General features: G+C 63.8%; 49 protein-coding genes (1 of these 49 running past the window's edge). 27 read left to right on the top strand and 22 right to left on the bottom strand.

Annotation, left to right across the window (positions count from 1 at the left end; translation table 11 throughout):
- The 4 genes from M5G11_RS17080 to M5G11_RS17065 all read left to right on the top strand — a co-directional run.
- Positions 1–160, top strand: partial view of an iron ABC transporter ATP-binding protein gene (locus tag M5G11_RS17080; RefSeq protein ID WP_273911734.1) — the end only. It extends 623 nt beyond the left edge of the window; 160 of the gene's 783 nt are visible here — the last part of the coding sequence; the start codon falls outside the window, past its left edge; its stop codon occupies positions 158–160.
- The gene (locus tag M5G11_RS17075) at positions 157–1,149 is read left to right on the top strand and encodes a siderophore ABC transporter substrate-binding protein (protein WP_273911733.1); all 993 of its coding nucleotides are present in this window, start codon (positions 157–159) and stop codon (positions 1,147–1,149) included. Before M5G11_RS17080 ends, M5G11_RS17075 begins: the two co-directional genes overlap by 4 nt.
- A gap of 154 nt (positions 1,150–1,303) precedes the next feature.
- On the top strand, positions 1,304–3,562 hold the full coding sequence (locus tag M5G11_RS17070; protein WP_273911732.1) for a TonB-dependent receptor: 2,259 nt from the start codon (positions 1,304–1,306) through the stop codon (positions 3,560–3,562).
- A gap of 144 nt (positions 3,563–3,706) precedes the next feature.
- Entirely contained in the window at positions 3,707–4,315 is a 609-nt protein-coding gene (locus M5G11_RS17065) for a TetR/AcrR family transcriptional regulator (RefSeq protein WP_273911731.1), read from the top strand.
- A gap of 76 nt (positions 4,316–4,391) precedes the next feature.
- Here M5G11_RS17065 and M5G11_RS17060 read toward each other — a convergent pair whose 3' ends face one another.
- Positions 4,392–4,832: a GlcG/HbpS family heme-binding protein gene (locus M5G11_RS17060; protein ID WP_273911730.1), complete on the bottom strand. Its 441-nt coding sequence runs from the start codon at positions 4,830–4,832 to the stop codon at positions 4,392–4,394.
- Positions 4,833–5,089: 257 nt separating this feature from the next.
- Between M5G11_RS17060 and gcl the strand changes: the two genes are divergently transcribed.
- The 8 genes from gcl (at position 5,090) to M5G11_RS17020 (ending at position 14,547) form a co-directional block, all read left to right on the top strand.
- Complete coding sequence (gene gcl / locus M5G11_RS17055) at positions 5,090–6,865, top strand: glyoxylate carboligase (RefSeq protein WP_273911729.1); 1,776 nt, start codon at positions 5,090–5,092, stop codon at positions 6,863–6,865.
- Positions 6,866–6,922: 57 nt separating this feature from the next.
- Entirely contained in the window at positions 6,923–7,705 is a 783-nt protein-coding gene (gene hyi, locus M5G11_RS17050; RefSeq protein ID WP_273911728.1) for a hydroxypyruvate isomerase, read from the top strand.
- Positions 7,706–7,778: 73 nt separating this feature from the next.
- Positions 7,779–8,756 (top strand): 2-hydroxy-3-oxopropionate reductase, encoded by a 978-nt coding sequence (locus tag M5G11_RS17045; RefSeq protein ID WP_420793828.1) that lies wholly within the window; start codon positions 7,779–7,781, stop codon positions 8,754–8,756.
- A 92-nt stretch (positions 8,757–8,848) separates the two neighbouring features.
- Entirely contained in the window at positions 8,849–10,129 is a 1,281-nt protein-coding gene (locus M5G11_RS17040) for a glycerate kinase type-2 family protein (RefSeq protein WP_273911726.1), read from the top strand.
- A complete protein-coding gene (gene pyk / locus M5G11_RS17035; protein ID WP_273911725.1) occupies positions 10,119–11,534 on the top strand; it encodes a pyruvate kinase in 1,416 nt (471 codons plus the stop codon). Before M5G11_RS17040 ends, pyk begins: the two co-directional genes overlap by 11 nt.
- Before the next feature lie 162 nt (positions 11,535–11,696).
- Positions 11,697–12,587 carry an urea transporter gene (locus tag M5G11_RS17030; RefSeq protein WP_273911724.1) on the top strand — a complete coding sequence of 297 codons (891 nt, stop codon included), beginning with the start codon at positions 11,697–11,699 and terminating at the stop codon, positions 12,585–12,587.
- Between the two features lie 44 nt (positions 12,588–12,631).
- Positions 12,632–13,456: an ion transporter gene (locus M5G11_RS17025; protein WP_273911723.1), complete on the top strand. Its 825-nt coding sequence runs from the start codon at positions 12,632–12,634 to the stop codon at positions 13,454–13,456.
- 92 nt (positions 13,457–13,548) lie between these two features.
- Positions 13,549–14,547: a sulfate ABC transporter substrate-binding protein gene (locus tag M5G11_RS17020; RefSeq protein WP_273911722.1), complete on the top strand. Its 999-nt coding sequence runs from the start codon at positions 13,549–13,551 to the stop codon at positions 14,545–14,547.
- Between the two features lie 68 nt (positions 14,548–14,615).
- Here M5G11_RS17020 and fabV read toward each other — a convergent pair whose 3' ends face one another.
- The gene (fabV, locus tag M5G11_RS17015) at positions 14,616–15,815 is read right to left on the bottom strand and encodes an enoyl-ACP reductase FabV (RefSeq protein ID WP_273911721.1); all 1,200 of its coding nucleotides are present in this window, start codon (positions 15,813–15,815) and stop codon (positions 14,616–14,618) included.
- A 346-nt stretch (positions 15,816–16,161) separates the two neighbouring features.
- Between fabV and M5G11_RS17010 the strand changes: the two genes are divergently transcribed.
- The 3 genes from M5G11_RS17010 (at position 16,162) to M5G11_RS17000 (ending at position 20,332) form a co-directional block, all read left to right on the top strand.
- Positions 16,162–16,551 carry a DUF2946 domain-containing protein gene (locus M5G11_RS17010; protein WP_273911720.1) on the top strand — a complete coding sequence of 130 codons (390 nt, stop codon included), beginning with the start codon at positions 16,162–16,164 and terminating at the stop codon, positions 16,549–16,551.
- Positions 16,552–16,652: 101 nt separating this feature from the next.
- The gene (locus M5G11_RS17005) at positions 16,653–18,821 is read left to right on the top strand and encodes a TonB-dependent receptor (protein ID WP_273911719.1); all 2,169 of its coding nucleotides are present in this window, start codon (positions 16,653–16,655) and stop codon (positions 18,819–18,821) included.
- Positions 18,822–18,868: 47 nt separating this feature from the next.
- The gene (locus M5G11_RS17000) at positions 18,869–20,332 is read left to right on the top strand and encodes a PepSY domain-containing protein (protein ID WP_273911718.1); all 1,464 of its coding nucleotides are present in this window, start codon (positions 18,869–18,871) and stop codon (positions 20,330–20,332) included.
- Between the two features lie 173 nt (positions 20,333–20,505).
- Here the strand turns inward: M5G11_RS17000 and M5G11_RS16995 are convergent, their stop codons facing one another.
- On the bottom strand, positions 20,506–21,432 hold the full coding sequence (locus tag M5G11_RS16995) for a class I SAM-dependent methyltransferase (protein WP_273911717.1): 927 nt from the start codon (positions 21,430–21,432) through the stop codon (positions 20,506–20,508).
- Between the two features lie 112 nt (positions 21,433–21,544).
- Here M5G11_RS16995 and M5G11_RS16990 point away from each other — a divergent pair, with 112 nt between their 5' ends.
- Positions 21,545–22,231, top strand: coding sequence for an alpha/beta hydrolase (locus tag M5G11_RS16990; RefSeq protein ID WP_273911716.1), 687 nt, complete (start codon positions 21,545–21,547; stop codon positions 22,229–22,231).
- Here M5G11_RS16990 and M5G11_RS16985 read toward each other — a convergent pair.
- Positions 22,228–23,133 (bottom strand): DMT family transporter, encoded by a 906-nt coding sequence (locus tag M5G11_RS16985; RefSeq protein WP_273911715.1) that lies wholly within the window; start codon positions 23,131–23,133, stop codon positions 22,228–22,230. The two genes, M5G11_RS16990 and M5G11_RS16985, sit on opposite strands and share 4 nt — an antisense overlap.
- A gap of 131 nt (positions 23,134–23,264) precedes the next feature.
- Here M5G11_RS16985 and M5G11_RS16980 point away from each other — a divergent pair, with 131 nt between their 5' ends.
- On the top strand, positions 23,265–23,702 hold the full coding sequence (locus M5G11_RS16980; RefSeq protein WP_273911714.1) for an Lrp/AsnC family transcriptional regulator: 438 nt from the start codon (positions 23,265–23,267) through the stop codon (positions 23,700–23,702).
- Between the two features lie 86 nt (positions 23,703–23,788).
- On the opposite strand, the gene M5G11_RS16975 is transcribed toward M5G11_RS16980, so the two are convergent.
- The 7 genes from M5G11_RS16975 to M5G11_RS16945 form a co-directional block, all read right to left on the bottom strand.
- The gene (locus M5G11_RS16975; protein ID WP_273911713.1) at positions 23,789–24,451 is read right to left on the bottom strand and encodes a histidine phosphatase family protein; all 663 of its coding nucleotides are present in this window, start codon (positions 24,449–24,451) and stop codon (positions 23,789–23,791) included.
- Positions 24,452–24,668: 217 nt separating this feature from the next.
- A complete protein-coding gene (locus tag M5G11_RS16970) occupies positions 24,669–25,007 on the bottom strand; it encodes an FKBP-type peptidyl-prolyl cis-trans isomerase (protein ID WP_273911712.1) in 339 nt (112 codons plus the stop codon).
- Between the two features lie 254 nt (positions 25,008–25,261).
- Entirely contained in the window at positions 25,262–26,791 is a 1,530-nt protein-coding gene (locus tag M5G11_RS16965) for a DHA2 family efflux MFS transporter permease subunit (protein ID WP_273911711.1), read from the bottom strand.
- Positions 26,788–27,990, bottom strand: coding sequence for an HlyD/EmrA/EmrK family protein (locus tag M5G11_RS16960; RefSeq protein ID WP_273911710.1), 1,203 nt, complete (start codon positions 27,988–27,990; stop codon positions 26,788–26,790). The genes M5G11_RS16965 and M5G11_RS16960 overlap by 4 nt, the downstream gene beginning before the upstream one ends.
- A gap of 17 nt (positions 27,991–28,007) precedes the next feature.
- Complete coding sequence (locus M5G11_RS16955; RefSeq protein WP_273911709.1) at positions 28,008–29,486, bottom strand: efflux transporter outer membrane subunit; 1,479 nt, start codon at positions 29,484–29,486, stop codon at positions 28,008–28,010.
- On the bottom strand, positions 29,483–29,956 hold the full coding sequence (locus M5G11_RS16950; protein WP_273911708.1) for a MarR family winged helix-turn-helix transcriptional regulator: 474 nt from the start codon (positions 29,954–29,956) through the stop codon (positions 29,483–29,485). The genes M5G11_RS16955 and M5G11_RS16950 overlap by 4 nt, the downstream gene beginning before the upstream one ends.
- Before the next feature lie 106 nt (positions 29,957–30,062).
- Complete coding sequence (locus tag M5G11_RS16945) at positions 30,063–31,514, bottom strand: T6SS phospholipase effector Tle1-like catalytic domain-containing protein (RefSeq protein ID WP_273911707.1); 1,452 nt, start codon at positions 31,512–31,514, stop codon at positions 30,063–30,065.
- A 229-nt stretch (positions 31,515–31,743) separates the two neighbouring features.
- Here M5G11_RS16945 and M5G11_RS16940 point away from each other — a divergent pair, with 229 nt between their 5' ends.
- The 9 genes from M5G11_RS16940 to M5G11_RS16900 all read left to right on the top strand — a co-directional run bounded on the left by M5G11_RS16940 (position 31,744) and on the right by M5G11_RS16900 (position 44,256).
- Positions 31,744–32,703, top strand: coding sequence for an AAA family ATPase (locus tag M5G11_RS16940; RefSeq protein WP_043864622.1), 960 nt, complete (start codon positions 31,744–31,746; stop codon positions 32,701–32,703).
- Between the two features lie 5 nt (positions 32,704–32,708).
- Positions 32,709–33,653, top strand: a complete 945-nt coding sequence (locus M5G11_RS16935) for a DUF58 domain-containing protein (RefSeq protein WP_273911706.1) — start codon at positions 32,709–32,711, stop codon at positions 33,651–33,653.
- Positions 33,650–34,144 carry a DUF4381 domain-containing protein gene (locus tag M5G11_RS16930; protein ID WP_273911705.1) on the top strand — a complete coding sequence of 165 codons (495 nt, stop codon included), beginning with the start codon at positions 33,650–33,652 and terminating at the stop codon, positions 34,142–34,144. The genes M5G11_RS16935 and M5G11_RS16930 overlap by 4 nt, the downstream gene beginning before the upstream one ends.
- Entirely contained in the window at positions 34,137–35,213 is a 1,077-nt protein-coding gene (locus M5G11_RS16925; protein WP_273925325.1) for a vWA domain-containing protein, read from the top strand. The genes M5G11_RS16930 and M5G11_RS16925 overlap by 8 nt, the downstream gene beginning before the upstream one ends.
- Complete coding sequence (locus M5G11_RS16920; RefSeq protein WP_273911703.1) at positions 35,210–36,928, top strand: vWA domain-containing protein; 1,719 nt, start codon at positions 35,210–35,212, stop codon at positions 36,926–36,928. Before M5G11_RS16925 ends, M5G11_RS16920 begins: the two co-directional genes overlap by 4 nt.
- Positions 36,925–38,547 carry a BatD family protein gene (locus M5G11_RS16915; protein WP_273911702.1) on the top strand — a complete coding sequence of 541 codons (1,623 nt, stop codon included), beginning with the start codon at positions 36,925–36,927 and terminating at the stop codon, positions 38,545–38,547. Before M5G11_RS16920 ends, M5G11_RS16915 begins: the two co-directional genes overlap by 4 nt.
- 233 nt (positions 38,548–38,780) lie before the next feature.
- Positions 38,781–40,022: an exonuclease SbcCD subunit D C-terminal domain-containing protein gene (locus M5G11_RS16910; RefSeq protein WP_273911701.1), complete on the top strand. Its 1,242-nt coding sequence runs from the start codon at positions 38,781–38,783 to the stop codon at positions 40,020–40,022.
- Positions 40,019–43,666: an AAA family ATPase gene (locus tag M5G11_RS16905; protein WP_273911700.1), complete on the top strand. Its 3,648-nt coding sequence runs from the start codon at positions 40,019–40,021 to the stop codon at positions 43,664–43,666. Before M5G11_RS16910 ends, M5G11_RS16905 begins: the two co-directional genes overlap by 4 nt.
- Positions 43,663–44,256 (top strand): glutathione S-transferase, encoded by a 594-nt coding sequence (locus M5G11_RS16900; RefSeq protein ID WP_273911699.1) that lies wholly within the window; start codon positions 43,663–43,665, stop codon positions 44,254–44,256. The genes M5G11_RS16905 and M5G11_RS16900 overlap by 4 nt, the downstream gene beginning before the upstream one ends.
- A 96-nt stretch (positions 44,257–44,352) precedes the next feature.
- On the opposite strand, the gene M5G11_RS16895 is transcribed toward M5G11_RS16900, so the two are convergent.
- The 11 genes from M5G11_RS16895 to M5G11_RS16845 form a co-directional block, all read right to left on the bottom strand.
- A complete protein-coding gene (locus M5G11_RS16895; protein WP_273911698.1) occupies positions 44,353–44,532 on the bottom strand; it encodes a hypothetical protein in 180 nt (59 codons plus the stop codon).
- A gap of 122 nt (positions 44,533–44,654) precedes the next feature.
- Positions 44,655–45,800, bottom strand: a complete 1,146-nt coding sequence (locus M5G11_RS16890; RefSeq protein WP_273911788.1) for a lactonase family protein — start codon at positions 45,798–45,800, stop codon at positions 44,655–44,657.
- Positions 45,766–46,056, bottom strand: a complete 291-nt coding sequence (locus M5G11_RS16885) for a DUF5629 family protein (RefSeq protein WP_273911697.1) — start codon at positions 46,054–46,056, stop codon at positions 45,766–45,768. Before M5G11_RS16885 ends, M5G11_RS16890 begins: the two co-directional genes overlap by 35 nt.
- Positions 46,057–46,194: 138 nt before the next feature.
- Positions 46,195–48,579, bottom strand: coding sequence for an efflux RND transporter permease subunit (locus M5G11_RS16880; protein WP_273911787.1), 2,385 nt, complete (start codon positions 48,577–48,579; stop codon positions 46,195–46,197).
- A gap of 14 nt (positions 48,580–48,593) precedes the next feature.
- Positions 48,594–49,658 carry a WD40/YVTN/BNR-like repeat-containing protein gene (locus tag M5G11_RS16875; protein ID WP_420793827.1) on the bottom strand — a complete coding sequence of 355 codons (1,065 nt, stop codon included), beginning with the start codon at positions 49,656–49,658 and terminating at the stop codon, positions 48,594–48,596.
- 345 nt (positions 49,659–50,003) lie between these two features.
- Entirely contained in the window at positions 50,004–52,661 is a 2,658-nt protein-coding gene (gene pepN, locus M5G11_RS16870) for an aminopeptidase N (RefSeq protein WP_273911696.1), read from the bottom strand.
- Between the two features lie 12 nt (positions 52,662–52,673).
- Entirely contained in the window at positions 52,674–53,504 is an 831-nt protein-coding gene (locus M5G11_RS16865) for a DUF2797 domain-containing protein (protein WP_273911695.1), read from the bottom strand.
- Positions 53,501–53,761 (bottom strand): YeaC family protein, encoded by a 261-nt coding sequence (locus tag M5G11_RS16860; protein ID WP_273911694.1) that lies wholly within the window; start codon positions 53,759–53,761, stop codon positions 53,501–53,503. Before M5G11_RS16860 ends, M5G11_RS16865 begins: the two co-directional genes overlap by 4 nt.
- A gap of 14 nt (positions 53,762–53,775) precedes the next feature.
- A complete protein-coding gene (locus M5G11_RS16855; RefSeq protein ID WP_273911693.1) occupies positions 53,776–54,648 on the bottom strand; it encodes a rhomboid family intramembrane serine protease in 873 nt (290 codons plus the stop codon).
- Positions 54,645–55,616 carry a metallophosphoesterase gene (locus M5G11_RS16850; protein ID WP_273911692.1) on the bottom strand — a complete coding sequence of 324 codons (972 nt, stop codon included), beginning with the start codon at positions 55,614–55,616 and terminating at the stop codon, positions 54,645–54,647. The genes M5G11_RS16855 and M5G11_RS16850 overlap by 4 nt, the downstream gene beginning before the upstream one ends.
- Positions 55,616–56,506, bottom strand: a complete 891-nt coding sequence (locus M5G11_RS16845) for an NAD(+) kinase (protein ID WP_273911691.1) — start codon at positions 56,504–56,506, stop codon at positions 55,616–55,618. Before M5G11_RS16845 ends, M5G11_RS16850 begins: the two co-directional genes overlap by 1 nt.
- A gap of 133 nt (positions 56,507–56,639) precedes the next feature.
- Between M5G11_RS16845 and M5G11_RS16840 the strand changes: the two genes are divergently transcribed.
- Positions 56,640–57,584, top strand: coding sequence for a DUF1853 family protein (locus tag M5G11_RS16840; protein WP_273911690.1), 945 nt, complete (start codon positions 56,640–56,642; stop codon positions 57,582–57,584).
- Positions 57,585–57,671: the final 87 nt, after the last annotated feature.

Here is a 57,671-nt window from a genome sequence, read left to right as displayed (position 1 = left end):
CATGAAGCGCGGCGCCGTGCATTGCCATGGGCCGGTGGCGCAGGTGGTCAACGAGGCGTGCCTGCGCGACCTGTTCGACCTGGATTTCGAGATCCTGCGCAGTGAGCAGGGTTTCGTCTGCAACTACTTCAACCCATCAACGTCAAGGGAACTGATATGAGTGCTGGAAAGCTGAACACGATTACCGGCGTGCTGCTGGCAATCACCATGGCCACCGCGCTGCAAGGCTGTGACAAACCGGCGAGCGAAGCCACCGCGACAGCCGCAACCGTCCCGGTAGCTGCGCCCTACACCCCGATCAAGATCGAGCACCCACTGGGCACCACGGCGATCAACAAGTTGCCTGAGCGGGTGGTGGCGTTCGACATGAGCGAGCTGGACAGCCTCGACCAACTGGGGGCTCCAGTGGTGGGCATGGCCAAGGACTACGTGGCCGACTTCCTGATCAAGTACCGCGACGACCCGAACGTGGCCGATGTCGGCACCACCATCCAGCCCAACCTCGAACGGCTGCATGCGCTCAAGCCCGACCTGATCCTGATCTCGCCCTTGCAGGCGCAGAGCTATGCCGAGCTGAGCCAGATCGCCCCCACCGTGTACGACGATGTCGACCTGAGCAACAAGCAGGGCAACTTCATCGATGCGGCGAAAACCCACCTGACCACCCTCGGGCGGATTTTCGGCAAGGAAGACCTGGCCCGCGAGAAAGTCGCGCAGATGGACGCCAAGGTCGAACAGACCCGCAAGGTGACCGAAGGCCGCCCTGAAAAAGCGTTGATCGTGCTGCACAACAACGGCGCGTTCACCTCCTATGGCGTGAAGTCGCGCTATGGCTTCATCTTCGACACCCTGGGCGTGAAGCCGGCCAGCACCGATATCGAGGCCGGCTTGCATGGCCAGCCGATTTCCAATGAATTCATCCAGCAGGCCGACCCCGACATTCTCTATGTCATCGACCGCACGGCGGTCATGGAGCGGCGCCCGGCGCTCAACCTCGACAGCCTGGACAACCCCCTGCTGCGCAAGACCAAGGCCTGGAGCAACGGCCGGGTGATCTTCGTCGATGCCCAGACCTGGTACCTGTGCACCGCCAGCGTGACCTGCCTGAACCGCATGGCGGATGAAGTGGTGCAGGGCTATCAGGGCTGATTCGCCATCGCTGTGGGTGCCAGATCAACGGCCAGTGCCATCGCGGTACTGGCCTTTTTACAAATGCTAATGATTTTCACTGAGGATTTGTGACTCTGGTTCGGAATACCTAGTGAATCCCCCTCACTAGTCTCCGAATCGAAAGGAATCCAGCATGTCGGAACGCTGTAAGCCACGGCGCTTCAACCCAGCCTTGTCGCAGGCGCCGCAATTCGCATTGAACCGCACCTTCACCGCCGTAAACATGGCATTGCTGCTCGGCCTGGGCGGCGTGTCCATGGCCGTGACCGCAGCGCAACCCGACGCGCAGACCGAACAGGCTGAACCGGCCAAAGCCGAGGCGGCCAGCGAGAGCCTGGTGCTCTCGGAAACCACGGTCGAAGGCACCCACCTGCCCGCCGACAACCTGCCGCCCGAGTACGCCGGCGGCCAGGTTGCGACCGGGGGCCGGGTCGGGTTGCTGGGCAACAAGGACATCATGGAGACGCCGTTCAGCACCATCAGCTACACGGAAAAATACATCCAGGACCTGCAAGCCAAAGACATCACCGACGTGATCGCCGCCACCGACCCCTCGGTGTTCAGCAACGGCCTGAGCGGCACGTACAGCGAGAACTACTCGATTCGCGGTTTCTCCTCCAGCGTCAGCGACATGACCGTCGATGGCCTGTACGGCATGGCGCCCTTCTACCGGGCATCCCCGGAAATGTACGAACGCATTGAAGTGCTCAAGGGCCCTTCGGCGCTGCTCAACGGCATGCCGCCGGGTGGTTCGGTGGGAGGAACGGTCAACCTGATTCCCAAACGTGCCGGTGATACGCCGCTGACGCGCCTGACCGGCATCTACGAGTCCGACTCACAGTTCGGTGGGCACCTGGACATCGGCCGACGCTTTGGTGAAGACAACCAGTTCGGCGTGCGCTTCAACGGTGTCTACCGTGATGGTGACGCGGCCATCGACCACCAGAGCCGGCGCAACGGGCTCACCTCATTGGCCCTGGACTGGCGTGGCGAGCGCGCGCGCCTGTCCCTCGACCTGTTCGACAGCGACGACTACATCAAGGGACAGAACCGCGGCATCGGCCTGGCTGCCGGCGTCGCGATACCCAAGCCACCGAAAGCCGACACCTTGCTCAACCCCGACTGGGCCTACGTCGAGAGCAAGGACAAAGGCGCGATCCTGCGCGGCGAATATGACCTGAACGATCAACTGATGGCCTATGCGGCCATCGGCACCAGCAAGACCAACTACAAGTACAGCGGTGCGCTGTCTGCCACGCTGATCAACAACGCCGGTGACTTCACCACCACCATGGGCCAGCTGAAGTTCGAGATCGAGAAGACCTCCGCAGAGGTAGGCCTGCGCGGCCACTTCGACACGTTCGGCATCAACCATCAATGGTCGGTGAACGCCACCCAGTACTCCGACAAGGAAAAGGACTGGGGCCGCAGGTCGGTACCCGGCGCGAACTGGACCACCAACATCTACCATCCGGTCTGGGGCCCCAAGGCGGCGGAAGCCTGGCCGCTGATCATCCACACGGAAAACGACCTGAAGAGCTACGGCATCGCCGACACCCTGTCGATGTTCGACAACCGCCTGCAACTGACCCTCGGCGTACGTCGCCAGGAAGTGGTCACCGACACCTTCAACACCGGGACCGGCGCGCGCAACAAGCCCAACTACGACACCCACGCCACCACCCCTTCGGGCGCAATACTGTTCAAGCTCACCGACAACCTTTCGCTCTATGCCAACTACATCGAGGGCCTGAGCAAGGGTGCCACGGCGCCTGTCAGCGCCGCCAACGCCGGCACGGTGTTCGAACCGTTCAAATCCAAGCAGAAGGAAGTCGGCCTGAAGCTGGACCTGGGTACGTTCACCCATACCCTGGCGCTGTACGAAATCAAGCGTCCAAGCAGCTACACCGACCCGGCCACCAACATCTTCTCGTTTGGTGGAGAGCAGCGTAACCGTGGCGTGGAATGGGGCTTCTTCGGCTCACCGCTGATCGATCTGCGCCTGATGGGCGGCATTGCCTATGTCGACCCCAAGCTGACCAAGACCGCAGGCGGTGTCAACGAAGGCAAGACCGCCACCGCCTATCCCAAACTGCAAGGCAAGCTCGGCGTGGAATGGGACACCCCCGTGGTCGACGGCTTGACGCTGACCGCCAACGCCACCTCGCTCTCCAAGCAGTACATCAGTGCCGACAACAGCCTGTCGATCCCCGGTTACACGATCTTCGACGTCGGCGCACGCTTCGCCACCCAGGTAGCAAGCCGCCCGGTGACCCTGCGGGCCAACGTCTCCAACCTGACCAACAAGGACTACTGGGGCGTACCGCTGACCGCCAGCCTTGGCCTGGGTGCCCCGCGCACCTTCGAGCTGTCCGCTACCGTGGACTTCTAAGCCCTCGGCTGAAGCGGGCCGGCTGGCGCCTGACAACGTCGGCCAGCCCGCGCCCGCAGGGGCCTGGAGCAGCATTCTTGAGCCTTCTTCGGCGCCGGTGCTACCATGCCCCACCGCCGTTTCCGGCAAGGAGTTTCCCGGTCCATGAGCACCATCCGCGAGCGCAACAAAGAACTGATCCTGCGGGCCGCCAGCGAAGAGTTCGCCGACAAGGGCTTCGCCGCCACCAAGACCAGCGACATCGCCGCCAAGGCCGGTTTGCCCAAGCCCAACGTCTACTACTATTTCAAGTCCAAGGAAAACCTCTACCGCGAGGTCCTGGAAAGCATCATCGAGCCGATCATGCAGGCTTCGACGCCGTTCAATGCCGACGGCGAGCCTGATGACGTGCTCAGTGCATATATTCGCGCCAAAGTACGCATCTCCCGCGATTTACCGTTTGCGTCGAAGGTATTTGCCAGCGAAATCATGCACGGTGCGCCGCACCTGAGCCCAAGCCAGGTACGCACGCTGAACGAGCAGGCGCGGCACAACATCGAGTGCATTCAAGGCTGGATTGATCGCGGGCAGATGGCGGCGGTCGACCCGCATCACCTGATGTTCAGCATCTGGGCGGCGACGCAGACCTACGCGGACTTTGACTGGCAGATTTCGGTAGTGACCGGGAAGGCCAAGCTGGATGACGCGGATTATGAGGCGGCGGCGCAGACCATCATCCGCCTGGTGCTCAAGGGCTGTGCACCGGATGCCTGACTGCTGCTGAAGAGCATCGCCGGCAAGGCCGGCTCCCACGGTTTCTGTGGGAGCCGGCCTTGCCGGCGATAGCGATTTAGGCTGCTACACCCGCATCAGCCGTCAACCCCGCTTCCTCGATCGCACTGATCGCGCACTGCTCGTCGATATCCGACGTATCGCCACTGATACCGATCGCCCCCAGCACCACACCCTTCTCGTCACGAATCAGCACGCCACCCGGCGCCGGCACGATCGGGCTCTGGCCCAGGCCATTGAGCGCGGCAAAGAATGCCGGGCGCTGCTGCGCGTCCAGCGCCAGCAGGCGCGAGCCCTTGCCCAGGGCAATCGCACCCCAGGCCTTGCCCATCGCCACTTGCGGACGCAGCAGGCTGGCGCCGTCCTCGCGCTGCAAGGTCACCAGGTGACCACCGGCGTCCAGCACCACCACCGTCAGCGGCGCCGCAGAAATCTTGCGCCCCGCAGCAATGGCGCCATTCACCAGATTGACAGCCACTTTCAAGCTCAAAGCGTTCATGGAAAGGTCCTCTTGTTGTTAGAAGCCCAGGTGGGCAGGTGAAAATTCAATACGACAAATAGAACACAATGGTGATTATTTTTGTATACAATAATTTCGGCCATCTGATTCAATTCAGACCAAACACCGTTTTTAATGGCGTTTCGACGAATGCACCGGCAGCCGATGAAAATGGATTGACCAGAGTCGCCTGCCGTGAATACACTCTGGCGAAAAGCTATTTGTATACAATTACAAAATCAAAGAGGCACAAAACCATGAGCAAAATGAGAGCAATCGATGCAGCCGTTCTGGTGATGCGCCGCGAAGGTGTTGACACCGCGTTTGGCATCCCGGGAGCTGCGATCAACCCGCTGTATTCGGCCTTGAAAAAAGTCGGCGGCATCGATCACGTCCTCGCTCGTCACGTTGAAGGCGCCTCGCACATGGCCGAGGGCTACACCCGTACCAAGGCCGGCAACATCGGCGTGTGCATCGGCACCTCGGGCCCTGCGGGCACCGACATGGTCACCGGGCTGTACAGCGCCTCCGCCGACTCCATCCCGATCCTGTGCATCACCGGCCAGGCGCCGCGTGCTCGCATGCACAAGGAAGATTTCCAGGCCGTCGACATCACCAGCATCGTCAAGCCAGTGACCAAGTGGGCAACCACCGTCCTGGAACCGGGCCAGGTGCCGTACGCCTTCCAGAAAGCCTTCTACGAAATGCGCTCCGGCCGCCCAGGCCCTGTGCTGATCGACCTGCCGTTCGACGTGCAGATGGCTGAAATCGAATTCGACATCGACGCCTACCAGCCGCTGCCGGTGCAAAAGCCTGCGGCCAACCGCATCCAGGTCGAAAAAGCCCTGGCCATGCTCGACTCGGCTGATCGCCCGCTGCTGGTAGCCGGTGGCGGCATCATCAACGCCGACGCCTGCGAGAAACTGGTCGAGTTCGCCGAACTGACCGGTATCCCGGTGGTACCGACCCTGATGGGCTGGGGCATCATCCCGGACGATCACCCGCTGATGGTCGGCATGGTCGGTCTGCAGACCTCGCACCGCTACGGCAACGCCACCATGCTCAAGTCCGACGTGGTGCTGGGTATCGGTAACCGTTGGGCCAACCGTCACACCGGTTCGGTCGACGTCTACACCGAAGGCCGTCGCTTCATTCACGTCGACATCGAGCCGACCCAGATCGGTCGTGTGTTCACCCCGGACCTGGGCATCGTTTCCGACGCAGGCGCTGCGCTGGACACCTTCCTCGAAGTGGCCCGCGAGTGGAAAGCCGCCGGCAAGCTGAAGTGCCGTGGCGAGTGGCTCAAAGACTGCCAGCAGCGTAAAGCCAGCCTGCAGCGCAAGACCCACTTCGACAACATCCCGGTCAAGCCACAGCGCGTGTACCAGGAAATGAACCAGGTGTTCGGCAAGGACACCTGCTACGTCAGCACCATCGGCCTGTCGCAGATCGCCGGCGCGCAATTCCTCCACGTGTACAAGCCACGTCACTGGATCAACTGCGGCCAGGCCGGCCCACTGGGCTGGACCATCCCGGCAGCACTGGGCGTGGTCAAGGCCGATCCGTCGCGCAAAGTGGTTGCGCTGTCGGGCGACTATGACTTCCAGTTCATGATCGAAGAACTGGCCGTTGGTGCGCAGTTCAACCTGCCGTACATCCACGTCGTGGTGAACAACTCCTACCTGGGGCTGATCCGTCAGGCGCAACGTGGTTTCGAGATGGACTACTGTGTGCAACTGGCGTTCGAGAACATCAACGCTCCAGAACTCAAAGGCTACGGCGTAGACCACGTCGCGGTCGTTGAAGGCCTGGGTTGCAAGGCACTGCGCGTATTTGATCCAGCTGAAATCCAGCCGGCCCTGCGCAAGGCCCAGCAAATGGCGGAAGAGTTCAAGGTGCCGGTAGTGGTCGAGGTCATCCTCGAGCGCGTCACCAACATTTCCATGGGTACCGAAATCAACGCGGTCAACGAATTCGAAGACCTGGCCCTGGTCGGCGACGACGCGCCAACCGCGATTTCGATGCTCGACTGATCGTTGTAGCGGCCCTGCGCCACTGCGCGCAGGGCCCACTTTTGCAAGGAGACAACCATGCCACGTTTCGCCGCCAACCTGTCCATGCTGTTCACCGAGCAGGACTTCCTCGCCCGTTTCAAGGCTGCTGCCGATGCCGGCTTCAGCGGGGTCGAGTACCTCTTCCCGTACGATTTCAGCTCGGCTGAAATCAAGCAGCAACTCGACAGCCACGGCCTGACCCAGGTGCTGTTCAACCTGCCGGCCGGCGACTGGGCCAAGGGTGATCGCGGCATCGCCTGCGACCCGGCACGTGTCGAGGAATTCCGCGCTGGCGTAGACCTGGCCATCGCCTATGCCCAGGTACTGGGCAACACCCAGGTCAACTGCCTGGCCGGTATTCGTCCACAAGGCCCGGACTGCGCCAGCGTGCGCAAGACCTTCGTCGACAACCTGAAATTCGCTGCCGAGAAACTGCAGGCTGCCGGGATCAAGCTGGTCATGGAAATGATCAACACCCGTGACATTCCCGGTTTCTACCTGAACACCACCCAGCAGGCGCTGGAGATCCAGGCCGAGGTGGGCAGCAGCAACCTGTTCCTGCAATACGACATCTACCACATGCAGATCATGGAGGGCGACCTGGCCCGCACCATGGAAGGCAACCTGGCCAAGATCAACCACATCCAGCTGGCCGACAACCCGGGCCGCAACGAGCCGGGTACTGGCGAGATCAACTACCGCTTCCTGTTCGAACACCTGGACCGCATCGGCTACCAGGGCTGGGTGGGCTGCGAGTACAAGCCGCTGACCACCACCGAAGCAGGCTTGGGCTGGCTGAAGACGCACAACGCAATCTGAGTCGCCGACGGCCTCACGGTCCCTTTGTGGGAGCTGGCCTTGCCAGCGATGAGGCCCTTCCTGACACACCGCATTGTTCCCATCGCTGGCAAGGCCAGCTCCCACAGGGGGCTACGGCAAGCCAGCCGAGAATCAACAATTACAAGAGGCAACTCTCATGGCTAAAATCGGATTTATCGGCACCGGCATCATGGGTCTTCCAATGGCCCAGAACCTGCAAAAAGCAGGTCACAGCCTGTTCCTGACCACCCACCACGACGCAGCTCCAGCCGACCTGGTCGCCGCCGGCGCGGTGGCCCTGGCCAACGCGAAAGAAGTGGCCCAGGAAGCTGAATTCATCATCATCATGGTGCCCGATACCCCCCAGGTCGACGCGGTCCTGTTCGGTGAGAACGGCGTTGCCCACGGTGTTGGCCCGAACAAAGTCGTGATCGACATGAGCTCGATCTCCCCTACCGCCACCAAGGCTTTCGCCGAGAAAATCAAGGCGACCGGCGCTACCTACCTCGACGCGCCAGTCTCCGGCGGCGAAGTCGGTGCCAAGGCTGCAACCCTGAGCATCATGGTCGGCGGCTGCCCGAATGCCTTCGAACGCGCACTGCCGCTGTTCCAGGTCATGGGCAAGAACATCACCCGCGTCGGCGGCAGCGGCGACGGCCAGACTGCCAAGGTTGCCAACCAGATCATCGTCGCCCTGAACATCCAGGCCGTTGCTGAAGCCCTGCTGTTTGCTGCCAAGAACGGCGCAGACCCAGCCAAGGTGCGTGAAGCACTGATGGGCGGCTTCGCCTCTTCGAAGATCCTCGAAGTGCACGGCGAGCGCATGATCAAGGGCACCTTCGACCCAGGCTTCCGCATCAGCCTGCACCAGAAGGACCTGAACCTGGCCCTGCAAGGCGCCAAGGAACTGAACATCAACCTGCCCAACACCGCCAACGCGCAACAGGTGTTCAGCACCTGCGCAGCCATCGGCGGCGCCAACTGGGACCACTCGGCGTTGATCAAAGGCCTTGAGCACATGGCCAACTTCTCGATCCGCGACAACAAGTAATACCCGGGCAACAACCGCCCTTGGGTCGGCCTGCACGGAGGCAGGCCCAAGGGCGTTTTCGATTCTGCAGAACAATAAGATTGGAGCCTGCCATGTCGGTCGATCCGCAACAATTCCTGCGCGAGCTGTTCGACACAGCCATCGACGCCGCGCACCCACGCCAGGTCCTTGAAGCGTACCTGCCCAGCGACCGCAGCGGTCGCGTCATCGTCATCGGCGCCGGCAAGGCTGCCGCCGCCATGGCCGAAGTGGTCGAGCGCAGCTGGAAAGGCGAAGTCTCGGGCCTGGTCGTGACCCGCTATGGCCACGGCGCCAGCTGCTCGAAAATCGAAGTGGTCGAAGCCGCCCACCCGGTCCCGGATGCCGCCGGCCTCGCCGTCGCCAAGCGCGTACTGGAAATGGTCAGCAACCTCACGGCCGAAGACCGCGTGATCTTCCTGCTGTCTGGCGGTGGCTCTGCCCTGCTGGCGCTGCCTGCCGCCGGCCTGACCCTGGCCGACAAGCAGCAGATCAACAAGGCCCTGCTCAAGTCCGGCGCCACCATCGGCGAGATGAACTGCGTGCGCAAGCACCTCTCGGCGATCAAGGGCGGCCGCCTGGCCAAGGCCTGCTGGCCGGCCACCGTCTACACCTATGCGATTTCCGATGTACCGGGCGACCTCGCCACGGTCATCGCCTCCGGCCCCACCGTGGCCGACCCGAGCACCTCGGCCGAAGCCCTGGCGATCCTCAAGCGCTACCACATCGAAGCGCCCAAAGCGGTGATCGACTGGCTGAACAACCCGGCCTCGGAAACCGTCAAGGCCGACGACCCGGCCCTGGCCCGCAGCCACTTCCAACTGATCGCCCGGCCCCAGCAATCGCTGGAGGCTGCTGCGGTCAAGGCGCGCCAGGCCGGCTTCAGCCCGCTGATCCTCGGCGACCTCGAAGGCGAGTCGCGTGAAGTGGCCAAGGTGCACGCCGGCATTGCCCGCCAGATCGTCCTGCACGGCCAGCCGCTGGCGGCCCCTTGCGTGATCCTCTCCGGTGGCGAAACCACCGTGACCGTGCGCGGCAACGGCCGTGGCGGGCGCAACGCCGAGTTCCTGCTGAGCCTGACCGAAAGCCTCAAGGGCCTGCCGGGTGTCTACGCCCTGGCCGGTGACACCGACGGCATCGACGGTTCGGAAGAAAACGCCGGTGCCTACATGACCCCGGACAGCTACGCGCGTGCCCAGGCCCTGGGCCTGTCGGCAGCGGACGAGCTGGACAACAACAACGGCTACGGCTACTTCGCCGCGCTCGACGCACTGATCGTTACCGAGCCGACCCGGACCAACGTCAACGACTTCCGTGCCATCCTGATTCTCGAGACTGCCCAACATGACGCCTGACAAAAAAGTCAAAATCCTCGCCACCCTCGGCCCAGCAATCAACGGCATCGACGACGTTCGCCAGTTGGTCGAAGCCGGGGTGAACATCTTCCGCCTCAACTTCAGCCACGGTGAGCACGCCGACCACGCCCTGCGCTATCAGTGGATCCGCGAAGTGGAAGCCCAGCTGAACTACCCGCTGGGCATCCTCATGGATCTGCAAGGGCCGAAGCTGCGCGTCGGCCGCTTTGCCGACGGCAAGGTCCAGCTGCAACGCGGCCAGGCCCTGCGCCTGGACCTGGACAGCACCCCGGGCACCCTGGAGCGGGTCAACCTGCCACACCCGGAAATCATCGCCGCGCTTGAGCCAGGCATGGACCTGCTGCTCGACGACGGCAAGCTGCGCCTGCGCGTGACCGCCAAGCACGCCGACGCCATCGACACCGAAGTGCTTAACGGCGGCGAGCTGTCCGACCGTAAAGGCGTGAACGTACCACAGGCCGTGCTGGACCTCAGCCCGCTGACCGCCAAGGACCGCCGCGACCTGAGCTTCGGCCTGGAGCTGGGCGTGGACTGGGTGGCCCTGTCGTTCGTGCAGCGCCCGGAAGACATTATTGAAGCGCGCCAGTTGATTGGTGACCGCGCCTACCTGATGGCCAAGATCGAGAAGCCGTCGGCGGTGACCCAACTGCGCGAAATCGCCGAGCTGAGCGACGCGATCATGGTCGCCCGTGGCGACCTGGGCGTGGAAGTCCCGGCCGAAAGCGTGCCGCAGATCCAGAAGAACATCATCACCACCTGCCGCCAACTGGGTCGCCCGGTGGTCGTGGCGACGCAGATGCTCGAGTCGATGCGCTTCTCCCCTGCCCCGACCCGCGCCGAGGTTACTGACGTGGCCAATGCCGTGGCCGAAGGCGCCGATGCGGTGATGTTGTCGGCAGAGACGGCCTCGGGCGAGTACCCGCTGGAAGCCGTGCAGATGATGAGCAAGATCATTCGCCAGGTAGAAGGCGGCCCGGATTACCAGGCCCAGCTCGACGTCGGTCGCCCGCAGGCGGAAGCCACCATGTCGGACGCGATCAGCTGCGCGATTCGCCGGATCAGCAGCATCCTGCCGGTGGCCGTGCTGGTGAACTACAGCGAGTCGGGCAGTTCGACCCTGCGTGCCGCGCGCGAGCGGCCACGGGCGCCGATCCTCAACCTGACGCCGAACTTGAACACTGCACGGCGCCTGAGCGTGGCCTGGGGTGTGCACTCGGTGGTCAATGATCGCCTGCGCCAGGTAGATGAAGTCTGCTCGACGGCGCTGGAAATCGCCCAGGCGCAAGGTATGGCCAGCCGTGGTGACACGCTGCTGATCACCGCCGGTGTGCCTTTTGGCAAGCCGGGGTCGACTAACACGCTACGGATCGAGACGTTGATCTGATGTGATGCTATCGCCGGCAAAGCCGGCTCCCACAGGGTTGGAGGTGTATTCAACTTTGTGGGAGCCGGCCTTGCCGGCGATGAATCCACCACCGTTCTACCCAACCCATGTGGGAAACACAGCCCAAAGAGGCGCCCCACTTCACCCACCAGACCTGCCCCTATGTACACCAAGAATTTTGTAAACCCTTGCCCTGACTGGGCAACGGCCTTGCTCAACGGCTTCAGCCAGGTGCTCTTGCAGCGCAACCCGCTGTGCGGCCTGTTCTGCCTGCTGGCCATTCTCATCAGTGCCCCAGAACTGATCGGCGGCGCCCTGCTCGGCGCGCTCGCAGGATTGCTCACCGCGCAACGCCGCGGCTACAACCGCACCGACCGCCAAGCCGGCCTCTACAGCTACAACGGCGTGCTGATCGGCCTGCTGCTGAGCTACGCGCTGCCCTGGTCGGCGATCCTCGCCCCGCTGATCATCGCCGCCGGCGGCCTGAGCAGCATGCTCGTGCACCAATGGCTCAAGCGCGCCAGCTCCAACCTGCTGCTGCCCGCCTACACCGCGCCCTTCGTGCTGATCGGCTGGGCCGTGTTGCTGGTCAGCGAGCCCGGCGCCAACGCTGCCGCCGCCCCGGTCGAACACAACGCGCTGTACGCACTGGCCCGTGGCCTGGGCGAGATCTTCCTGCTGGACAACCCGCTAGCCGGCCTGCTGATCGCCATCGGCCTGCTGCTGTCGAACCGCTACGCCGCCGCCTGGGCATTGCTCGGCGCCGCCGTCGGGGGCAGCGTCGCGTTGATCGGCGGTGAAGCCAGCGCCGCCTATGCCGGCTTGTACGGCTTCAACGCCGCCCTCGCCGCCCTGGCCTTCAGCCAGACCCGCAAGCAACCCTGGCTGCCACTGCTGGCGATGCTCCTGGCGATCATCCTGCAACCGCTGGTTGCCCAGTTGCCGGTGCCGGGCCTGACCGCGCCGTTCATCCTCGCCTGCTGGCTGGTGCTGATCGGCCAGCGCGTGCTGCGCCAGCCGCTGGCACGCCGCGCCGGGCGCTTGCATAGCTGAAGCGCTGCCCCTAGGCTCAGCTCCATTGTTGAATGGAGCTGCGCATGGAAACCCCTTCGAGCTGGCGCGACCGGCTCTACGTCATCGTCTTTCAAACCGATACCGTCGCCGGGCGACGCTTCGACACCATCCTCCTGCTGATCATCCTCGCCAGCCTGGTGGTCGTGGTCCTCGACAGCATCGACGAGGTCCACCAGCACTACGCCAACCTGCTGGCGATCATCGAATGGGGCTTTACCGCGGTGTTCCTGATCGAGTACCTGGTGCGCCTGTACTGCTCGCCCAAGCCGCTGCGCTATGCCTTCAGCTTCTACGGGCTGGTGGATTTACTGGCGATCCTGCCGGGGATCATCGCCATCTACTATTCCGATGCACAGTTCCTGATGATGATCCGGGTCATCCGCATGCTGCGGATCTTCCGCGTGCTCAAGCTCGCGCCCTACCTCAAGCAGGCGCATTACCTGCTGGCGGCGTTGCAGGGCAGCAAGCAGAAAATCATCGTGTTCCTGCTCAGCGTGTCGACCCTGGTGACCGTGTTCGGCACCCTGATGTACGTGATCGAAGGGCCGGAGCACGGCTACACCAGCATCCCCAAGGGCATCTACTGGGCCATCGTCACCCTGACCACCGTGGGCTATGGCGACATCGTGCCCAAGACCCCGCTAGGCCAGGTGCTGAGCTCGCTGGTGATGATCACCGGTTACTCGATCATCGCCGTGCCCACCGGCATCTTCACCGCCGAACTGGCCAATGCCATGCGCGGTGAACAGCTCAAGCACGACTGCCCGACCTGCCGCAAAAGCAGCCACGAACATGGCGCGGCCTTCTGCTCCCGCTGCGGCAATGTGCTTTTCAAGAAAGTGGAATAAGCAAAGTACTTTTTAATCTTTTAGTGTCTAAAGGCCAGCCGTTATAGTCGTCGCCATAATGCTTCTTAGCCAACTCCAACAAGGAATGCGCAGTGAAAAAACTCTTCAGTGCCTCGCTTCTGGCCGCAGGTCTGGCCTTGAGCACTCTGGCCCAGGCGGCCCCGCCGCTGCTCAACGTTTCCTATGACGTGATGCGCGACTTCTACAAGGACTACAACGCGGCCTTCCAGAAGCACTGGGAAGCGGAGCACAAAGAGAAGCTCCAGGTGCAGATGTCCTTCGGCGGTTCGAGCAAGCAGGCGCGCTCGGTGATCGACGGCCTGCCGGCCGACGTCATCACCATGAACATGGCCACCGACATCAATGCCCTGGCCGACAACGGCAAGCTGGTGCCGGAGAACTGGGTAACGCGCCTGCCGAACAACAGTGCGCCATTCACCTCGGCCACCGTGTTCATCGTGCGCAAGGGCAACCCCAAGGCCCTGAAAGACTGGCCAGACCTGCTCAAGGACGGCGTCCAGGTCATCGTGCCCAACCCGAAGACCTCGGGTAACGGCCGCTACACCTACCTGTCGGCCTGGGGCTACGTGCTGAAGAACGGCGGCGACGAGAACAAGGCCAAGGCTTTCGTCGGCAAGCTGTTCAAGCAGGCGCCAGTGCTGGACACCGGTGGCCGCGCGGCCACCACCACCTTCATGACCAACCAGATTGGCGACGTGCTGGTGACCTTCGAGAACGAAGCGGAAATGATTGCCCGCGAGTTTGGTCGTGATCAATTCGAAGTGATCTACCCGAGCGTGTCGGCAGAAGCCGAGCCGCCGGTGACCGTGGTCGACAAAGTGGTCGAGAAGAAAGGCACCCGTGCGGTAGCCGAGGCCTACCTGAAGTACCTGTGGTCGCCTGAGGCCCAGGAGATTGCCGCCAACAACTACCTGCGTCCACGTGACCCGGCGGTGCTGGCCAAGTACACCGACCGCTTCCCGAAAGTCGACTTCCTCTCGGTCGAGAAGACCTTTGGTGACTGGCGCACCGTGCAGAAGACCCACTTCAACGATGGTGGCGTGTTCGACCAGATCTACACCGGGCAGTAATCACCGCCCGTAACGCAAAAGGCCCATGTCTCGCGACATGGGCCTTTTTGGTTTACAGCGAGTGCTGCTTACAGCTCGATGCAGTCGAACGGCGTGTCGGTAGCAACGTCGGCTTCGTAGTCGACATCCTGACGCTCAAAGCCGAACAGCTTGAGGAACTCTCTCTTGTAGCCGGCGTAGTCGGTCAGTTCGAACAGGTTCTCGGTGGTCACCTGTGGCCAGAGTGCCTTGCAGGCATCCTGTACGTCGTCACGCAGTTCCCAGTCGTCCAGGCGCAGGCGGCCTTTTTCGTCCAGTTCGGCTGGTTGGCCATCGGCGCGGAACAGGCGGTCGCGGAACAGACGGTCCAGTTGATCCTGGGTGCCTTCGTGAACGCCCTTCTCCTGCATGATCTTGAAGACCATCGACAGGTACAGCGGCATTACCGGGATGGCCGAGCTGGCCTGGGTAACCACGGACTTGAGCACGGCAACGTTGGCGCCGCCGGCGACTTTCTGGTTCAGGCGCAGGGCGGTTTCGTCGAGGTCCTGCTTGGCTTTGCCCAGGGCACCGTGCCAGTAGATCGGCCAGGTGATTTCGGTGCCGATGTAGCTGAAGGCCACGGTGCGCGCTTGCGGGGCCAGCACGCCGGCGTCGCTCAGGGCGTTGATCCACAGCTCCCAGTCCTGGCCGCCCATCACGGTGACGGTATCGGCGATTTCCTGCTCGGTGGCAGGCTCGATCGAGGCTTCGATGATGGTGTCTTTGTTGGTGTCGATGGCGGTCGACTTGTACGGCTGGCCGATGGGCTTGAGTACCGAGCGAATGACTTCGCCGGTGTCTGGCAGTTTGCGCACAGGCGAGGCCAGCGAGTAGACGACCAGGTCGACTTGGCCGCCCATTTCGTTCTTGATCAGCTCGATGACCTTGGCGCGGGCTTCGTGCGAGAAGGCGTCGCCGTTGATCGACTTGCTGTACAGGCCTTCGGCCTTGGCGAACTTGTCGAAGGCGGCGGAGTTGTGCCAGCCGGCGGTGCCGGGCTTGGTCTCAGTGCCTGGCTTCTCGAAGAACACACCCAGGGTATCGGCGCCGTAGCCGAAGGCGGCGGTGATGCGTGCAGCCAGGCCGTAGCCGCTGGAGGCGCCGATGACCAGGACTTTTTTCGGGCCATCTTTGCGCAAGCCCAGCTTGCGGGTTGCCTCGATCTGATCACGTACGTTCAGTTCGCAGCCTTTCGGGTGCGTAGTGGTGCAGATGAAACCGCGAACTTTGGGTTTAATGATGGCCAATGTCTGTACCTCGTCATTGAAAATACGTGGGGAACCGGGGTTTTGGGGCGCCGGTTGATCCGGTTAATTAGAGGGTGAGACTACACCCGTGGCAGATCGGACACATCTTACGGGTTGATCGTGCGGTTTCAAGGGTTTGCTGACGTTGCTGCCTACACCGTACAAAGCAAAGCCACCCACATACCCACTGTGTGAGCTGGCCTTGCTGAAAGGTCAATTTCACTGGAGTGAAGGGGCCCGCAAGCCCCACAAAAAACCAAAACTCGTACTCGTCCACTGCCCAACCCTGACATTCATGTCATACCTTGCCTTCTGCCCATAACCGTTCGATGCTAAAGTCCCCGCCATGACCTTCTCTGCCACCCCCAACCGCCCGCTGATTGCCTGGACGCTCTATTTTTGTGTCCTGTTCAATCTGTTCGCCTGCGGTCTGGGCCATGGCCAGATGATGGGCCTGAAGCTCAACGGCATTGGCGGGGCGTTCTGTTCCGCCATGGGCAACCCCGGCCCGACCCTGAAGAGCGACTACAGCGAAGACAGCGTTGCCGGTTGGGACAGCATGCAAACCTGCCCAGTGTGCGCCGCTGCCGTGGTGTGCCTGGGCCTGAGCCTGGTCATTGGCTGGCTGCTGGCGATCAGTCGCCCACGCCGCTATGTCCGCGAGCTGCGCAGCAAAGCCCCGCCGCGTTATTGCTGGCCCGCCGCCAACCCCCGCGCCTCCCCCGCTCTGGTCTGACTGCCCAGGCCGCCCGTGCGGCCGCCCAAAACCGGCCTTTTTTTGTTGCGCCTGCCCGAGCAGGTGCCACCGGCCGCTGGCTCATTTCCAGAGTTCGCTTGATGACCAACACCTCCCGTTACCCTGGGTGCGCAGCCCTGCTCTGCGCGCTGTCGTTCAACGCCATGGCCGATCACACCGTGACCCTGCCTGACGTACAAATCACCGATGTCGAAGACTCGCACGAAGGCGTGCTGCTCGATACGCCATCACAAACCGGCTCGCGCCTGGGCCTCACGCCCCGCGAAACGCCGGCCTCGGTCAATATCGTCAACCATCGACAACTCGAACAGCGCGGCGCACAAACCACCCAGGACGCCCTCGCCGGCGTACCCGGCATGACCGCCGCGTCGCCACCAGGCTCGGCGGGGTCGGTGGCCTACCGGGGCTTTTCCGGCGCGCAGATCACCCAGTTGTTCAACGGCATTACCGTGCAATACGACGCGATTGCCGCCCGCCCGGTGGACAGCTGGATCTACGACCGCGTCGAGGCCATCGGCGGGCCGTCGAGCTTCCTGTTCGGCGCCGGCGCCGTGGGCGGCTCGATCAACTACATCACCAAGCTGGCCAGCCGCGACGAAAACTTCAACGAAGGGCGCATCAAGTACGGCTCCTACGACAGCAGCGAAACCTCGTTCGGCTTCAACCACGCCCTCAACGACGGCGACGGCATCCGCAACTACGCGCGCCTGGATTTCAGCCACAGCCACAGCAACGGCTATGTCGACCGCGAAGAGCGCGATGCCTGGACCGTCGCCTTCTCGCTACTCACCGACTTCAACGACCAGCTGTCCCACACCTTGGCTTTGGAATACCAGAACGAGGTGGTCGACAGCCCATACTGGGGCAGCCCCGTGCTCAACCCGCTGGGCGGCGAAATGAAGGTCGACGAGAGCCGCCGCTTCGAGAACTACAACGTCGAGGATGGCCGCTACGAGCAGCGCGTGCGCTGGCTGCGTTCGATCACCGACTACCGCTTAAACGACGACACTTCGCTGCGCAACACGCTCTACCACTACAACGCCGAGCGTAATTTCCGCAACCTGGAGACCTACGCCTACAACGCCGACAACAATAGGGTGATCCGCTCCAACGCACTGCTGCAACGCCACGACCAGGAGCTCAATGGCAACCGCCTGGAACTGCTGCATGAAGGGCAGTTGTTCGGCCGGCGCAGCCAGTGGTCGGCGGGGGTGGACTACAGCCACAACGTGTCGATGAACTACCCGCGCTCGATCAACCGGGTGTTCGACAGCGTCGACCCGGGCAACTTCGACCCAGGCAAGTTCTACGACCTGCCCGGCATGCTCCCCGGCTACCAGAAGAACCGCCAGAACACCGTGGACACCTGGGCCGTGTTCCTCGAGAACCGCCAGCAGTTGACCGATCGATTGTCGCTGCTGACCGGCCTGCGCCATGACCATGTCGACCTGCAGGTGCACAACTACCGCGCCGTGGACGCCAACAACCCGCTGGACTTCAAGCGCGTCTACGAGCCCACCACCGGGCGCATTGGCCTGGTCTACGAACTGACCCCGACCGCCAACGTCTACGTGCAGTACAGCACCGCCGCCGACCCGCCGGCTGGCATCCTCTCGACTGCAAGCTTTGCCACGGTGCGTGACTTCGACCTGAGCACCGGCAAGCAGATCGAGGTGGGCAGCAAGTTCGACTTCCTCGACGGGCTGGGCTCGGCGACGGTTGCCGCCTACCAGATCGAGCGCAAAAACCTGGCCACCGCCGACCCGGCCAATCCGGGCGTGACCCAGCCGGTGGGCAAGCAGACCTCACGCGGCATCGAAGTGGCCGCCTCGCTGCGCGTCACCCCGCAACTGCTGGCCGAGGGCAACTTTGCCTATGTCGATGCCCAGTACGACGAGTTCAACGAGAACGTCGGCGGCACCAGCGTGTCGCGCAAGGGCAACACCCCGACCAACATCCCCGAGCGGGTGGCCAACCTGTGGTTGACCTACGACATCGACCCGAGCTGGCAGATTGGCGGTGACAGCCGCTACGTGTCCTCGGTGTATGCCGACGCCGCCAACACCCGCTATGCCCCGGCGTACACGGTGTTCGGCGCGTTTGTCGGCTACAAGGTAGATGCAGACACGCGCATTACCGCGCGGGTGCGCAACCTGACCGATGAGGTGTACGCCCGCTGGACGTCGTCGAGCATGCTCTACCTGGGCGCGCCACGGACGTTCGAGCTGGCCGTGCAGACCCGCTTCTGACTGGAACAGGCCGGGGCTGAATGCCCCGGCCTGCGAGGAACTGTGTGATGAAGCGTTACCTGTACCTGTGGCATCGCTGGCTGGGCATCGTGCTGTGCCTGTTCATGGCGCTGTGGTTCGTGTCCGGCGTGGTCATGCTCTATGTCGGCTACCCGAAACTGACGCCGCGCGAGCACCTGCTGCATTTGCCGGTGCTGGGCAGCCCCGCGCCGAGCGTGGGCCTGGACGCGGCCATGACGGCGGCCGACCCGCTGCGCCCACCCGCCAGCATGCGCCTGAGCACGGTGGCCGGCGAGCCGCGTTACCTGTTCACTTATCCGGGCCACAGCAATGTGGCGGTGAGCGCCGTGAGCGGGCAGAAAATCCCGGCGGTTGATCGTGAGCAGGCCCTGGCCAGCGCCCGGCAATACGCGCCGCAGGCACACGCCGAATATCGCGGGGCGGTGGACGAAGACCTGTGGAGCCATTCCCGCGGGCTGGATGCGGACCGTCCGCTGCAGCGCGTGGAACTGGACGATAGCGACAACACCTTGCTGTACATCTCCGGGCAAACCGGCGCGGTGGTGCGCGATGCCACCCGGCTGGAGCGTGGCTGGAACTACGTAGGCGCCTGGCTGCACTGGCTGTACCCGCTGCGCGGCATTGGCCTGGACGGGATCTGGACCAATATCGTGATCTACCTGTCGCTGGCGGCGACGGTCATGGCGCTGCTCGGTTCGGTGATCGGCGTGTTGCGCTGGCGCTTCCAGCGCCCGTATCGCAGCGGCTCGCGCTCGCCGTATCGCGGGTTTGCGCGCTGGCACCACCTGGGCGGGCTGATATTTGGCAGCCTGGCGATCACCTGGATCTTCAGCGGGCTGATGTCGATGAACCCCTGGCAGGTGTTCAGCAGTGCGACGCCGTTGAAGGTGGCGGCGTATTCGGCTGGGCCGCTGACGACCACGGCGTTTCCACTGACCGCGCAGCAGGCACTGGCGCGTTTCGATGGGCAAGGTTTCAAGGCGCGCGAGCTGGAATGGCGGTTGATCGGGGGGGCCGGGTATCTGGTCGGGCATGACGGCGCGGGCAGCACGCGGGTGCTGTCGATGGCCGATGGGCAGGTGCTGACGCGCTTGCCGCGCGAGGTGCTGGAAAGTGCAGCGAAGGCAGTATGGCCTGAGGGGCGGATGCACAGTGAGCAGTTGGAGGCCTACGACTTCTACTATTACGCCCGCGCCGAGCACAGCATGATGGGGCATATCGAGAAGCGCCTGCCGGTGTTGCGGGTGAAGTTTGATGATCCGCAGCAGACCTGGCTGCACCTGGACCTGTACACCGGTGAAGTGCTCGGGGTGCTCGATCAGCCCAAGCGGGCATCGCGCTGGCTGTTCGCCCTGCTGCACAGCTGGGACTGGTTGCCGCTGCTGCACAACCGGCCACTGTGGGATGTGTGGATGATCGTGCTGAGTGTGGGCGGCCTGCTGATCAGTGGGACCGGGTTGGTGCTGGGGTGGCGGCGGTTGCGGCATTGACTGTATTGCCCGATTCTCTGTGAGGGCTCAGACCTCATCGCTGGCAAGGCCAGCTCCCACAGAAACAGCTCCCACAATGACTGACACTTAATGACTGACACCTGTGGGAGCTGGCCTTGCCAGCGATTGGAAGCGACGCGGTGCCTGGTCGGTATTCCACATCATAAAAAGGCTCAGTTCAGCCGGAACACCAACGCCTTCAACCCACCCGCCACCTCGCTGTCGGGAAACTCCGGCGGGTTTTCCAGGCGCTCGACAAAGGCCAGTTGCGGCGCCTCGGCCGCCATCCCTTCAATCAGGAATTGCGGCCCGATAGCCGGGTCATTCACACAAGCGAGCACCGTCCCGCCGGCATTGAGCAACTCCGGCAAGCGTCGCAAGATCTTCGCGTAATCCTGGGTCAGCACGAAGCTGCCCTTCTGGAAGGTCGGCGGGTCGATGATCACCAGGTCATACGGGCCCATCTTGCGTACCTTGCCCCATGACTTGAACAGTTCATGCCCAAGGAACCCCACCCGCGACACGTCATGCCCGTTCAGGCGATGATTGTCCCGGCCACGGCTGAGCGCCGAGCGCGCCATGTCGAGGTTGACCACCTGCTCGGCGCCACCGGCAAGCGCCGTGACCGAGAACCCGCAGGTGTAGGCAAACAGGTTGAGGATCCGCTTGCCCGCCGCCTGCTCACGCACCCAGCGCCGGCCATAACGCATATCGAGGAACAGCCCGGTGTTCTGCTTCACCCCAAGGTCCAACTGGTAACGCAGCCCGTCTTCCTCGATCACCCGCTGCTCGCAGGGCTCACCCAGCAACCATTGGCCGGTGCTTTCCAGCAGGTAGCGGTGCTGGATCAGGATCGCTTCGCTGCTCCAGCCCAGGCTGGCGGCCAGTTGCTTGAGCATCTGCTGCAACTGCGCCTGCTGCCCCTCGGGCGGCTCGCGAAACAGCGACACCAGCAACACGCCCTGCAACCAGTCCACAGTGATCTGCTCCAGGCCCGGCCAGCAGCGCCCGCGCCCGTGGAACACACGGCGGGTTTCGGCAGGTACAGGGTTCAAGGCACCGAGCAGGTGCGCGTGGAGCGTGGCGATTTCAGGGGTCATGGCAAAGGTCGCTGGGGCAAAGCGGCCTATTCTAGCGCGTCCGTCCTGTGTTCCGTCGAATCGCAGGTGCAGCGTCTACACTGCCATTCCCACCTACAGCAGGAGCAAGGCCATGAGTGATCTTCCCGCGATCGTGCTGGTCCACGGGTTCTGGGGCGGTGCCGCGCATTGGACCCGGGTCATCCTCGAACTGCATCGCCTCGGCCACAGCAATCTGCACGCTGTCGAAATGCCCCTGACCGCCCTGGCCGACGACGCCGAGCGCACCCGCAAGATGGTCGCCCAGCAACCGGGCAAGGTCTTGCTGGTCGGGCACTCGTATGGCGGTGCGGTCATCACCCAGATGGGCAACCAGGCCAACGTGACCGGCCTGGTGTATATCGCGGCATTTGCCCCGGATGCAGGCGAAAGCCCCGGCGGCATTACCCAGCAGAACCTGCCCGCAGCCGCGCCGAACCTGGCGCCGGACAGCGACGGTTACCTGTGGCTGAAACCGGACAAATTCCACGAAAGCTTCTGCCAGGACCTGTCGAAGGATGAAGGCCTGGTCATGGGGGTCACCCAGAAGGCGCCGCTGGCCAGCACCTTTGGCGACACCATCAGCGACCCGGCCTGGAAACACAAACCCTGCTGGTACCAGCTCTCCAACCACGACCAGATGATCCACCCGGCCAACCAGCAGATGATGGCCGGGCGCATGAAGCCAAAGGAGTTGCTCAAGCTCGATGCCAGCCACGCCTCGCTGGCCTCACGCGCCGCCGAAGTGGCGGCGCTGATCGACCGGGCCGCGCGGGCCTAGTCGGCTTTCAACGTTGCAGCGCCAGCGGCTGGCTTGAACCACCAGCCCTGCTGCATCCCCGCCGCCGCCAGCAGGATCGCCGCGACACCCAGCCATTGCAGCAACACCAGTTGATGGCCGAAGGCCAACCAGTCGACGAAGATCGCCGCAATCGGGTAGATGAACGACAGCGCGCCGGTCAGTGCCGTCGGCAGCTTCTGGATCGCGCCGTACAGCAGCACGTACATCACACCGGTGTGCACCACCCCCAGGGTGATCAGGCTGGCCAGCTCACCGCCCATGCCGGGCAAGCCGCTGGTGTTGGCAAACGGCGCCAGCAACAGCACCCCGGTACTGACCTGGACCAGCGCGATCAGGTGCGGCGGCGTGCCGGTCAGGCGCTTGATGATCAATGCCGCGACCGCATAGAGGAACGCCGCGCCCAGCGCCAGGGCGATACCGATCAGGTAGTCGTCACCGCTGCCACTGGCATTGCCGTGGGCATTGACGATGGCCAGCATCCCGGCGAACGATACCGCCAGCCAGAACAGCTTGGCGGTGGTGATCTTCTCGCCCAGGAACAACGCGGCCAGCCCCACCAGCATGAACGGTTGGACGTTGTACACCGCCGTGCCGATGGCAATCGAGGCGCGCGAATAGGAGGCGAACAGCAACACCCAGTTGCCGACGATGGCCACGCCACTGATCACCGCCAGGGCAAAGGTGGCCCAGCTCAGGATGCCAGGCTTGAGAAAGCCCATGGCTGCGCAAATCAACAGCAAGGTAACCGCGCCGAATACGCAGCGCCAGAACACCACATCCAGCACCGGCTGCCCGGACACCAGCACAAACCAGCCGATGGTCCCGGAAATCAGCATCGCGGCAACCATCTCCAGCGAACCACGGCGTAACGAACTGTCCATCTCACACCTCCTCGACGATGGGAAAAGTATGCGACGGCTGAAGGCCAGCGTTCCAGTTGATAAATCAGGCTAGACTGACCATCGGCCTTTATTATCAAGGCCGTTTCCGCGTATTGCCTTAGGAGGCCGTGATGACCGATGACATCGACCAGTTGCTGATCCAGGCCCTGATGGACGACTCGCGCCTGTCGCTCAAGGCCCTGGCGCAGTTGAGCGGGTTGTCTTCACCCAGCGTCAGCGAACGTTTGCGCCGGCTGGAAGAGCGCGGGGTGCTCAAGGGCTATACCGTTGAGGTCGACCCTCGCTGCTTTGGCTATCAGTTGCAGGCGATTGTGCGCATTCGGCCGTTGCCTGGGCAGTTGCAGGAAGTCGAGCGGCAGATCGTGGCGATCCCGGAGTTCACCGAGTGCGACAAAGTGACCGGCGATGACTGTTTTATCGCGCGTTTGCATGTGCGCTCGATGGAGCAGCTGGATACCTTGCTCGACAAGCTCAACAGCCATGCCGAAACCAACACCGCGATTGTCAAGAAAACCCCGGTCAAGCGGCGCCTGCCGCCGATGAAATAAGATCACCAGGCCCGCACAGGTTTGAGTGCCCGCACAAACCTGTGAGAGCCGGCCTTGCCGGCGATAAGGCCAGAGCAGCCTGCGCCTCAGCTAGGGCAAGTCTGCGCCCCGCCATTCAACCCTTGCTTGTAGTTGCGGCTGAGCAGGCTGGCCTTGCCGTCGTGCCAGGTCAGGGTCAGCACATACAGCGAATCGAAATCTGCACCGTCCCAGTCATCGGTGATCACCCGCTTCTCGCCCAGCGCCTTGCCAGCCACGGTGTTGATCAGTTCAGGCAGGTAACCATGCGACCAGGCGGTGTAGATGACCGAATTACGGTATTTGTCCTGCAACAGCTCATTGGCCAGGTCGGCGGTGTCGTTGGCGGCGAAATCGATGTTCACCGGCAGGCCGAGCTTGATGGCGCTCGGGCTGATGGTCATCAAGGGGCGGATGTAGCTGTAGGCATCGTCGTGGCTGCCCTCTTCAACATGCCGTGAAGGGTTGGCGGCGAATACATAGTTGGCGTTGCCGAATTTTTCCGGCAGCAGCGTTGCCAGGTCCAGCGCACGGTTGAGCCCTTGGCAATTGAGTTGCCCCAGGCCTTCACCGGGCTTTTCGGCATGGCGCAGGAACACCAGGGTCTGGGTGCCATCCATGGGCCGGTCGTGGCTTTCGACTGCCTGGAACGTCAGCGGCATGACGATGGCAGCCAGGGCAACAGCCGTCAGCGCGTGGCGGTGACGACGAAGGAACGATGGCAACTTCATGAGGGGCGGGCTCTTTACGGCAATGGGGTTGAGGCTGACCCGCCTATACCGCCTCGCGATTGTACTCGCGGGGCTGTCCTTGTCTGCTGCTCCTTCCATGGGCACGGGCTTCTTCAGAGTGCCTTGAAGCCGATTGGTTCATCCATGGGGTGCTCATCCCTGAGCACGACGGACTTTAACGCCAATGTATTGCTGAAATAAGACGACGAAAGGTGCATCAATCGTCGCGGGTCAGGACTTCCAACAGTTCGATTTCGAAGCGCAAGTTCGAATGCGGGGGGATCTTGCCCATGCTGCGTTCGCCATATGCCAGATGGGCAGGGACGCGCAGTTCGCGCTTGCCGCCGACTTGCATGCCCAGCAGGCCCTGGTCCCAGCCCTTGATCACGCGGCCCGTGCCGATCACGCACTGGAAGGGCTTGCCGCGCGACCAGGAAGAGTCGAATTCGCTGCCGTCTTCCAGCCAGCCGGTGTATTGGGTGGTGATCAGGGCGCCCTTGATGGCCGCTTTGCCTTCGCCCAGGTGGAGGTCGGTGATCTGGAGTTCAGGGGTCATCAGGGGTCTCGTTGTTTGATTGATGGTGATTGCGCTTGTTTTGTTAACTGTGGGCTGGCCTATCGCTGGCAAACGTAGCCGCTGCCGTAAGGCTGCGCTCGCCTGCATGGCAGGCGCCGCCTTTGGGAGCCCTTACGGGCTCCAGCGCAGCCTAACGGCAGCGGCTACAGAAATTGTGCACCCCCGCAGTGTGTAGCTTTGCATGGCCCGAAAGCGCCGAGGGCGCCGGCAGCAACCCAACTCAAAATCCAAAATCAATGCCCGGAAGAAGCCGCCCCAGCCTTCGCCGTAAACGGCGGCTTGGCAAACCACACCAACAGAACCAACCCGGCAAACACCCACCCCAGCAGGGTGAAATAGTCCACGGTCGACATCATATACGCCTGGCTGGTAAGGATCCGGTCCATCTGCGCATACGACTGCGTACTCGCCCCACCCAACTGGAGCAGCATGTCCCGCGTCGCCGGCTCATAGGTGCTGATGCTTTCACTCAAATAAGCATGATGCTGGTCCGCCCGGCGAATCCAGATCCACGTCGTCAACGACGCCGCAAAACTCCCGCCCAGGGTACGCAGGAAGGTCGCCAGCCCCGAGCCATCGGCAATTTGGTTCGGCGGCAGGTCAGACAGCAAGATGCTCAAGGTCGGCATGAAGAACAACGCCACCCCGATCCCCATGAACAATTGCACCAGGGCGATATGCTGGAAGTCCACCTCACTGGTGAACCCCGCCCGCATGAAGCAACTGGCGCCGATCGCCAAAAACGCCAACCCGGCCAACACACGCAAATCAAACTTGTGCGCATACTTGCCCACAAACGGCGACATCAGTACCGGCAGCAAGCCGATCGGCGCAACCGCCAACCCCGCCCAAGTCGCGGTATAACCCATCTGCGTCTGCAACCACTGCGGCAAGATCAGGTTGATCCCGAAGAACCCCGCATACCCCCCCACCAACACAATCGTGCCGATACGGAAGTTGCGGTGCACAAACAGGCGCAGGTTCACCACCGGGTGCTTGTCGGTCAGTTCCCAGATAATGAAAATCGCCAGGAACACCACCGATATCAACGTACCAATGACGATGAAGTTCGACTCGAACCAGTCCAGGTCGTTGCCCTTGTCGAGCACGATCTGCAAGGCCCCTACCCCGACGATCAAGGTCAGCAAGCCGACGTAGTCCATCGGCTGCCGGCTGGTAGTCACCGGCCGCGTACGCATCTGCTGACGTACCACCGCCGCGGCAAACAAACCAATCGGGACGTTGATGAAGAAGATCCACGGCCAGCTGTAGCTGTCGGTAATCCAGCCACCGAGAATCGGCCCGGCAATCGGCGCCACCACCGTGACCATCGCCAGCAAGGCCAGGGCCATCCCCCTTTTGGCCGGGGGGTACACGGCTATCAGCAAGGTCTGGGTCATCGGGTACAACGGCCCGGCCACCACCCCCTGCAACACCCGAAAGCCCACCAGCTCCGGCATCGACTGGGAAATGCCACACAAGAACGAGGCCACCACAAACAGCAGCGTGGCCCAGATGAACAGCTTCACTTCACCAAAACGCCGGCTCAACCAACCGGTCAACGGCAAGGCAATCGCGTTGCTCACCGCAAATGAGGTGATGACCCAGGTGCCCTGCTCCGAACTCACGCCCAAGTTGCCGGAAATGGTCGGCAATGCCACGTTGGCAATGGTGGTGTCGAGCACCTGCATGAAGGTCGCCAGCGACAAGCCGATGGTCGTCAGCAACAGGCTCGGCGGCGAGAACGAAGCATTGCTGCTCATCGTTGCGCCGTCTTGCTGGCAGTGGCGCTGTTGTCGTGGATCAGGCGGGCGATCAGGGTGTCGGCCTCAGCCAACTGACGATCAAACACCTGGGTCTCGAACGAGGCCTTCTGCGGTGGTTGCTGCGCCAGCACCGGGCCACTCTGGTCATGCAGGTCTACGTCGACCTGGGTCGACAAGCCGATGCGCAGCGGGTGATCTTGCAATTGCTGCGGGTTGATGTGGATCCGTACCGGCACCCGCTGGACGATCTTGATCCAGTTGCCGGTGGCGTTCTGTGCCGGCAACAGGGCAAAGGCACTGCCCGTGCCCGCGCCCAGGCTGTCGACCGTGCCGCTGTACTTCACTTCGCTGCCGTACAGGTCGGCGACGATGTCCACCGGCTGGCCGATACGCATGTCACGCAGCTGGGTTTCCTTGAAGTTGGCATCGATCCACAGCTCGTTCAACGGGATCACCGCCATGGTCGCAACACCCGGCTGCAAACGCTGGCCCAACTGCACGGTGCGCTTGGCAACATAGCCAGTCACCGGCGACACCAACGTGCTGCGGGCATTGTTCAGGTAGGCCTGGCGCAAGTCGGCAGCGGCCAACTGCACTTCCGGGTGCGACGACACCACGGTGTCGTCAACCAGCGCGCTGGTGGTGCTCAACTGCTGCTGGGCGTTGTTGAGTGCGCTCTGCGCCGAACTCAGGTCATCACGGGCGTGGGACAGCTCCTCCTGGGAAATCGCCCCACCGGCCGCCAGCGTCTTGCGACGGTTGTAGTTTTCCTGGGCCTTCTGCAAGTCAGCCTGACGCGAAGCCACCTGGGCCTTCATGCCATCGACATTGCTGTACAAGCCACGCACCCGGCGCACGGCCTGGGCCAGCTTGGCCTCGGCCGAATGCAAACCGACCTGGGCGTCGCTCGGGTCGAACTGCACCAGGGTCTGCCCGGCATGCACCAGGTCGCCATCGTCGGCGCCGATGCTAATCACCGTGCCGGTAATCAACGGGGTGATTTCCACCACGTTGCCGTTTACATAGGCGTCGTCCGTGCTTTCGCTCCAACGCCCGTACAAGGTATGCCAGCCCCATATCCCGGCGCCGAGCAGCAGCACCACAAGCAGCACGGTGAACAGCCAGACCTTGCGCTTGCGCTGGTTGGAAAGGTCCTGCGCGGTGACGGCAGTGTCCGAAGAAGTGTCAGTGGCCATGACTAGTACCTTGGCGTTTATTGTTTACGGGAGGCCGACGGCACCGCCGCGGTCTGCGCAGCGGCGCCGGTGTCAGCCTGGAAGCCGCCACCCAGCGCTTGCATCAGTTGAATCGACAGGTCGATCTGTTCAGCGTTCAGGTCCGCCAGTTGGCGCTGGGCCTGGAGCAGTTGCTGCTCGACGCTGAGCACGTCCAGGTAGTTGCCGATACCGGCGCCATAACGCTGGGCCACGGTGTCGTAGGACTGCTGGGCGATGTCGGCGGCGTGCTGTTTGGCGGCGATCTGCCGGCCGAGCGCGTGCAATTGGTCAATGTTGTCGCTGACCTCACCCAGTGCGCGCACCAGGCTCTTGTTGTACTGCGCCACCGCCAGGTCGTAGTCGGCGTCGCGGGCATCAAGGTCGGCACGCAGGCGGCCACCGTCGAAGATCGGCAGCGATACGGTCGGGGCAATGCTGAAAAAGCGGCTCGGCGCACCGAAGATCGCGTCACCCAGCAAAGCCTGGGTGCCGGCGGCAATGCTCAGGTTGAGGTTGGGGTAGAACTGGGTCTTGCCGGCATCGATCGACTTGCTGGCCGCCTCGACCCGCCAGCGCGCAGCCACCAGGTCCGGGCGACGGCCGAGCAATTCAGCCGGCAGCACCGACGGCAAGGCCACCGCGCTCGGCTTGAGCACATTGGGCCGGGTGATCTGCGCGCCGCGATCCGGGCCCTTGCCCAGCAACACGGCCAAGGCGATCTGCGCACTGCGCAGTTGTTTCTCGGCATTGATCGCCTGCTCTTCGGAGCTGGCGGCCAGGCTTTCGGTCTGCTGGAGCTGGTAGTCGCTGTCGATCCCGGAAGCCAGGCGGCGCTTGCCCAGGTCGAGCATCTGCCGGGTACGCTTGAGGTCGTCCTGGGTCAGGTCGTTGACGATGTAGGCCTGCCCCAGCTGGCTGTAGGCCCTGGCGACATCGGCCGCCAGGGTCAGTTGCGCAGCCTGACGGTCCACTTCAGCGGCGCGGGCCTGGCCCAGTGCCGCTTCCCAGGCGTCGCGTTGGCCGCCCCACAAGTCAAAGGTGTAGCTGAAGTCGGCTTCGAGGGTGCGTACGGTGGCATAGGTGCCGCCTGCTCCGCTCGGGTCCTGGTCACGGGCCAGCCGCGAACGGTTGACGCCGGCGCTGGCATCCAGGCTCGGCATGCGCGCGGCATCAGCCGCGTAGGCCGCTGCACTGGCCTGGTGGGCCCGCGCGCTGGCGATCTGCATGTCCGGGCTGTCGCGCAGCGCTTCAGCGATCAGGCTGTCCAGCTGCGGGTCACCGAGGCTGCGCCACCAGTCGCTTTTCGGCCAGGCGGCGGCGGACAAGGTCACGCCCTTGAGGGTTTGCTCGGCATGCAAGTCGCCGGCCTTGAGGCTTTTGCCTTCAGGCAGCAAGCCGCTGTAGTTGGCACAACCTGCCAGGGTCAAGGCCACGACAATCAGGCTCAGCCCCGTACGCAAAGGCTTGATGTTCATTGCGCACCTACCCGCATGGCCGTCAGCGAATCGCCAACGGCCAGCAGCATCTTGGTGAGGATTTTTTCCAGGGTGGCCAGCTCATCCGGCTCCAGCCCACCCACCACTTCGTTCATGGCCGCGGCCCCGACGTGCGGCAACTGATCGGCAAGCTTCTGCCCTTCCTCGGTCAACTGCAGGCGCACCTGGCGGCGGTCGTCTTCGCAGGGGCGGCGCGCGATCAGGTCTTTCTGCACCAGACGATCGAGCATCCGCGTCATCGAACCGCTGTCCAGCTCCAGATAGCGGCACAGCTCGGCCGGGGTATCGACGCCGTATTGGGCGTTGATGATCAGCACCTTGAACTGCGCAGCAGTTACGCCGTACTGCTGCAGGTGGGTGTCGAGGATGCGGTCTTTGACCAGCGCTGCACGCCCCAGGAGCATGCCAATGGTGCAGGTCTGGAAGTTTTCCGGGGTGAAGTGCTGCATCGGGGAGTTACCTGCTTAGGCAGTAAGTTGGCGAAATACTACTGCCTAAGCAGCTAATGTCAAACAATTAATTAGCTTGCTTTCTATCTCTGCGATGGACGGCTGCTCAGCGATTGCCGTGCACGGCCCGCCCCGCGCTGGCGGGCCGGTTCAGGTACAGCGCTTCCAGGCGGCTGTCGCTGGTATTGCCGGGCATTCCCCAGTGCGCGGAGCAGTGCACATAGCGGCTATAGAGCAGGTGCTGCTCCTGCTCGCAGAGGTTCCAGCGCGGGGTCTGCCCCAGGGCGAAAGCCTGGAGTTTTTCGGTGATTTCCAGCAGTTCATCCGGCAAGGCCAACGCGGCGATACCTTCCGGGCTGGCCAATGGCACGTCGTACACCACGGCCAGTTCGCGCATGACCCGCAGGTAGACCCGCGACAGCTGCCCGAGCACTTCGCGCTCGCTCTGCACTGCGGCAAATACCCGCTTGACGGGTTGCACATACTCCTCACGGTCAAACGGCAGCGCCTGGCTCCAGACCTTCAGCGCCGGCATCAACCCGCGCGCCTGCCAGTTGCGTGCCTGGGTTTCAAGCACCTGGCGTACCCGCTGGCTGGCGGGGGATTGCTCGTCGGCCACCGCGAGATTGACCTCACAGCGGTCAGGCCGGCTGAGCAGCACCTGTTCGTGCATCTGCGCCAGGTAGCCACCCCCTAGGTCGGCATGCACCCCCGGCAGCAGGATGTCGTCATCGCTGGCGACCAGGGCGAAGTTCTCGCGCTGCTCGTCGGCTGCCACCAGTTGCACCACCCGCCGCGCGTCGCCCTTGGCCAAGCCCAGCGCCAGGCGGCCGTAGACGTCGTTGCCCGGCCTGAAGTTGCCCACCAGCGGCGACACGATGGCTGCCACGGTGTCGAACAGGCCGATGAAATTGAGGCTGATGTCGCTGTCCCGGCGCCAGGCAAAGCTGCCCGCCAATTGGACTGCGCCGCCGGCCAGTTCAATGGCCAGCAGGCTTTTCGCGCCCTTGAGCAGATCATTGGCAAAGTGCCGGGCTTCGGCCGCACCCCGGCTGAAGCCGAACAGGTCAAACACCAGGCGCCCGACGACCAGGCCCGGGTTGCGCGCCTGCAAGGCCGCGAGCCGCTGCAGGATCTTCGCCGGCGTCTGCGCCACCCGCGCCAGCACGCCAGTGCCCCAACGCCCGGTGCCTTGGGCATAGAGCGAGTCAGGCCCGGCGCGAGTGGTGCCGACACCTTCGACATAGACCGCCAGGGACACCTCACCCTGTTCGGGCCCCAGCACCTCCTCGGCCTGGTCGCGGTACAGCTCGTAGAGATAGGCGATATTGCTCGGTTCGTTGCCATAGCTGTCATGGGGCATCTTGCCCTGGGCATCGAAACCATGCGCCCGGCAGAAACCTGCACTGGCATCATCCAGCGGCGCGCCGCTCGACCAGGCCCGACACTGCGCCGTGCTGCGACTGTTGTCGCGGTTGTTTCCAGTTCCGTCAAAGAACACCCCGATGCGCACGGTAAGTGTCCTGGCTTGCTGATCATGCGGTGCTGCAACGTTCATGAGGCCTGTCTCCCGGCTAAAGGGAAACAGTTAATGAATACCCGCACACCGGCCGAAAGCAGCCGATTCGCCCTGTGCTGAAAGACTTTTCGGCAAACCCCTGCGGCAATGTCGCGGATAAATTTGCTCGGTGCCATTAGTCGGCAGAGGCCCGGATGGATTAAAGTATCAGCCCCTGCCCGGGCGCTTTTCGCAGTACGTCCGGGCGCCATTCCAGGAACCGTCGACGATGGAACATCGTGAAGCGCTCATCGCGCTGCGCACCTTTCTTTCAACCCAGATCCTTGGCCAGGAAAAACTGGTCGAGCGTTTGCTGATCGTGCTGCTTGCCGACGGCCACATGCTGGTGGAAGGCGCACCTGGCCTGGCCAAGACCAAGGCGATCAAGGAACTGGCCGAAGGTGTCGAAGCGCAGTTCCATCGCATCCAGTTCACCCCCGACCTGCTCCCGGCCGATATCACCGGCACCGAGATCTACCGCCCGGAAACCGGCAGCTTCGTGTTCCAGCAGGGGCCGATCTTCCACAACCTGGTGCTGGCCGACGAAATCAACCGCGCCCCGGCCAAGGTCCAGTCGGCGCTGCTCGAAGCCATGGCCGAGCGCCAGGTCAGCGTCGGGCGCAGTACCTACGAGCTGTCGCCGCTGTTCTTGGTGATGGCCACGCAGAACCCGATCGAGCAGGAAGGCACATATCCGCTGCCCGAAGCCCAGCTCGACCGCTTCCTGATGCACGTCAAGATCGGCTTCCCGGATGCCGCGGTAGAGCGGCGCATCCTCCAGCAGGCCCGTGGCGAAGCGCTCAACGGCGAAACCAAGCCCGAGCGCCGGGTCAGCCAGCAGGCGATCTTTGCCGCGCGCAAGGAAATCCTCGGTCTGTACATGGCCGATGCGGTGGAGGAATACCTGGTGCAACTGGTCATGGCCACCCGCACCGGCGCCAAGTACGACGCCGAACTGGGTGACTGGATCGCCTACGGCGCCAGCCCACGGGGCTCCATCGCCCTGGACCGCTGCGCGCGGGCCCATGCCTGGCTGGCCGGGCGCGACTTCGTCAGCCCTGAAGACATCCAGGCCGTGCTGTTCGACGTGCTGCGCCACCGCATCATTCTTTCGTTCGAGGCCGAAGCGGCCGGTATCGACCAGGACCGGGTGATCCAGCGCATCCTCGACGTCGTCGCCGTAGCTTGAACCCTATGCCCGACCACTCGCTGACTTCCCACGGCATCCGCATCGGCCTCACCGAGCTGATCGAGATGCGCCATCGCGTGCGCGAAGTGCAGCTGTTCTCCGCCCCCGGCCAGCGCAGCCCGCTGGTCGGCCTGCACCATTCAAAACTGCGCGGACGCGGCGTGGACTTCGACCAGGTGCGGGTCTACCAGGCCGGTGACGATGTGCGCAACATCGACTGGCGGGTGACCGCACGCACCCAGGAGCCGCACACCAAACTGTTCCATGAGGAGCGCGAGCGGCCGATCTACATTCTCGTCGAGCAAAGCCGCCGGCTGTTCTTCGGCTCGGGCCTGATGTTCAAATCGGTGCTCGCCGCCCAGGCCGCCGCCTTGATCGGCTGGGCTGCACTGGGCCACAACGACCGCATCGGTGGCCTGGTGTTCGGCGACAACGAGCACTATGAAATCAAGCCACGGCGCAGCAAGCAGAGCCTGTTGCAGTTGCTCAACCGCCTGGCGCGGGTCAACCAGTCGCTGCACACCGAGGCCCAGGCCCAGGGCGACATCCTCGGCACGGCGCTGCGCCGGGCACGCGAGGTGCTGCGCCCGGGCAGCCTGGCCATCGTGATCTGTGACGAGCGCGCGCTCAACCCTGTGGTCGAGCAACAGCTGGGCCTGCTGTCACGCCATTGCGACCTGTTGCTGCTGCCGCTGTCCGACCCGCTCGACCATGCCCTGCCGGCTGCCGGCCTGCTGCGCTTTGCCCAGCGCGGCGCCCAGCTGGAACTGGACACCCTCGACGCCAGTTTGCGCCAAAGCTACCGCAGCCTGGCCGAAGCGCGCATCGAACGCTGGGAATTGCTCGCGCAAAAACTGCGCGTAGTGCTGATGCCGCTGAGCACGCAAAGCGAAATGATCGAGCAGTTGCGCGAGTACCTCGACCCGCAGCGCTCGGGTAAGCACCGATGAATACCCTGGACCAGCTGCAACCCCTGATCGCCCCCGAGCCGATCGGCCTGTGGCCACCGGCACCGGGCTGGTGGCTGCTGCTCATGTTGCTGCCGCTGCTCGGCTGGGCCGCCTGGCGCCTGCGCCACTGGCGCCCGCGCAAGGCACCGATCCCGCGCGCCGAACAGCCGCTGGACCCGATCCGCCTGGAAGCCCTGGCGGAACTCGCGCGCCTGCCCAAACCCTACGATGGCGCCCCGGCCGGTGCCTGGCTGCAGCAGATCAACGCACTGCTCAAGCGCCTGTGCCGCAACCACTACCCGGACAGCCACAGCCACACCCTCAACGGGCGCAAATGGCTGGCCTTCCTCGACAACCGCTGCCCGGCGGCGGGCCTGACCCGCTGGATGATCCTGGTAGAGGGTGCCTACAAGCCGGAATGCCGCCTCGACGACAAGGCCATCGCCGGGCTCAACCAGGCGGTCGACACCTGGATTCGCAAACATGTTTGAACTGGCCTGGCCGTGGGTGTTTGCCCTGCTCCCCTTGCCGTGGATCGCACGCCTGTTGCTGCCCGCCGCCGACAGCGGCGAACCGGTGCTCAAGGTCAGTTTCCTCGACGAACTCGAAGGCCTGGCCGGGCGCCGCGCCCGCTTGAACCTGCCGACCTGGCGCCAGCAGGCGCCGTTCGTGCTGCTCTGGGTGCTGCTGTTGTGTGCTGCTGCGCGCCCGCAGTGGCTGGGCGAACCATTGCCGGTGGCTGCCAGTGGCCGCGATTTGCTGGTGGCGGTGGATGTGTCCGGTTCCATGGATTACCCCGACATGAGCTGGCAGGACGAAGAGGTCAGCCGCCTGACTTTGGTCAAGGAACTGCTCGGTGACTTCCTCCAGGACCGCGAAGGCGACCGTGTCGGCCTGATCCTGTTCGGCAGCCAGGCCTACCTGCAAGCGCCGCTGACCTTCGACCGGCGCACCGTGCGCACCTTCCTCGACGAAGCGCAGATCGGCATCGCCGGCAAGAACACCGCCATTGGCGACGCCATCGGCCTGGCAGTCAAACGCCTGCGCACGCGCCCGGCGCAGAGCCGGGTGCTGATCCTGGTGACCGACGGCGCCAACAACGGCGGGCAGATCCACCCGCTGACCGCCGCCCGCCTGGCCGCGCAGGAGAACATCCGCATCTACACCATCGGCATCGGCGCCGACCCCGAGCAGAGCGGCACCGCCGGCCTGCTCGGCATCAACCCGAGCCTGGACCTGGACGAAGCCTCGCTCAAGGAGATCGCCGAGCTGACCCAAGGTGCCTACTTCCGCGCCCACGACGGCAACGAGCTGGCCGCCATCGGTGAAACCCTCGACCGCCTGGAACCGGTGGAACAGCAACCGACCCAGGCCCGTACCGCCCAGGCCTTGTACGCCTGGCCGCTGGCCCTGGCGCTGCTGCTGAGCATGTTGCTGGTAGTGCGCGACCGCTGGCCGGACAACCTGCTGCAACGCCTGTTGCGTCGCCCGCATTTTTTGCAGCCGCACCCGGACTGGCGTGAACGGCTCAAGCGCCTGCGCTTGCGGAGGCGTCGATGAGCGACTTGTGGCCCGAATGGCTGCGCCCCGCCTGGCTGCTGTTGCTGCCGGTGCTTGGCTGGCTGCTGTGGAAACTCTGGCACCGGCAGAAGCGTGCCGGGCGCTGGCAGATGATCCTGCCGCCGGCCTTCCACGCGGTACTGCTCGGTGGCGGCAATGGCCGCGACAGCAAACTGCCGTGGATCGCCCTCGGCCTGGCCTGGGTGTTGACCGTGCTGGCCCTGCTCGGGCCGAGTTGGCAGCGCCTGGAAGACAGCCATCAGCGCCCCGCCGATCCGCTGGTGATCATGCTCGAACTGACCCCCTCGATGCTCGCCGAAGACAGCCCGCCAAACCGCCTGCAACAGGCGCGGCGCAAGATCTTCGACCTGCTGGAGCATCGTCGCGACAGCCAAACGGCAATCATCGTCTATGCCGGCAGTGCGCACACGCTGGTGCCGCTGTCCGACGACCTGGCCACCAGCCGCAACCTGCTTGAAGCCCTCGACCCCTCGATCATGCCGCAAACCGGGCAGCGAGCTGACCTGGCGGTGCGCAAGGCCTTGTCGCTGCTGGCCCAGGGTGGCCTGGGCCAGGGCCGCCTGCTGCTGATCGGCTCGGAACTGAGCGAGCAAGAGCGCGAAGGGATCGTCCAGGCCCTCGGCCGTCAGGGCCCGAGCTTGTTGATGCTGGGGGTCGGCACCGCCGAAGGCGCTCCGGTGAAGCAGGCCAATGGCGAATTCATCAAGGACGCCGAGGGCGGGATTCTCTTGCCACGGCTCGACAGCGCCAGCCTGAAGGCCTTTATCAACAGCACCGGCGGGCGCTACCGGCATGCCCGCATCGACGACCTCGACCTGCGTGGCCTGGGCCTGTTCGACAGCCTCCACAGCCTGCGTGCCGAAGGCCAGACCGTGAAGCTCGACAGCTGGGCCGACCAGGGTTATTGGCTGCTCCTGCCGCTGTTGCTGCTGGCGGCCTGTGCCGGGCGACGCGGCTGGCTGTTCTGCCTGCCGCTGCTGTTCTGCCTGCCGCAGCCCAGCTATGCCTTCGAGTTCAGCGAACTGTGGCTGCGCCCCGACCAGCAGGGCCAGCAGTTGCTTGAGCAGAAGCGCCCCGCCGAGGCGGCCAGGCACTTCAAGGACCCGCAATGGAAAGGCCTGGCCTTGTACGAGGCAGGCGACTATGCCGGTGCCGCCCGCCTGTTTGCCCAAGGCAACAGCGCCGCCGCGCACTACAATCGGGCTAATGCCCTGGCCCGCAGCGGCGAGCTGGAAGCGGCGCTGGACGCCTACGAGCAAGCCCTCGAACGCCAGCCCGAATTGCAGGCCGCGCTAACCAACCGTGCGTTGGTCGAGCAGATACTGCAACAACAAAAAGCCGCGAGCCCGGAGCAACCCGAGACCAGCGACGAGCCCGAGCAGCCGAGCCAGAACATGCCCACCGACAGCGCCAGCAGCGGTCAGCAGTCCAGCAGCAGCGAAAGTGGCAACGACGACCAGGCCGAGACCGGCGAGCCGCAAGATTCCACCGAGCCCGGCGAGACCCAGGCGCCCGGCACCGCACAAGACGAGGACAGCACCCGGCCACCTCAGCGGCCAACCAGCAGCACCCTCGACGCCGAACAGCGCCAGGCGTTGGAACAATGGCTGCGGCAGATCCCGGACAACCCGGCCGAGCTGCTGCGGCGCAAATTCTGGTACGAACAGCAACAACATCAGGAAACCCATCGATGAGTCGCGTATGCGCCTTCGTTTTCAGCCTTTTGCTGGCCCTGCAGGTGCAGGCCGCCAGCTTGCACGCCAGTGTTGACCGAGCCCGCCTGAGTGCGGGCGAAACCCTTGAACTGACGCTGGAGATGAACGACGTCACCCAGTTCGGCAAGCCGGACCTGACCCCCTTGCAGCCGCAGTTCGAGGTGCGCGGCACCCGACAGCTCAACAGCCTCAATACCCTTGAGGGCCAGGCCAAGGCGACCACGCGCTGGGTGATCACGTTGATGCCGCGCCAAAGTGGCTCGCTGGAGATCCCCGCCCTGCAACTGGGGGACGCGCGCAGCGAGCCGGTACAGGTGCAGGTGCTGCCTTCCGACGCCAACACCCCGGTGGACCTGGCTCCGGTGTTCATGGAGGCCAGCCTCGATGAGCAGAGCGCCTATGTGCAGGCGCAGGCGGTGCTGACCCTGCGAATCAACCATTCGGTATCGCTGTATGACGACAGCAACCTCAGCCCGTTGCAGGTCGAGAATGCCAAGGTCGAGCCACTGGGGGAGTCGCGCACCTACGAGAAGCTGATCAATGGTGTGCGCCATGGCGTGATCGAAATGCGCTATGCCATCTACCCGCAGCAGAGTGGCGAGCTGAGCATTCCGGCGTTGACCTTCAGCGCCAGCATGGTGGACAGCTCGCCACAGGCCGGCGCATCGCCACGCACCGGCAAGCAGGTGCGGGTGAGTTCGGCGCCGATGACCTTGCAGGTCAAGGCGCGGCCGCTTGATTACCCGGCGGACCAGCCCTGGCTGCCGGCGCGCAGCCTGAGCTTGGAGGAACACTGGAGCCCGGACCCGGCACAGACCCCGATCCAGATTGGCGACTCGCTGACTCGCAGCATCGTGCTCAAGGCCGAGGGTTTGTCCAGCGCCCAGTTGCCGGCCCTGCCGGCCACCGAGGTGGCGGGGTTGCGGCGCTATCCGGACCAACCGCAACTGCGCAACCAGATTAACGAGCGCGGGTTGCTGGGCAGCCGTGAAGAGCGTGAGGCGCTGGTGCCGACCCACAGTGGCGGCCTGGAGTTGCCGAGCCTGGAGGTGACCTGGTGGAACACCCGTGAAGATCACCTGGAGCGCAGCAGCCTGCCGGCGCGCAGCGTGCAGGTTGCCGACAACCCGGCGCTGACTGCTGAAGCGCCAGCCAGTACCGGCAGTAGTGAGTTGTATGCGTTGTGGCCATGGCAGTTGAGTACGCTGGTGCTGGCGCTGACCACGCTGGCGGGGTTTGCCTTGTGGTGGCGTGCGCGTTCGCAGCCGGCGGTATTGCGCGCGGCGCAGAGCGGGCCGAGCCCGCGCACCCTGCTGGATGATCTCAAGCGCGCCTGCCAGGCCAATGATCCGCAGGCCACGCGCCAGGCCCTGGATGCCTGGGCGCGGCAGCAGCCGGAGACGCTGGCGGACATGGCGGCGCGGTTCGTGCCGCTGTCGGATGCGCTGGATGGCTTGAATGGGGCGTTGTACAGCGAGTCTGGGCAGTACTGGCAGGGCGAAGACCTGTGGCGAGCGATCGGCACGATCCCGACGGCCGAGCTTGGCCAGCTGGTAAATGGCGAAAACGGCAGCTTGCCGCCGCTGTATCCGAAATAGCACTGCTTGAGTAAAGCTCACAACTTGTTCACTGCCCCTGCCGGCCTCTTCGCCGGCAAGGCCGGCTCCCACAGAGAGCAATAGCGCCGCGAACACCTGTGGGAGCTGGCCTTGCCAGCGATCGAGTGCAGCGCACTCGCCCAAGCACAAGCTCATCAAGCAAGGTCCCCTCAACGCCCTGGGCGCGTTACCATACCCGGCTATTTCCACCGACCTGGCCCACAGGACTCTCCATGCGTCTGTTTCACACCTCCGACTGGCACCTGGGACAAACCCTGCACGGCCAGGAACGCGACTTCGAACATGCCTGCTTCCTCGACTGGCTGCTCGGCCAGCTCAAGCTGCGCCAACCCGACGCCTTGCTGATCGCCGGCGATATCTTCGACACGGTCAACCCGCCGGTCAAAGCCCAGGAACGCCTCTACGACTTCATCGTCCAGGCCCACGAACAGCAACCCAAGCTCGACATCGTGATGATCGCCGGCAACCACGACTCCGGCTCGCGCATCGAACTGCCCGCCGCACTGATGCGCCGCCTGCGCACCCACGCCCTGGGCCGGGTGCAATGGCTCGACGACGGCGTACTCGACAGCGAACGCCTGCTCATCCCGCTGAGCAACGCCAAAGGCAAGACCACCGCCTGGTGCCTGGCCCTGCCCTTCCTGCGCCCCGCCGAAGTCACCGGCGCCGCCCTGGGGGACGACTACCTGCGCGGCATCGGCCAGGTGCATGAACGGCTGATTGCCGCCGCCCTGGAAAAACGCAAAGCCGGCCAGGCCCTGATCGCCGTCAGCCACGCCCACATGGCCGGCGGCTCGGTGTCTGAAGACTCCGAGCGCAGCCTGATCATCGGCAACGCCGAAGCCCTGCCCGCCAGCCTGTTCGGCAAGGACATCAGCTACGTCGCCCTCGGCCACCTGCACAAGCCACAACGGGTCAACCGCGAAGAACGCATCCGCTACAGCGGCTCGCCGATCCCGTTGTCGTTCTCCGAGATCGGCTACCCGCACCAGGTGCTGGAAGTCGAACTCGACGGCGCCAGCCTGAGCAGCGTCGAATCGCGCCTGGTACCGCGCGCCGTTCACCTGCAACGCCTGGGCCCGGCGCCGCTGGCGGAAATACTCGAACAACTGCTCGAGCTGCCAGTGGTCGACCTGCTGGATGACCCGCAGCGTCAGCCCTGGCTGGAAGTGCGCGTGCGCCTTGATGAGCCGCAACCCGACCTGCGCCAGCAGATCGAAGCAGCCCTGCACGGCAAAGCCGTGCGCCTGGTGCGCATCGCCGCCGAATACGCCGGCAGCAATGGCGCCGACGGCGAAGACGGCGCGCGCCTGATCGAGCTCGGCCAGCTCACCCCGCACGAACTGTTCAGCCGTGCCTGGGAGCAGGCCTACGGCAGCGCGGTCGACGAGCAGACCCTGGCCGACTTCGCCCTGCTGTTGCAGGACGTGCAGCAGGAAGAGGAACAGCCATGAAGATTCTTGCCATCCGCCTGAAGAACCTCGCCTCGCTGGCCGGGCCGTTCGAAATCGATTTCACCGCCGAGCCGCTGGCCAGTGCCGGCCTGTTCGCCATCACCGGCCCCACCGGCGCGGGCAAGAGCACCCTGCTCGATGCCCTGTGCCTGGCGTTGTTCGGCTCGGTGCCGCGCCTGAGCAGCATCGGCCGCGAAACCAAGCTGCCGGAAGTGGACAGCGAGATCCTCACCAGCGACCCGCGCACCCTGCTGCGCCGCGGCACCGGCAGCGGTTTTGCCGAGGTCGACTTCGTCGGCATCGACGCACGCCGCTATCGCGCCCGCTGGGAAACCAACCGCGCCCGCGACAAGGCCACCGGCAAGCTGCAAGGCAGCCGCCAGAGCCTGCATGACCTGGACAGCAACCAACTGCTGAGCAACCAGAGCAAACGTGAATACGAGCAACTGATCGAGGCCCGCCTGGGCCTGAACTTCGAGCAGTTCACCCGCGCCGTGATGCTCGCCCAAAGCGAGTTCAGCGCCTTCCTCAAGGCCGATGACCGCGAACGCAGCGAGCTGCTGGAAAAGCTCACCAACACGGCGATCTACAGCCAGCTGGGCCGCCGCGCCTACAGCAAGAGCAAGGAAGCCGAAGACGCGCACAAGGCCCTGCTCGACCAGGCCAGCGGCGTCATCCCGATGAGCGACGAGGCCCGCGCCGACCTGGATGAACGTCTGGGTCAAGCGCAGCGCCAGCTCAAGCTGGAGCAAGGCCAGCTGCGCCAATACGAACTGCAACGCGCCTGGCTGACCGAGCTGCTGCAATTGCAGGACCAGCAGCGCGCCGCCAGCGAAAGCCAGCACAGTGCCCAGCAACACTGGGAACAGTTGGCCGACGAGCGTCTGAAGCTCGCCCGCCTGGAACAACTCGCCCCGCAGCGCCATCAATTTGCCCGGCAACGGGAGCTGGTCAGCCAGCGTACTGCGCTGGCTGGGGCAATCGCCCTGCAACACCAGCAACAGGCTGCGCTGCACGACCGCCAGCTCCAACTGGAGCAGGACCTGCTCAGCGCCACTGACGCGCTGAAACAGGCGCTCGCGGCACAAGCCGACAGCGTTGCGCCGCTGCGCCAGGCGTTTGCCGAACAAAACACCCTGGCCCGCCTGGAACAGGAACTGAGCGGCCAGGCTGCACTGTGCCAACAGGCCGAACAGGCCAGCACTGATGGCCAGCAACAGCTGACCAGCCTGAACGAACTGCAAGCCCACACCCGCGAGCGCCTGAACGGCATCGCCGAACAACTCGCCCACAGCGCCCCGCTCGCCAGCATCGGCGATGCGTGGAACGCCTACCGTGGCCAATTGCAGCAACTGATGCTGATCGGCAACCGCCTGAGCAAAGGCCGCGAAGAGCTGCCGCTGCTGGAGCAACGCGCCGCGGCCGCTACCCGCCAGTGCGACGAGCAACGCACCGCGTTGGCCCTGCTGTTCCAGGAAGCCGGCGCCGAACCGGAGGCGTTGGCCGAACAGATCGGCCTGCTCGGCACCCTGCTGCAAGACAACCGCAAACAGCAACGCGGCATCGAGGAATTGACTCGCCTGTGGAGCAGCCATCAGGAGCTGGAACAACGCGTTCAGGCCCTGCGAGAGCGTCAGCAGGCTGCCCAGCAGCAGCGCGAACAGCTGATTGCCGAAGGCCTCCAAGGCAAGACCACACTGACCGCTGCCGAGCAGGCGCTAAGCGTCACCCGGCAATTGCTCGAACGCCAGCGCCTGGCCCGCAGCGCCAGCGTCGAAGAGCTGCGCGCACAGTTGCAGGACGAGCAGCCCTGCCCGGTGTGCGGCAGCCAGGAACACCCCTATCACCAACCCGAAGCCTTGCTGCAAAGCCTCGGCCGCCACGACCAGGACGAGGAAGCCAACGCCCAGCGTTCGGTCGACCAGCTCAAGGCCCGGCTCGATGAGTTGCGCACGCAACTGGGTGGCGTCAACGGCCAGATCAAGGAATACCTGCACCAGCTCGAACAACTGGCCAGCCAGCAACAGGCCGCTGCCCCGAGCCTGGAAGCGCACCCGCTGCATGCACAGCTCGCCGAACAGGACAGCAACGGCCGTAGCGCCTGGCTGGAGCTGCAACTGCGGCGCTTGAACGACGATATCGGTCGTGATGAGCAGCGCCAGAACACCCTGCTCACCCTGCAACAGGACGCCGCGCGCCTGCACCAGCAGCTTCAGGCAGCCAACGAGGCCAGCCAACAGGCGACGCAACAGCTGGGCCACCAGCAGCAGGCGCTGAACGCGGACGCCGAGCGACTGGAGCAGGAGCTGACCGGCTTTGCCACGCTGTTGCCGGCTGACATTCTGCAACGCCTGCGCGAAGAGCCGTCGGCCACCTTCCTGCACCTGGACCAGCAACTCTCGCAACGCCTGGAACTGCTGGACCGCCAGAAAGACCAGCAGCAGGAACTGGGCGAGCGCCAGCAGCAGTTGGACAAGCTCCAGTTGCAGCAGCAGGCACGGCTGCAAAAGCAGGAAGAATTGCAGCAGCAGGTCGTCGCACTGAGCACGCAACAGCACAGCGCCCGCGAGGCATTGGCCGCGCTGGTCGGCGCACATGCCAGTGCCGAGCATTGGCAGCAGCAGCTGGAACACGCCGTGGAGCACGCGCGCACAGCCGAAAGCGGCGCCAGCCAGCAACTGCAAGACACCCGCACGCGCACCGTGGAACTGACCACCGAACTGAAATCACGGGAAACACAACGCGCCACGCTCGAACAGGAAAGCCAACAGCTGGACAGCCTGATCGCCCAATGGCGCCTTGCCCACCCGGACCTCGATGACAGCGGCCTGAACGCGCTGCTGGCGATTGACGAGGAACAGCTCAGCCAACTGCGCCAAAGCCTGCAAAACGCCGAAAAGGCCATCGAACAGGCCAAGGTGCTGGTGCAGGAGCGCGAACAGCGCCTGCAACAGCATCAGGCCCTGGGCAACGGCGAACTGTCTGCCGAGCAGCTTGAGCAGGCCTTGGTCGAGGCCCAACAGCAACTGGCCAGCCGCGAGCACCAGTGTGCCGAGCTGCGCGCTGAACAGGCTGAAGACCAGCGCCGCCAGCAGGCCAACCAGGCCCTGGCCGGGCGCATTGCCGAGGCTCATGGCCAATGGCAGCGCTGGGCGCGGCTGAGTGCGCTGATCGGCTCGGCCACCGGCGATGTGTTCCGCAAGATCGCCCAGGGCTACAACCTCGACTTGCTGGTGCACCACGCCAACGTCCAACTGCGTCAGCTGGCCCGACGTTATCGCCTCAAGCGTGGCGGCAGCCTGCTGGGGCTGCTGGTGCTGGATACCGAGATGGGCGATGAGCTGCGCTCGGTGCATTCGCTGTCGGGTGGCGAGACCTTCCTGGTGTCGCTGGCCTTGGCCCTGGGCCTGGCTTCCATGGCCTCCAGCACCCTGCGCATCGAATCGCTGTTTATCGACGAAGGTTTCGGCAGCCTCGACCCGGAATCGCTGCAGCTGGCAATGGACGCACTGGATGGCTTGCAGGCCCAAGGCCGCAAAGTGGCGGTGATTTCCCATGTGCAGGAAATGCACGAGCGGATCCCGGTGCAAATCCAGGTACGTCGTCAGGGCAATGGCTTGAGTACCGTGGAGGTCAGTGGATGATCCTCTATTCGTTCCGACGCTGCCCCTATGCCATGCGTGCGCGCATGGCCCTCCATTACAGCGGCTGTCCGGTGCAGATCTGCGAAGTCAGCCTGAAAGCCAAGCCGGCCGAAATGCTCGCGCTGTCGCCCAAGGGCACGGTGCCGGTGCTGAGCGTGGAGGGCCGGGTGATTGAGGAAAGCCTGGAGATCATGCGCTGGGCACTGGCACGACACGACCCGGAAAATTGGCTGTTGCGTGACGAGCCTGAAGCCATCGAACAGATGCAGGCGTTGATCAGCCGCAACGACACGCTGTTCAAGGTGCGGCTCAATCACTACAAATATGCCGAGCGCTACCCGGAGCAGTCGCGTGAAGCGTACCGGGCGTTGGCGGAAGAAATTCTGGCAGACCTGGAGGCGCGGCTGACGCAGCACGCCTACCTGCTGGGCGAACGCCCAAGCATGGCCGATGTTGCGCTGATGCCGTTCATTCGCCAGTTTGCCGGGGTCGAACCGCAGTGGTTTGCCCAGGCGCCCTATCCTGGTGTGCGCGGTTGGCTGCAAGGGTGGCTGGAGTCGGCATTGTTCAAGGCCATCATGGCCCGTTGAAAAAGCATCGCCGGCAAGGCCGGCTCCCACAGTATCCGTTGCACATCCAACCCCTGTGGGAGCCGGCCTTGCCGGCGATGCTTCTGACGCCCCGACTCAGTGCTGGGTCTTGTGATCCAGCGCCGCATAAAAATTGGCACTTTGCTGCAAATACTTCTGGGTATAGCTGGGGGTCGACGTTTTGCGCTCGTTGATTTCGATCTGCGCACCGGCGGGCAACACGACCGAAGCGGAAATGGCGGAGGCGGAGATGACCGGGAAGAGATTGAAGTTCATGGCATTGACCTCGAAGTCGGTAGTTTGAAAGGGCCGTCTGAGGCCGTGAATCAAACTTACGCCCGCCACCCCCGCGCCGAAAAATTCATTGAGGCAGTAGCGGATATCAAGGCAATTGATAGTCAGTCGATGAACTTGAGGTCCGAAGGCGCCGCCTGCTCCAGCGTCTGCAAGGTATCACCCAGCAAACCGGTCAATGGATCACGCTTGATCACCACGATCTGGTTGCTCTTCTGGTTGGCAATCAGCACGTAACCCTCACTCGGGTCCAACGCGAACTCACGCGGGTGATCCCCCTCCACCGAACGCCGCTGCAGAAATTGCAGGCTGCCGTCCTGCTCGTTCACCACAAACACCACCAACTCGTTCGTCGTGCCACGGTTGCTGACATACAGGAATCGGCCATCAGCCGACAGGTGCAAGGCGCCAGCGGCCTTGGCCGCAGGTTCGGTCTGGGCCGTCAGGTCAACGATCTGCCGCGGTACCAGGGTGCCGTCCCGGTAATCGAACACCGCGACCTGAGCGCTCATTTCCAGGGTCAGGTACGCATGCGCGCCATCCCTGGAAAACAGCAGGTGGCGTGGCCCGCTGCCCGGCGGCAGGTGGATCGCTTCCGGGTTGGCCGGGCTCAAGGGCGTTGTGGCATGGCTGGGGTCATAGCGATAGATGAAGACCTTGTCCGCCCCCAGGTCGCTGACAAACACCTCACGCCCATCGCGCGACGACACCACCGAATGCACATGCGGCCCGGCCTGGCGCTCGGGGTTCACATGACTGGCCTGATGCTGCAACTGTTGGCTGGGCGCGGAAAGCCGGCCATCGGCCGCCACCGGCAGCACGCTCAGGCTACCGCCTGGCACCGGTTGCACGCCGTAGTTGGCGACAAAGAGAAACTTGCCATCGTGGCTGAGGCTGGAATGCGTCGGCTCATCGCCCTTGCTGGGCACCTGGTTCAGAGGGCTCAGCACGTGGCTGACGGGGTTGGGGTCGATGCTAAAGCTGCTGACTTCGCCTTTGCCGGCACCATTCTCGTTGACTGCAAACAGCCAACGGTGGTCGGGCGAGAGGGTCAGCCAGGACGGGTTGCTGCTCTTGAGCACCTGCTGCGGCGTGGTGTTGATCCTGCCGGTGGTGCTGTCGAAGCGATAGCGGTAGATGCCTTCGCTGGTACCATCGGTGTAGCTGCCCACCAGCAGATCATGGCTGTGGGCGGTGGCGCTCAGCAGCATGGCACTAGTCGTTAGCAGGAGCGTCAGCAGGTGTTTCATCATCGTCTTCGTCCGGGGCGCAGAAAGCACTCATACAGACTAGTCGATGCTCGCTCTGGTCAGCATTGATCAGCCAGTCCGGGCCATCGGCGCGGGCTTCGATGACCTGGGCGGCGGTGAAGAACCAGCGCTTGAACTTGTTGCCATCCATGCATTCGACTTGCAGGCCGTCATCGCGACGGGTGAATTCAAAGGCGTGCAAGCCGTCGACAAGGAGCATGTCGCAGGTGTGCAGGGCTTGGGAGAGGGTGGTCATTGGCATGGGTATCGTGCTGGAAAGGCTGCATGATACCGCAAAAGCATCGCCGGCAAGGCCGGCTCCCACAGAGGAGGTTGCATGTGCAACCGGTACTGTGGGAGCCGGCCTTGCCGGCGATAGAGGCGACGCGGTCGGTCAGTGGGCGAAAATCGACCCGCCCTGCTTGCCCGCCAGTTTCTCCGGCTTGATCAGGAAGCGCGCCAGCGCTGGCAGCAGCCACAGCGCACCGAACATGTTCCACAGCAACATGAAGGTCAGCATCAGGCCCATGTCAGCCTGGAACTTGATCGCCGAGAAGATCCAGGTGCACACGCCGATCGCCAGGCACAGCCCGGTAAACAGCACCGCCTTGCCGGTCGAACGCAGCGTCTGGTAATACGCTTCCTGCAATGGCATGCCCGCGCGCAGGAAACTTTCCAGGCGGCTGTAGATGTAGATGCCGTAGTCCACACCAATCCCCACACCCAATGCCACCACCGGCAGGGTCGCCACCTTCACGCCGATGCCCATGTAGGCCATCAGTGCGTTGCCCAGTACCGAGGTCAGCACCAGCGGCAGGACGATGCACAAGGTCGCGGCAAAGGAGCGGAAGGTGATCATGCACATCACCCCCACGCAGATGTACACCAGGATCAGGATGGTCAGCTCGGCCGACTTGATCACGTCGTTGGTGGCCGCCTCGATCCCGGCGTTGCCGGCCGCGAGGAGGAACTGCAGGTCTTCGGTGTTGTGCTCCTTGGCAAACTCCTGCACCGCATTGACCGCGCGGTCGAGGGTCTCGGCCTTGTGGTCGTTGAGGAAGATCAGCACCGGCGCCAGCGAGCAATCGCCGTTGTACAGGCCATCGGCACGGGAGATCGAGCTGTTGAGCACCTCAGGGTTGCGCGACAGGGTTTCCCACTTCAGGTTGCCCTCGTTCAAGCCCTTGATCATCTGCTTGGACACGGTCACCAGCGAGATCGCCGACTGCACGCCCGGGGTGTTCTCCATCTTCCACATCAGTTCGTCGATCGGCGCCATGGTCGGGTACACCGAGCAGCCTTCGCTCTTGGTCTTGACCATCACCACCAGCACGTCGGAGCTGGTCGAGTAGTTGCTGATGATGAAGCTGTTGTCGTTGTTGTAGCGCGAGTCCGGGCGCAGTTCCGGCGCGCCCTGGTCGAGGTCACCGATCTTCAGGTTCTGGCTGTACCAGAGGCCGCCACCGAAGGCCAGCAAGGCCAGCACGATGGACACCGGCGCCACCTTGGCACTGGCGAAGTTGGACAGCAGGCGCCAGAACGGGTGTTCGCGGGTCGCGTCCTTCTTGCTGCGCTCGATGGCCTTCTTGCTGATGCCGACATAGGAAATGGCGACCGGCAGCAGGATCAGGTTGGTAAAGACGATCACCGCCACGCCGATGGAAGCGCCGATGGCCAGCTCGCGGATCACCCCGATGTCGATGATCAGCAGGGTGATGAAGCCCACGGCGTCGGCCAGGATGGCAATCATCCCCGGCAGGAACAGCTGGCGGAAGGTGCGCCGCGCCGCCGTCAGGGCGTTCTCGGCATCACTGGACTGCAAGGCGATACCGTTGATCTTCTGCACCCCGTGGGAGATGCCGATGGCGAAGATCAGGAACGGCACCAGCATTGAATACGGGTCCAGCCCGAAGCCTACCGCGTGCATCAGGCCGAGCTGCCAGACCACCGCAACCAATGTGGTGATCAGCACCGCGATGGTGCTGCGGATACACCAGGTGAACCAGTACAGCAGGATCCAGGTGATGACCAGGGCGATACCAAAGAACATCGCCACCATCATCAGGCCGTCGATCAGGTCGCCGACCTTCTTGGCAAAGCCGACGATGTGGATCTGGACATTGGGGTTCTGCGCTTCGAACTTGTCGCGGATCTTCTCTTCCAGCTGGTGCGAGAAGGCCTGGTAGTCGAGCTTGATCTGCTTGCCCTGGTCTTGCGGGTCCGGGTAGGACTCCAGCAGCGGGATGTCGATGATGCTCGACTTGAAGTTGTTCGCCACCAGGCGCCCGACCTGGCCGGACTTGAGCACGTTGTTGCGCAGGTCCTCGAGGCTGTCGGGAGAACCGTTGTAGGTCTGCGGGATGACCTCGCCGCCGGCGAAGCCCTCTTCGGTCACCTCGGTCCAGCGCACGCTGGGGCTCCACAGCGACTTCAGGCCCGAACGGTCAACGCCTGGAATGTAGAACACCTCGTCATGGATCTGACGCAGGGTCTCCATGTACTCCTTGCTGAAGATGTCGCCGTTGGTCGACTCCACCGAAATGCGCACGGTGTTGCCCAGGTTCGCCAGGTCGTTGCGGTGCTCGAGCATGTTCTGGATGAACGGGTGCTCCAGCGGGATCATTTTCTCGAAGCTGGTGGACGGCCGGATCAGGGTCGCCTGCCAGAACAGGAAGATGCTCACCAGCAGGCAGATGCCGATGACCACCGGACGGTTGTTGAAGATCAGGCGCTCGAGCAGGGTCGCTTTGTCCTGATGGTGTTGCTGATTCATGCTGATCGACTCCCGACTGGTCATGGTTGCGCCCTCTCGGCGCCGGTCGCAGTGGCGGCGTGTTCACCGCCCTGCCCGACCACGATCAGGTTGCCGTCCGCCAGGCCACTCACGGCCGAAAGCGCCAGGCGGTCTGCCCGGTTGACGACAGCGAAGCTGACGCCGTCGTCGCTGCTGCGCAGCACCGTGCCGCCGTTACCGACTAATACCAGGCTGCCATCATCGAGAAGCGTAGCGCCATACAGGCCGAATTCGAGCGGGCCGCGTACGCCTTGCAGGGCGATCTTGTCCCAACTGGTGCCGAAGTCGGTGGAACGGTACAGGTTGCCGCGCAGGCCGTAGGCCAGCAGCGTGTTGGCCTGGGAGGTGCCGATCACGCCGAACAACGTGCCTTCGTATGGGCCCTGGACGGTTTCCCAGGTCTGGCCGTTGTCGCTGGAGCGGAACATGCTGCCCTGCTCGCCGACGATGAACAGGCCGGCATCCTTCACCGCGGCAATGCCGTTGAGGTGGTAGCCGTCCTGGTTGTCGAGGCGATCGCCGATGTCTTGCCAGTGCTTGCCGCCGTCGGTGGTTTCCAGGGCGGCCCCGTAGGCGCCGATGGCGATGCCGTGCTGGGTGTTCTCGAACCATACGTCGAGCAGCGGTGCTTCGCGCGTGAGGTCTTCGAACTGTTTGTTCCAGGTGGCGCCACCGTCGTCGGTGGAGAGGATCTGCGCGTCGTGGCCGACGGCCCAGCCGTGCTTGTCGTCGACAAACTTGACGGCGGTGAGCAACGAGCGGCTGGGCACGCGGGCCTGGGTCCAGGTGCTGCCCTGGTCGTCGGAGAACAGGATGTGCCCGCGATCACCCACCGCGACCAGACGTGGCCCGGCATGGACAACATCGATCAGCAGGCTGCGTGAAGCCTTGTCCGAGGTTTGTGAATAGATTGTCTTTGCTGCGTCGTCGTTCTTGGCGGCTTCGACGGTATTGGCAAAGAGCCCCATCGCCAGGGCCAGCAACGCGCTGGCAGCCAGTGCGGCGGGGGCTGCCCTTCCTCGCGGTGCACCTTGGACGGCGCGCGCCATGACAGGCTCGCTCATAGACCTCTCCCACGATTATTGTTATTGGAGTAGTGCCTGCGGGGCGCAAAGCTGCAGGTTAGAGCCCCGCGAATCTTGAGCTCAAGCTAACAGGCCAGGGATCGGGATGACAACGCGGTTGTCGTTATCTTTTGTTAAGACTGGGTAATTCCTATTGCGACCCGAGCCGAATCGTCGCAGCGCCGCTCTTGTAGCCGCTGCCGTCAGGCTGCGCTGGAGTCCGCAAGGGCTGCCAACAGCGGCGCCTGCGTTGCAGGCGAGCGCAGCCTGACGGCAGCGGCTACAAGAGCCCATAAAAAAGGGCCGGCCCAGTGACAGGCCAGCCCTTTCTTACCTCACCTGCAATCAGGCCAGGCTCTTGCTCACCACTTCGAACACGTCGCTAGACAGCGAACCCGAGCCGCGAATGCGCTCAAGCTCGCCCTTCATCAGCGCCTGACGCGCCGCGTCATACTTGCGCCAGCGGGTCAGCGGCGCCAGTTGCCGCGAGGCAATCTGCGGGTTCAACGCGTTCAGCTCGATCACCAGGTCCGCCAGGAAGCGATACCCAGAACCATCCGCCGCATGGAAGTTGATCAGGTTCTGCCCGGCAAAGGCACCGATCAACGCGCGTACCTTGTTCGGGTTCTTCAAGGTGAACGCCGGGTGCTGCATCAGCTCACGCACCCGCGCCAGACCACCCGGCAAGGTGCTGCCCGCCTGCACGCTGAACCACTGGTCCATGACCAGCGGGTTGTCCTTGAAGTTCTCGGCAAACACTTCCAGCGCCTTGGCGCGCTCGGCAGTGAACGCGGAATTGACCAGCACGGCCAGCGCGGTCAGGCGCTCGGTCATGTTGTCACACGCGTCGAACTGCTCCTGTGTCGCCGCCAGCACCTGCGGCTTGCCGCTGAGCATCAGGTACGACAGGGCAATGTTCTGCAAGCTGCGACGGGCAAAATGCTCGGCCTCGGCCACATAGGCAGTGGTTTTCGACAACTCACGGTTGGCCTGATAACGCGCCCACAGGCCATCGAACAACTGCTCAGCCAACTGCTTGCGAGCAAACTCGCGGGCTGCATGGATGGCATCGACATCGGCCACTTCGCTGATCTCGGTAAGGTAGGCCTCACCCGGCAGCGACAACATCTCGGCCACCATGGCCTGGTCCAGCTGCTGGTTGGCCAGCACGCTGCCCAACGCCGTGACCAGGCGCTGATCAAGCACCAGCTCGGCACCTTGCTGGTACTGCGCGATCAGCTCCTGCAACACCTGCACCGACAACTGCTGCCCCGCTTCCCAGCGGTTGAAGCCGTCGCTGTCATGCTGCATCAGGAACATCAGCTGGTCACGGTCGTACGGGAAGCTCAGCTTCACCGGCGCACTGAAGCCGCGCAGCAGCGACGGCAACGGCTTGGCCGCGACATCGACGAAGGTGAAGATCTGTTCGGCCTCGGTTACCGAGAGCACACGGGTGGTGCCCACGGCGGCCGCTTCGCCGCTCAGGCGCAGGCCAATGTCGTTGCCCTGGGCGTCGAGCAGGCCCAGCTCCACCGGGATCACGAAAGGCTTCTTCTCGACCTTGTCCGGCGTCGCCGGGCAGCTCTGGCGGAACGTCAGGCTGTAGGTTTGCGCACCGGCGTCGTAAGACTCGCTCACCGCCAGACGCGGCGTACCGGCCTGGCTGTACCAGCGCTTGAACTGGGTCAGGTCGACGCCGTTGGCGTCTTCCATGGCCTTGATGAAGTCATCGCAGGTCACTGCCTGGCCGTCATGACGCTCGAAATACAGGTCGCTGCCTTTGCGGAAGCCCTCGGCGCCGAGCAGGGTGCGCACCATGCGCACTACTTCCGAACCCTTCTCGTAGACGGTCAGGGTGTAGAAGTTGGAGATCTCGATAAAGCTGTCCGGGCGCACAGCGTGGGCCATCGGGCCGGCATCTTCGGCGAACTGGTGGGTACGCAGGTAGGCCACGTCCTCGATGCGCTTGACCGTGCGCGAGTTCATGTCGGCACTGAACTCGGCATCGCGGAACACCGTGAAGCCTTCCTTGAGCGACAGCTGGAACCAGTCGCGGCAGGTCACGCGGTTGCCCGACCAGTTGTGGAAGTACTCGTGGGCCACCACCGCTTCGACGCGCTGGTGCGCAGCATCGGTGGCGGTTTCGGCACGGGCCAGCACACAGCTGGAGTTGAAGATGTTCAGGCCCTTGTTTTCCATGGCGCCCATGTTGAAGTCGTTGACCGCAACGATCATGAAGATGTCCAGGTCGTACTCGCGACCATAGACCTCTTCGTCCCAGCGCATGGACTTCTTCAGGCTGTTCATGGCGTGCTGGCACTTGTCGATGTTTTCCGGCTCGACATAAATGCGCAGGGTCACGTCACGCCCGGACTGACGGGTGAATTTGTCTTCGACACACCACAAATCACCTGCCACCAACGCGAACAGGTAGGCCGGCTTGACGAACGGGTCTTCCCAGGTCGCCCAGTGCCGGCCGTCTTCCTGCGGGCCCGAGCCAATCGGGTTGCCGTTGGACAGCAATACCGGGTAGCGGTGCTGCTCGGCGATCACCGTGGTGGTGAACGTGCTCATCACATCCGGGCGGTCGAGGTAATAGGTGATCTTGCGAAAGCCCTCGGCCTCGCACTGGGTGCAGAACATGCCGCTGGACTTGTACAGGCCTTCAAGGGCGGTGTTGCTCTCGGGGTGGATCTTCACGCTGGTGCCCAGGGTGAAGGTCGCCGCCGTTGGCTGCACGCTCAGGTGGCTGTCTCCCAGCTGGTAGTCGCCAGCGTTCAGCGCCTGGTCGTCGAGTGCCACGCTCAGCAGTTCCAGCTGCTGGCCATCGAGCACCAGCGGCGGCAGGCCCGCACCGCGTGCCGGGTTGCGGCGCATGACCAACTGCGCGTGGACCAGGGTGTGGTCCTCGAACAGTTCGAAGGTCAGGTGGGTCTCATCAATCAGGTACTCGGGTGCCTGATAGTCCTTGAGGTAGATCACTTGCGGCTGTTCGGTACGCATGTGGCGGTCCTTTTACTGATGCACGGCCAGCTGGTAGGCCGTGTATTTGCGAATATTGATCACACCGGTATCGAAGATCAGGTACTGGCCCTTGATGCCCAGCAGCGTGCCTTCGGCCACGGGATTCTTGTCCAGGTTGAAGCTGACGATCTTGCTTGGATACGCTTCAACCGGGTAGCGGATTTCCAGCGGTTCTACATCGGAAAGCGGCTGAATGGCTTGTAGGCCGAATCGCTCCTGCAACCCGCGGAAACCTTCGGCGCAGCTGGCGAACAGTTGTTCGCGCACAGCCACCAGGTCGACCGCCTCGGCATCGCCCTTGAGCAGCGCACGCCAATTGGTGCGGTCGGCAACCTGGCTACGGAACAGGTCTTCGACCAGCCCGGATTGTTGCCGGGTGGCCACCCGCACGATTGGCAGGGCCTGGCTCGCGCCCTGGTCGAGCCAGCGTGTTGGCAACTGGCTGGCGCGGGTGATACCGACCTTGATGCCCGACGAGTTGGCCAGGTAGACCACATGGTCGGTCATGCAGAACTGCTCGCCCCAGGACGGCTCGCGGCAGGTGCCGGCGTCGTAATGGCACTTTTCCGGGGCCATGATGCACACGTCGCACTGGGCCAGCTTGGTCATGCACGGGTAGCAGTAGCCCTGGCTGAAGCTGGTCTTGGTCTTGCGCCCGCAATGGCTGCAATGGATCGCGCCCAGGTATTCCAAACGCACGGTCTTGCCCAGCATGGGGTTGACCGGCACCTCGGTATCGCCCAGGCGAAACGCGTACTGCACGACCGGCGTCTCGAGACGCGCGGACATTTTACTGATGGAACCGCGGCCGACTTCGATCAATGGATCGCATCCGACTTGAACAGGATGTTCGGCACAGGCGCCGACTTGGAGGCACATTCCTGCGGGCCCATGTAGCCGGTACGCTGCTCTTCCGGCAGGTTCTGCAGCTCCCAGGCGATCACCGCCTGCAGCGACAGCTCTTTCTGCTCGGTGGTGAGCTTGCGCCCATCGGACCATTTACCGAGTTCCACAGCCAGTTTCAGGCTCTGGTAGATATCCGGTGTGATGTTTTCGATCATTTGCGCAAAAGTGGTCATAGCGACTCCAAAAATCAAGCGGACAGTTTACGCCGGGCCAGCGCCCCACCCAAGAGCCCACTCAGGCAACCGACCAACAACCCGCCGACATGGGCGGCGTTGGCGATCTGGCCGAAGCCGAGCAGGCTGACAAAACCGGACAGGCACAGCACCAGCCAGACCAGCATCATTACCAGCACACCACGCGGCATGCGATACACCGGGTTGGGCGCCAGCCACTGGTACAGCCAGATATGCCCGAGCAGGCCGTACAGCACCCCGGACAACCCGCCGAACAGGCTCGGGCCACCAAACCAGTACTGGGCGACGTTGGACACCAGGCCGAACACCAGGCTCAGGCCGAGCATGGCCCAGGCGCCCTGGCGCAGTTCGATGCGCCGGCCCAGTTCCCAGTACCAGAGGCCGTTCATCGCCAGGTGGAGGATGCCGAAATGCACGAACATCGGCGTGATCAGGCGCCAGTACTGGCCCTGGGCAAGGCTGTCGGCCAGCGGCGTGAAGTACAGGTAGTCGCCCTGCACGCGAAAATCGAGGAAGGTCAGCCAGCTCAGGGTCTGCCAGTTGTCGCCAAGGCCGGTCAGGCCGGCGACGATCAGGCACAGCAGGAGGATCCCGGCGGTCGCCTTGCTTGTGCGCAACTGCTCGGTGAAACCTGGCCGCTTCGGCCCGGCCAGCGCCTCGCCCTGGGGCAGTTCGATGTCGGCATTGCCCTCGGGATAACGCTGGTACAACTGACGCACATCGTCCGCCAGCCCTTCAGACACCCAGAGCACCTGGTTGCCGCTCTCTTCGCTGACCCGGTGCGGCACCTGCAGGCGCCGCAACAGGCTGACAAAACCGCTGAGATCAACACTCAGCGGCAGGCGTAGCACCTCAATCACATTCATTGGCTGGCCTCCGGCCGTTCCACATCGACCCAGACGAACTTGCGCGGGTCGATTCGGGTTTCATCATCCAGGCGATAGGCCACCAGCTTGCCGTACAGCACCGCACTGTAGTCCAGGCAGGCCAGGTTGGCGCGGATCGGTGCCGGCTTGCCGCTGCGCCAGTAGTGACCGACGAACAGCATCGGCTCGTCCTCGCCGTAGCGCAGCAAGGCATTCTTCTGGCTGCGGCTGAGCGGCGCGCTGGCCACTTCGGCCGGCAGGGCGTCAGGCTGGAAGACGATATCGCCGTAGGTTTGCGGGTCTTCTTCCCAGAACTTGGTGCGGAAGAAGGCGCGGGTCAGGCCGTCACCACCGGTCAGCGTCAGGCCGTCCGGCAGGCGCATGTCGGTGCCGCGCAGCAGGCGGTTGCAGACCATCCCGGCAAAGCTGTCGGGCAGTGCCGAGGCCTGGACGAAATGCTCATCGATGCAGCCATTGGGGTGTTGCTGGCGCAGCGGGTCGATCAGCCGCGCGTCCCAGCACGCGTGCACCAGGCGGAAACGCCCGGCATCAAGGAACAGCGGCAGCTCGTAGAACCATTCGAGGAAGTCATGCCAGTCGCCGGGGTGGTGGGCGAACTGGGTCAGGGTTTCGTCGATCAGTCGGGCGTGGCGTGGCGTGTGCTCGCGCACGAATGCCTTGCCGGTGCTGGGCAAGGCCGGGGTGGTCCAGCCCAGGGCGTTGTATTCGTGGTTGCCCATGATGCAGCGGGCCTGGCCTGCCTCGACCATGTCATGGACGATGTGCAGGGCCTCGCGAATACGCGGGCCACGGTCGATGATGTCGCCGAGGAACAACGCCTGACGCAGCGGATGCCGCCACACACCGCCCTGGCGCTTGTAGCCGAGGGTGTCGAGCAAGTGTTCCAGGGTGTGGGCACAGCCGTGGACATCGCCGATCAGGTCGTAACTGCGCGCGGGATCGAGCATCAGTCGCCTCCACCACCCAAACGGCTGCCCCAGCCGAGCTTGGTCCGGCAGACCTCATAGTAGTTGTGGTCCAGCGGGTGGATCAGGCGCAGCTTCTGCGGCTTCTTGTTCACCGTGATGGTGTCGCCGGGCGCACAGGTGAAGTGGTTCTGGCCGTCACAGGAGACCTGCGGGTAGATGGTCAGGTCCTGGGAGACGACGATCTTCAGCTCGCTGTTGCCGTCGACCACGATGGGCCGGCCGGACAAGGTGTGCGGGTACATCGGCACGATGACGATGGCGTCGAGCTTGGGGTGCATGATCGGCCCGCCGGCGGACAGCGCGTAGGCGGTCGAGCCGGTCGGGGTGGCGACGATCAGGCCGTCGGCCTTCTGGCTGCAGACGAACTGGCCGTCGATGTAGATTTCGAACTCGATCATCCGGGTCGATTTGCCCGGGTGCAGCACCACGTCGTTGAGCGCATCGCCCTGGCCGATGGCCTCGCCGTGGCGGCGCACTTCGGCCTGGAGCAGGAAGCGGTTTTCCACCAGGTAGTGGCCGTCGAGCACTTCGGCGACTTTCACTTCCAGCTCGTCGGGGCGGATGTCGGTGAGGAAGCCCAGGCTGCCGCGGTTGATCCCCAGCACCGGGATATTGTGCCGGGCCAGGGCGCGGGCGGCGCCGAGCAGGCTGCCGTCGCCACCGACCACGATGACCATGTCGCACACCTCACCGAGCAGCTTGCGCGAGGAGGTTTGCAGGCCGTGGCCGGGCAGCACTTCGGCGATGGTGTCTTCGAGGATGACGTGCAGGTGACGCGCCAGCAGGAATTTTTTCAGTCGGCGAATGGTATCGAGCACCTGGGAGCTGCCGAGGCGGCCGATGATACCGATATTGCGAAATTGCTCCATGGGGCTCCTGCGAGGCTCTGCGGCGGTAAATAGGCGATCTGCGCCAAAGAGTTCGATTATGGGCGAAAGCGCCGGGTAGCGGCAAACGGCGGTTTTTGCGCTGGGCGTGGGGCATCGGGGCTATGCTCGCTGGATGAACCCATTTGCCAGCCTCGCCGCCCTGCCCCGCCAACTGCGCCAACCCGCCGTGCGCGACCTTGCGTGGGTGCTGGTGACGCCGCCATTGCTTGAGGTAACGCCCTGGCCGCAGCGTCATCCGCTGGCGGCCAGTGACTGGGCGGCGGCGCCTGAACAACTGCGCGACTGGCTGCTGGCGCTGGATCGCGACAGCCAGCCGTTGCTGGACTGGCTGGCCCTGGCGGTCAGCCGGCGACTCGGACTGTATTACGAACGCTTGTGGCAGTTTGCATTGATGCATGCGCCGGGGGTCGAGCTACTCGCATCGAACCTGCCGATTCGCGAGGGCGGGCATACCCTCGGTGAGCTGGACATGCTCCTGCGCGATGCCGAAGGGGTTCATCATCAGGAACTGGCGATCAAGCTGTACCTCGGGCCACCCGGGGGCGATGGCCTGGACCCGGCGCACTGGCTGGGGCCCGGGTGCCATGACCGGCTGGATCGCAAGCTGGCGCACCTGACCGGGCACCAATTGCCGATCTCTGCCAGGGCCGAGAGTCGCCAGGCGCTGGCGGCGCTGGGGATCGGGGCTTTCACTGCGCAATTGTGGATGGGCGGGTATCTGCTGTATCCGTGGCCGGGGCATGCGGATTCGCCTGCCGGGGCGCATCCGCAACATTTGCGCGGGCGCTGGGTGTATCAGCGGGATTGGCCAGGGTTTGCGGCGTTGAGCCAGGATGGCCGGTGGCAGTTGCTGCCTCGCCAATCATGGCTGGCACCGGCTCGGATCGCGGCGGCCGAGGTCTGGTCGCTTGAATATTGGGGGCAATGGCTCGCGGCGCTGGATCCGCTGGCGCCAGCGCAGTTGCTGGTGCGGGTGGTGGAAGCTGGTGACGGGGTCTGGCACGAGGAGGAACGGGTATTTCTGGTGTCGGATCGGTGGCCGGATTTGCCTGGGTAGTGGTTTTCTGGGGGGCTTTCGGGCCCCTTCCGCCGTGACGGCGGGGGTGTCAGAAATTTTGTGTTCGGGCATAACATGAGCAAGAGG

It is taken from the genome of Pseudomonas fontis (assembly GCF_028656955.1).
Classification (GTDB): Bacteria; Pseudomonadota; Gammaproteobacteria; order Pseudomonadales; family Pseudomonadaceae; genus Aquipseudomonas; species Aquipseudomonas fontis.
This window is presented reverse-complemented; position numbering and strand designations above follow the sequence as displayed.

Bases quoted from the DNA above. Each gene is read 5' to 3' on its own strand.
- M5G11_RS17075 (WP_273911733.1), top strand. From the start codon at position 157: ATGAGTGCTGGAAAGCTGAACACGATTACCGGCGTGCTGCTGGCAATC.
- M5G11_RS17070 (WP_273911732.1), top strand. From the start codon at position 1,304: ATGTCGGAACGCTGTAAGCCACGGCGCTTCAACCCAGCCTTGTCGCAG.
- M5G11_RS17065 (WP_273911731.1), top strand. From the start codon at position 3,707: ATGAGCACCATCCGCGAGCGCAACAAAGAACTGATCCTGCGGGCCGCC.
- M5G11_RS17060 (WP_273911730.1), bottom strand. From the start codon at position 4,832: ATGAACGCTTTGAGCTTGAAAGTGGCTGTCAATCTGGTGAATGGCGCC.
- gcl (WP_273911729.1), top strand. From the start codon at position 5,090: ATGAGCAAAATGAGAGCAATCGATGCAGCCGTTCTGGTGATGCGCCGC.
- hyi (WP_273911728.1), top strand. From the start codon at position 6,923: ATGCCACGTTTCGCCGCCAACCTGTCCATGCTGTTCACCGAGCAGGAC.
- M5G11_RS17040 (WP_273911726.1), top strand. From the start codon at position 8,849: ATGTCGGTCGATCCGCAACAATTCCTGCGCGAGCTGTTCGACACAGCC.
- pyk (WP_273911725.1), top strand. From the start codon at position 10,119: ATGACGCCTGACAAAAAAGTCAAAATCCTCGCCACCCTCGGCCCAGCA.
- M5G11_RS17030 (WP_273911724.1), top strand. From the start codon at position 11,697: ATGTACACCAAGAATTTTGTAAACCCTTGCCCTGACTGGGCAACGGCC.
- M5G11_RS17025 (WP_273911723.1), top strand. From the start codon at position 12,632: ATGGAAACCCCTTCGAGCTGGCGCGACCGGCTCTACGTCATCGTCTTT.
- M5G11_RS17010 (WP_273911720.1), top strand. From the start codon at position 16,162: ATGACCTTCTCTGCCACCCCCAACCGCCCGCTGATTGCCTGGACGCTC.
- M5G11_RS17005 (WP_273911719.1), top strand. From the start codon at position 16,653: ATGACCAACACCTCCCGTTACCCTGGGTGCGCAGCCCTGCTCTGCGCG.
- M5G11_RS17000 (WP_273911718.1), top strand. From the start codon at position 18,869: ATGAAGCGTTACCTGTACCTGTGGCATCGCTGGCTGGGCATCGTGCTG.
- M5G11_RS16995 (WP_273911717.1), bottom strand. From the start codon at position 21,432: ATGACCCCTGAAATCGCCACGCTCCACGCGCACCTGCTCGGTGCCTTG.
- M5G11_RS16990 (WP_273911716.1), top strand. From the start codon at position 21,545: ATGAGTGATCTTCCCGCGATCGTGCTGGTCCACGGGTTCTGGGGCGGT.
- M5G11_RS16985 (WP_273911715.1), bottom strand. From the start codon at position 23,133: ATGGACAGTTCGTTACGCCGTGGTTCGCTGGAGATGGTTGCCGCGATG.
- M5G11_RS16980 (WP_273911714.1), top strand. From the start codon at position 23,265: ATGACCGATGACATCGACCAGTTGCTGATCCAGGCCCTGATGGACGAC.
- M5G11_RS16975 (WP_273911713.1), bottom strand. From the start codon at position 24,451: ATGAAGTTGCCATCGTTCCTTCGTCGTCACCGCCACGCGCTGACGGCT.
- M5G11_RS16970 (WP_273911712.1), bottom strand. From the start codon at position 25,007: ATGACCCCTGAACTCCAGATCACCGACCTCCACCTGGGCGAAGGCAAA.
- M5G11_RS16965 (WP_273911711.1), bottom strand. From the start codon at position 26,791: ATGAGCAGCAATGCTTCGTTCTCGCCGCCGAGCCTGTTGCTGACGACC.
- M5G11_RS16960 (WP_273911710.1), bottom strand. From the start codon at position 27,990: ATGGCCACTGACACTTCTTCGGACACTGCCGTCACCGCGCAGGACCTT.
- M5G11_RS16955 (WP_273911709.1), bottom strand. From the start codon at position 29,486: ATGAACATCAAGCCTTTGCGTACGGGGCTGAGCCTGATTGTCGTGGCC.
- M5G11_RS16950 (WP_273911708.1), bottom strand. From the start codon at position 29,956: ATGCAGCACTTCACCCCGGAAAACTTCCAGACCTGCACCATTGGCATG.
- M5G11_RS16945 (WP_273911707.1), bottom strand. From the start codon at position 31,514: ATGAACGTTGCAGCACCGCATGATCAGCAAGCCAGGACACTTACCGTG.
- M5G11_RS16940 (WP_043864622.1), top strand. From the start codon at position 31,744: ATGGAACATCGTGAAGCGCTCATCGCGCTGCGCACCTTTCTTTCAACC.
- M5G11_RS16935 (WP_273911706.1), top strand. From the start codon at position 32,709: ATGCCCGACCACTCGCTGACTTCCCACGGCATCCGCATCGGCCTCACC.
- M5G11_RS16930 (WP_273911705.1), top strand. From the start codon at position 33,650: ATGAATACCCTGGACCAGCTGCAACCCCTGATCGCCCCCGAGCCGATC.
- M5G11_RS16925 (WP_273925325.1), top strand. From the start codon at position 34,137: ATGTTTGAACTGGCCTGGCCGTGGGTGTTTGCCCTGCTCCCCTTGCCG.
- M5G11_RS16920 (WP_273911703.1), top strand. From the start codon at position 35,210: ATGAGCGACTTGTGGCCCGAATGGCTGCGCCCCGCCTGGCTGCTGTTG.
- M5G11_RS16915 (WP_273911702.1), top strand. From the start codon at position 36,925: ATGAGTCGCGTATGCGCCTTCGTTTTCAGCCTTTTGCTGGCCCTGCAG.
- M5G11_RS16910 (WP_273911701.1), top strand. From the start codon at position 38,781: ATGCGTCTGTTTCACACCTCCGACTGGCACCTGGGACAAACCCTGCAC.
- M5G11_RS16905 (WP_273911700.1), top strand. From the start codon at position 40,019: ATGAAGATTCTTGCCATCCGCCTGAAGAACCTCGCCTCGCTGGCCGGG.
- M5G11_RS16900 (WP_273911699.1), top strand. From the start codon at position 43,663: ATGATCCTCTATTCGTTCCGACGCTGCCCCTATGCCATGCGTGCGCGC.
- M5G11_RS16895 (WP_273911698.1), bottom strand. From the start codon at position 44,532: ATGAACTTCAATCTCTTCCCGGTCATCTCCGCCTCCGCCATTTCCGCT.
- M5G11_RS16890 (WP_273911788.1), bottom strand. From the start codon at position 45,800: ATGAAACACCTGCTGACGCTCCTGCTAACGACTAGTGCCATGCTGCTG.
- M5G11_RS16885 (WP_273911697.1), bottom strand. From the start codon at position 46,056: ATGACCACCCTCTCCCAAGCCCTGCACACCTGCGACATGCTCCTTGTC.
- M5G11_RS16875 (WP_420793827.1), bottom strand. From the start codon at position 49,658: ATGAGCGAGCCTGTCATGGCGCGCGCCGTCCAAGGTGCACCGCGAGGA.
- pepN (WP_273911696.1), bottom strand. From the start codon at position 52,661: ATGCGTACCGAACAGCCGCAAGTGATCTACCTCAAGGACTATCAGGCA.
- M5G11_RS16860 (WP_273911694.1), bottom strand. From the start codon at position 53,761: ATGACCACTTTTGCGCAAATGATCGAAAACATCACACCGGATATCTAC.
- M5G11_RS16855 (WP_273911693.1), bottom strand. From the start codon at position 54,648: ATGAATGTGATTGAGGTGCTACGCCTGCCGCTGAGTGTTGATCTCAGC.
- M5G11_RS16850 (WP_273911692.1), bottom strand. From the start codon at position 55,616: ATGCTCGATCCCGCGCGCAGTTACGACCTGATCGGCGATGTCCACGGC.
- M5G11_RS16845 (WP_273911691.1), bottom strand. From the start codon at position 56,506: ATGGAGCAATTTCGCAATATCGGTATCATCGGCCGCCTCGGCAGCTCC.
- M5G11_RS16840 (WP_273911690.1), top strand. From the start codon at position 56,640: ATGAACCCATTTGCCAGCCTCGCCGCCCTGCCCCGCCAACTGCGCCAA.